Raw genomic sequence first — 57,671 nt, 5'->3', positions numbered from 1 at the left:
CGAAGTAGAACTGGCCCACCTCGACGACCCGGACACCTTGCAGGGATGACATCTGAACCTGACCTCCGTTGTGCGGGCCGGGACCTATCCGGCGATGCCGAAGACGGTGCCCCACTCCTTGAGCCACCCGTCGCGCTTGGCGATCTGGTCGGCGTCGGGTGCGAACTTCGCCTTGATGTCCGCCAGCGGCGGGGCGGCCTGGCCGTTGAGCTGCGGTGGTGCGGCGTCGGTGCGGATGGCGTAGTCGCCGCCCTCGGCCGCGAGCTTCGACTGCCCGCGCTTGGACAGCAGCCAGCTCAGGTACAGCTTGGCCGCGTTCGGGTGCGGCGCCTTCGCGGTGACGCCGGCGTAGGCGGAGATGATCGGCGACCCGTCGGACGGCCAGACGATCTTCAGTGGTGCGCCGTCCTTCTGCGCGCCGGCGACTTCCGGCGGCCGGGCCAGCGCGATCGCGATCTCACCCCGCGACAGCTTCTCGGTCAGCGAGCCGGTGGACGTGTCGATGAGCGGCTTCGTCGCGGCGATCTTGCGCCAGTAGCTGTCGCTGCCGTTGCTGAGCTCCTGCCGCATGAAGTAGGCCAGGCGCCAGCCACCGGCGCTCGCCCCGGCCTGCACCATGCCCAGCCGGTTGGCGGTGCCGTCGAGGTTGGCCAGGTCGGCCCACGACTGCGGTGGCGTGCCCTTGAACACCTCGGTGTTGTAGGCGAACACGTTGGCCAGGTTGCTGAAGCTGTAGTAGGTGCCGTTCTTCGACTTGTACTGCGGCTCGAGGTCACCGTCCATCGGGACCTTGTACTGCGCGTACAGGCCGCTGTTGTCCAGGTCGGTCACCAGCGACGGGTCGCCGATCGCGACGATGTCGGCCGGGAGGTTGCCGGCGCCCAGTTCGCTCTTGACGCGCTCGAACAGGCGGCTCGACGGCGAGCGCACGAACTCGACCTTGATGCCGGTGTCGGCGGTGAAGGCCTCGTTGACCGCTCTCGTCGTGACTTCGTTGAGTCCGGTGTACAGGGTGAGCGTGCCTTCCTTGACCGCGGCGTCGACGAGTTCCTGGGTGGCGATCGTCTCGCCCTCGACCACGAACGGCTTGCCGGACTCGAGGATGGCGGGCGCGGGATCGTCGCCACACGCGGCGGCGGCCGGTACCAGGACCGCCAGCCCGATCAGGCCGATCGCAAAGCGACGACTGGTTGTCTTCATCTGACCCGTACCTCTCACATCTGGGGGTGGGGGTGTCAGGTGCTGCGCTCGGTCTTCATGCCGAACCAGCGGCGGGAGATCAGGGTGAGCACCACGAGAACGGCTACGTAGATGAGGCTCATCGCCGCGACCGGAGCGATCCGCCCGGTCTCCCATGTGTTGTAGGTGGCGATGGACAGCGGCTCGGTCTTCGACGTGAACAGGAAGATGGCGACGCTGATCTCGCGCATCGACAGGATGAACAGCAGCAGCATCGTGCTCACCACGCCGGTGCGGATGAGCGGGACGAGGATCTCCCAGGCGGCGCGCAGCCGGCTCGCGCCGGACACCTGGGCGCTTTCCTCGAGCTCGCTGTGCACCTGGGTGAGCGACGAGGAGACCGACTGGAAGCCCTGCGGGAGCAGGTGGCCGATGAAGCCGATGATGAGGATGGCCAGGGTGCCGTAGATGGCGGTCACCCGCGACCAGGTCCACAGGTAGCCCAGGCCGATGACGAGCGCGGGCACGGCCGCGGGCCACATCGCGACATAGGGGAAGACCTTGTGGCCGGGGCCCTTGATCCGGTGCACGTAGTAGGCGATGAGCAGATAGACGCCACCGCCGATGACCGCGGTGCCGGCGCCGATCATGAGGCTGTTGAGCAGCACGTCGCGCAGGTGGGCCGACAGCAGCACCTCGTTGAACGTTCGGGTGGTGAACGAGGCGGGGTCGAAGAGCACCTTGGCGTCGCGGGTGAACGAGCTGCGCCGGAACGCGCCCTGCAGCAGCGCCCAGGTCGGCAGGCCCACGGCGAGAACGGCGTACACCGCGGCGAGCAGGAACGCGGGCCAGCGCCACGCCCCGAGCTTCTGCCGGCGGGGCGTGAACCCCTTGCCGGAGACGGTCGTGAACTCCCGCCCGGCCAGTAGCCGCCGTTGCAGGTACACCATGACACCGGTCAGCACGAGCAGCCCGGCGCCGGCGGCGCTGGCCTCGTTCGGCCGCGACGGTGCGTTGGCCATCAGCCGGTAGATCTGGGTCGGCATGGTCTGGATGCCGTAGGGCGAGCCCAGGATCTGCGGGATCGGGAAGTTCTCGGTGATCATGACGGCGATCAGCGTGCCGGCGCCCAGCAGCGCCGGCATGACCAGCCGCAGCGTCACGCTGCCGATGACGTTGCGGAACCGGGCACCGTGCACGTACGCGGCTTCCTCGAGCTCGGGGTTCATGAGGGTCAGCGCCGCGTTGACGAGCAGGAATGCGTAGGGCGAGTAGTAGATGCCGGCCACGAAGATGATGCCCGGCAGCGAGTAGACGTTGATGAAGTCGGGCAGGCCGATCGAGCGCAGGATGACGTTGAGGTAACCCTGCCGGGGCGAGCCCAGCATCGACCAGGCCAGCGCGCCGACCAGCGACGAGGTGAACATCGGCATGATGGCCGCCACCTGCACCACACCGCGCAACGGCACGTCGGTGCGGGCGGCGATCCAGGCCAGGGACGAGCCGATCGCCAGCGCCAGCAGGCTGGCACAGACGCCGATGATGAGCGTGTTGATGAACGCCGAGCGGCTGGCCCCGGTGAAGATGGCGGTGAGGTTGTCGAGGGTGAAGTTGCCCAGCGGTGCGCCGGGCCGGGGCGGGGTGTCCGTGAACGCCGCCACGAGCAGCGTTCCCATCGGGACGACCACGAGCAGCAGCAGGATGATGCCGATGAGGGATGCGACGGGCGCCGTGGACCACGACCGCCGTCGTTGGAGAATGTTCACCGCGCCCCTTCGGGGTCAGGAGTGCAGGAGCTGGACCTTGTCCGCGGGCAGCACGGCCGTGGCGGCCTGCCCCGGCGCCGGCACCGGCGCGCCGACCGACTTGACGATGGTCAGGCGCAGGCCCGGTCCGGCCTCGGCGTGGTATCGCACCCGGTCGCCCAGATAGCTCGTCGACAGGATCGTGACGGCGACCGCGTTGGCCCGGTCGGTCTGACCGTCCGGCAGCAGGTCGATCTCTTCGGGGCGGATGCAGACGTTGGTCGCGCCGTTGCTCGCATCGCGCTCCACGCGCAGCCGGATGTCGGTGCCGTCGAGGCGTACCTGACAGCCGCCAGGGCCGGCCGGGCCCAGCACCTCGGAGGGGAAGATGTTGTCGACGCCGAGGAAGTCGGCGACGAACGTCGTTCTCGGTCTGGTGTACAGCTCGGCGGGGCTGCCGAGCTGCTCGATGACGCCGTCCTTCATGATGGCGACGCGGTCGGCCAGTGCGAGGGCCTCGCTCTGGTCGTGCGTCACGTACACGGACGTCATGTGCAGGCGCTGCTGCAGCTCGCGCAGCTCGAACCGCAGCTTCTCACGCAGTTTGGCGTCGAGGTTGCTCAACGGCTCGTCGAGCAGCAGCATCGCCGGTTCCATGACGAAGCTGCGAGCCACGGCGACGCGCTGCATCTGACCGCCGCTGAGCAGGCTTGCGCCCCGCCCCCCGAGCCCGGACAGCCCGACGGTCTCGAGCGCCGCGTCGACCCGCCGGGCGATCTCCGCCTTGGGCCGGCGCTGCATACGCAGCGGGAACGCGATGTTCTGGGCGACGGTCATGTGCGGCCAGATGGCGTAGGACTGGAACACCATGCCGACCTTGCGGGCATTGACGGGCACGTCGACCCGCGAGGCGGCGTCGAACACGACCCGGTCGCCGATGGTGATGGTGCCGGCGTCGGGACGTTGCAGCCCGACGATGGAGCGCATGGTGGTCGTCTTGCCGCAGCCCGAGGGCCCCAGCAACACGAGCATCTCACCGGGATCGATCGACAGGCTGAGCTTGTCGACAGCGGTCTTGCCCTTGAACGCGACGGTCAGATCCTCGATCCGCACGCCGACGCCACTGGTCGTCGATGGTTCGCCGAGCCTCCGGTGAGCCGGATCAACACCTCGGCGTCTGAGTAGTCCTGGCATGGGAACTCCCTGGTCAGACCCCCGCCGCAACGAACATCATTACTATGCACATGTTTTGATTGCTTGTAAAGGGTGTGTTACGGCAGAGTTACGCACAGCGGCGCTCCCGGCCGCGAGCCGTCAGGTGATGCCGCGGAGGAGGTGATGGTCCACTGTGGACCGGTAGAACCGCCGGCCGGCGCGGCCAGACCGTTGCCCGTGCTGGAGCAGCCCTCGGCGCCGGGCGCGGTGCGGGAGCCGGTCGATCGCGGCCGGAACGCGGCCGACGTCGTAGGCGAGACCCGCCAGGAACACGGTCGTGGACCGCAGGCCCGACCCCGACGTGTGCGTCGGACCGCCGGCCGTGCCCGGGCTCATGCGCCGGCGAGCGCCTCGTCGATGCGGTTGGCGGCGAGGGCGTGCTGGATGGCCATCGTCGCCGCGCCGATGACGCCGCCCTGGGGGCCGGTCGTCGCCGGCACGATCTGCAGCCGGACGGTGGCGAGCGGGAGCGAGCGGCCGTACACGACCTCCCGCACCCCGGCGATGAGACTCTCGCCGGCCTGGGCGAGCGAACCACCGATGACGACGAGCTCGGGGTTGAGCAGGCTCACGCATGTCGCGAGGACCTCGCCGATCGTGCGCCCCGCCTGACGTACCGCCTGGGCGGCAGCGATGTTGCCGCCGGAGACGAGCGCGACGACATCGCTGTTCGTCGCCGCGGGCACCCCGGCCGCGGTGAGGTGCTTGACGATGGCGCGGCCGCTCGCGACGGCCTCGAGGCATCCGGAGTTGCCGCAGGTGCACAGGACGTCGGGGGCGTGGGGGGCCGCCACGTGGCCGAGGTCGCCGGCGGCGCCGACCGCGCCCCGCAGCAGGCGGCGGCCGCTGATGATCCCGGCCCCGATGCCGGTGGCGACCTTGACGTACAGGAGGTGGTCGAGGTCGGGGTGGGCCATCACGTGCTCGCCGAGGGCCATGATGTTGACGTCGTTGTCGACGAGGACCGGCACGTCCCAGTGGCGCCGCAGGTGTCCGGGCACGTCGAAGCCGTCCCACCCCGGCATGATGGGCGGGCGCATCGGCCTGCCGCTGGAGTGCTCGACGGGGCCGGGCAGGCCGATCCCGATGCCGACGAGATCCCCGGAGTCCCGGGCCGCCTCGTCGAGCAGCCGGCGCGTCGTCGCGACGACCCAGTCGAGGACCGTGATCGGCCCGGCCGAGATGTCGACGTGCTCGGCGACCTCGGACAGGGGGCGGCCGGTGAGATCGGTGAGCGCGACACGACCGTGGGTCGCCCCGAGGTCGACGCCGGCGACGACCCGAGCCTTCGGGTTGAACGCGAACCTGGCCGGGGGGCGCCCGCCGGTCGAGGCCGCCTCGCCCGAGGGCGCGAGCAGGCCGCTGGCGAGCAGGGCGTCGACGCGGAGGCTGACGGTGGACCGGGCCAGCCCGGTGAGTCTGGACAGCTCGGCGCGCGTGCGGGGCTGCCCGTCGCGAAGGAGTTGGAGGAGTTCCCCGGCACCGGGAGCCCCTGAGCTGGGTCCGGTGAACTCGCCGATGGCCGCCGCGCCGCGATGGGCCGGCGCGCGTGGGGGCTGGGGCATGGTCGAAGTGAACCATATGCCGGCACACGTGGTGATCCCGCCGCCGCATCAGCAACTTCTGCCTGGTGGCCGAACAAATATGGCGACTTCAGCTGCGAGTCAAACAACTTTCGTTCCGGCCACCGGTACTTCTGTCTGACTCTTGTCAAATGTTCGGCCGTCGCCATAGGGTCGTCAATGCGTGGCCATCGAGGAGCCCCCGCCCTTCACCCCCCTCCGTCCGCTACCGCGGCGGACGTTTGGGCTGCGCGAACACCCGAAGGAGGACCCATGGAAAACAAGCTGAGTCGTCGCGCCGTCTTCGGCGTGGGCGCCGGTGTGCTGGCCGCCGGAGCGGTCGCCGCCGCTGCGGGCCCAGCCTCCGCGCTCGCGCCTTCGGCGGCGGGCCAGCCCGCGGGTGGACCGAACGTGATCCCGGCCGACCGTGTCGGCCTGCAGATCTTCACCGTCCGCTCGCTGATCGGCAGCGACTACAAGAACCTCGAGCTCTCCCTGGAGGCGGTCCACGACGCCGGCGTCCGGGAGCTCGAGCTCGCCGGCGACTACTACGCCAAGACGACGGCCCAGCTCAAGTCCATCGTCGAGTCGTACGGGCTCCGCATCGTCAGCAACCACTTCGGCCCGCGCGGGCTCAACCTCCCGAACCCGTGGATGTCCTACGAAGGCCGGATGCAGATCTTCGAGGACGCCAAGACGCTGGGCCGGTTCCCGTACGTCGGGACCGGTAGCCAGATCGGCTTCCCCGGCCCCGGGGCCGGCGACTACACCAAGGACGGCTTCAAGGCCATGGCCGAGGTGTTCAACCAGTGCGGCGAGCACGCCGTCTCGCAGGGCTTCGGCGGCTTCTTCTACCACAACCACGACCGCGAGTTCATGCTCGACAACGGCGTCCCGCTGTACAACGTCCTGCTCGAGAACACCGACCCCCGGTACGTGAAGTTCGAGGTCGACCTGGGCTGGGTCTCGGTCGCCGGCGAGGACCCGTACTGGTGGATCAAGAACCACGGGGACCGCTTCATCGCGTTCCACATCAAGGACATCAAGTGGGACCCGAACGGCAACCGCACCGCGGCCGCCGGCACCCGGGCGGGCGGCAAGAAGTTCCGGTTCGCCGACGCCGGCAAGGGTGACGTCGACTGGACCCGCGCGCTGTCCGCGATCAAGGACCTGCGGGACTACCGGTTCTTCCTGGAGCACGACGACGCCGGCGACCTGACGCTCAACCCGCCCGGGTCCGCGAACACGGTCTGGCGGGGTTGCAGCACCCTCGAGCACATCAACACTTCCGGCCGCAAGTAACGCATCAGTCGTACCGATCCCGGGGTCCCGCTTCGGCATGGGGTGGGACCCCGGGCGACCTTGAGTGAGGTGGCTTCACATGGGTGCAGTCAGGCCGTGGCACATCATCGTGCTGGCGGTGGTACTGATCCTGCTTTTCGGCGCCAAGCGCCTGCCCGACGCGGCGCGGTCGCTCGGCCGCTCGATGCGGATCATCAAGGCCGAGACGAAGGGCCTCGCGGACGAGGACGTCGACGTCGACGCCAAGGCCGAGGCGCAGCCGGGCCGGCCGCCGCTCAGCGGCCAGATCGCCGGCGACCAGCCGTCGCCGCGGGTCGACCACGATCGGGAGCGTCCCCGCTCGGCGGCGTAACGAACCGCGCACTGAGTGGCGGCCGGCGTTTAGCCCGCTCGGGCGGCGGTAGAGGCAACGCCGATGGAGCCGTCGCAGTTACTGCCCGCGCGTGAGCAGATGGCGTTCACGCTCGGGTTCCACATCATCCTCGTGCCGTTCGGGCTGGCGTTCACGTTCCTGATGCTCGTCGCCGAGTGGCGGGGGCTGCGCCGCGGCGACCGGGACGCGTTGGTGCTGGCCCGGCGGTGGTCGCAGGTGGCGGCGGTACTCTTCGCGGTCGGCGCGGTCTCCGGCACCGTGCTCAGCTTCGAGCTCGGCCTGCTGTGGCCGGGGCTGATGGGGCGCTACGGCGCCGCGTTCGGCATCCCGTTCGCGGTCGAGGGGCTGTTCTTCTTCCTCGAGGCGATCTTCGTCGCGGTATACGTCTACGGCTGGGACCGCCTCCCCGGCTGGCGCCACTTCTGGACCGGGGTGCCGGTCGTCCTCGCCGGCATCGGCGGCACCCTTTCCGTGGTCGCCGCCAACGCGTGGATGAACCAGCCCGGCGGGTTCACCCTGCGCGACGGGCGGGTTGTCGGGGTACGCCCGCTGGAGGTGTTCTTCAACGGGGCGTTCTGGTACGAGAGCGTGCACATGCTCCTGGCCGGGTACATGGTCGCCGGGTTCCTCACGGCGGCCGTGTACGCGCGCGGCCTGCGCCGGGCCGGCAACGACCGCATGGTGCGGCTGGGGCTGATGATCCCGCTGACCATGGCCGCGATCGTCACCCCGGTGCAGATCTTCGTCGGGGACGTGGTGGCCCGGGAGGTGTTCCACCGGGAGTCGGCGAAGTTCGCCACGATCGAGGCGGTGCCGACCACCGGCACCCACGTGCCCGAGGTCCTCGGCGGCGTCTACAGCCGCGGGCGGGTCCTCGGCGGCATCCCCGTCCCGAACGGGGCGTCGCTGCTGTCCGGGTTCCGCGCCGACACCCGCATCCAAGGCATCGACGCGATCCCCGAGGAGGTTCGCCCCACCGACCGGGAGGTGACGATCGTGCATCTCGCCTTCGACGTGATGGTCGGCGCCGGGATGTACCTGCTGGCCCTGTCGGCGTGGTTCGGCCTGGCCTGGTGGCGCGACCGCGGCCCGCCCGGCAGCCGCTGGTTCCCGCTCGCCGCGATCGTCGGCGGCGTCCTCGCGGTCGTCGCGCTGGAGGCCGGGTGGGTGGTCACCGAGGTCGGCCGCCAGCCGTGGACCGTCGTCGGGCACCTGCTGACCCGGGATGCGGTCACGCGCTCCGGCAACGTGTGGTTCTTCTTCGCCGCCACGCTGGTGTTGTACGCCGCCGTCGCCGTCGCGACCGTGCACGTCCTTCGGGTGCTGCGCCGCCGCTGGCGCGACAGCGGCGTCGACCCGTCGGACGTCCCGTACGGCCCGGCCCGCGAGGACGAGTCCGCGGTGGGCGAGGGATGAGCACCTTCGCCGCGGTGGTGCTGTTCGCCGGTGTGCTCGCCTACGCCGTCCTGGGCGGCGCCGACTACGGCGCCGGGTTCTGGGACCTCACCGCCGGCGGCGCGGAGCGCGGGCGCCGGCCGCGGCATCTCATCGACGCCGTCCTGGCCCCGGTCTGGGAGGCCAACCACGTCTGGCTGATCTTCTGCCTGGTGATGCTGTGGTCCGCGTTCCCGCCCGCGTTCGCCGCCATCATGACCACGCTGTACATCCCGCTGGGCGTGGCCGGCCTCGGTGTCGTGCTGCGCGGCTCCGGTTTCGCGTTCCGCAAGGTCCTCGTCGTCACCGATCACCAGCGCGCCGCCGGCGCCGCGTTCGCCGCCTCCTCGGTCATCACCCCGTTCTGCTTCGGTACCGTCGCCGGCGGCATCGCCTCCGGCCGCGTCCCGGCCACCGGCGGTGGCGACCCGGTCGGCTCCTGGCTCAACCCGACGAGCGTGCTCGGCGGCGTCCTCGCGGTGCTGGTCTGCGCGTTTCTCGCCGCCGTGTTCCTCACCGCCGAGGCCCGGCGCCGCCGCGACGAGCCGCTGCGCCGCTGGTACGCCCGCCGCTCCCGCCTCGCCGCCCTGGTGACCGGCGCCGTCGCCCTGGCCGGCATCGCCGTGCTGCACGCCGACGCGCCGCGGCTGTTGCACGGACTGCTCACCCGCGGCCTGCCCCTCATGATCGTCTCCGCACTGTGCGGCCTGGGCTCGCTGACCCTGCTGCGCCACGCCTCGCCGCGCACCGCCCAGGCCGCCGCGATCGGCGCCGCCGGCGCGGTGGTCGCCGGCTGGGGCGTGGCCCAGTACCCGTACCTGCTCGGCGATCACCTGCGCATCGCCGAGGCCGCGGCGCCGGCGCCGACGCTGGGGGCGTTGACGGTCGTGGCCGCGGCCGCCCTGCTGCTCGTGGTGCCGTCGATCGCCCTGCTGTTCGTCCTGCACCAGTCCGGCCGCCTCGACAGCCACTGACGCGGTGCTCCAGGGTCATGTCGAGGGCGGCGGGCCGGCCGGCTCGTCGACGGTGATGGCGCGGGCGGGGCAGAGCAGGGCCGCGTGGCGTACATCGGCCGAAAGCGACTCCGGGGGAGTGTCGGTCAGCAGGGTGACGACGCCGTCTTCCTCGCGCTGGTCGAAGACGTCGCCGGCGGTGAGGACACACTGGCCGGAGCTGATGCAGCTGGACTGGTCGACGGTCACGTGCACGGCGCTCACCACGTCACGGGCAGTTCGTAGACGCCGTAGACGGCTCCGTCGTGCTTGAACGGGATCCGGTCGAGCGTGGTGGCCAGGCGCAGGCCCGGGATGCGGCGGTACAGCGTGCCGTAGACGACCTGCAACTCCGTACGGGCCAACGGCTGGCCGAGGCACTGGTGGACGCCGAAGCCGAACGCGACATGGCGGCGAGCGTCGCGGCGCACGTCGAGCGTGTCGGGATCGGCGAAGGCGTCGGGGTCGCGGTTGGCGATGTCGTTCGCGAGGATCAGGCCCTCGCCCGCGCGGATGGTGTACCCGCCGATCTCGATGTCCTCGAGGGCGACGCGGCGGCGACCGTTGTGGGTGATGTTCAGGTAGCGCAGCAGTTCCTCGACGGCGCTGTCGACTGTGGAGGGGTCGCCGCCGTCGCGCAGCAGGGCCAGCTGGTCGGGGTGTTCGAGCAGGGCGAGAGTGCCGAGCGCGATCATGTTGGCGGTCGTCTCGTGGCCGGCGATGAGCAGCAGGACGCCGGTGCCGGCAGCCTCGCGGCGGGTCAGCTCCCCGGCGGACACGCGCGCGCCGAGCTCGGAGAGCAGGTCATCCTGCGGGGAGGCGATCTTCGTCGCCATCAGGTCGTCGAGGTAGTCGTAGATCGCCTGGAACGCCGCGCCCCGCTCGTCGGGCGTCGCGGTGCGGCGGATCAGGATGCGGCTGTTGGACTGGAAGAACGCATGGTCGGTGTAGGGCACGCCGAGCAGCCGGCAGATGACGAGGGACGGCACCGGCAGCGCGAACGCCTCGACCAGGTCGACCGGGCGCGGGCCGGCGAGCATGCCGTCGATGAGGTCGTCGACGATCTGCTGGATCGCCGGGCGCAGTGCGCGGACCCGGCGGATGGCGAAGGGCGCGGTGACCATGCGGCGCAGGCGGGCGTGCTCGGGATCGTCCATGAGGATGAACCCGATCGTGCCACCGCCGGTGCGCAGCGGCCCGGTGAGCGGATAGCCGGGGCGCGTCACGTCGGCGCTGACCCGCGGGTCGGCGAGCAGGGCGCGCTGGTCGGCGTAGCGGGTGACGAGCCAGGCGGTGTGGCCGTCCCACGTGCGCACCTTGCCCAGCGGCTCGTCGCGTTGCCGCTCGCGCAGGGCCGGTGGCGGGTCGAACGGGCAGCGCGCCGCGCGGGTCATCGGGTATTCGGGGAGCTCGGTCTCGGTCATCGCATCCTCACGTCATGGTGTAGGCACTGTGCGTGACATCGATGAGTTCGACACTAATTCAATCGACTGACTTAAACAAGGCGCGGGGCCGGTGTCGATGCCCGGAGCGGTGCATACTGAGCCATGGCGAGTGGGCGGGCGCCCCGGGCGGGGGAGACACGCGCGGCGATCCTCGCCGCGGCCGAGCGGCTCTTCGCCGAGCGCGGACTCTCCGCCGTCTCCAACCGCCTCGTCAGCGAGGTCGCCGGCCAGGGCAACAACGCCGCGGTCGGCTACCACTTCGGCACCAAGACCGACCTGATCCGCGCGGTGCTGCGCGAGCATGCCGTACCCATGGAGGACATCCGCGCCCAATTACTCCGCGCGTGCGCGGACCGCGACCGGCTGCGCGACTGGGTGGTCTGCCTCGTTCGCCCGGTCACCGACCATCTGGCCGACCTCGGCACGCCCAGTTGGTACGCCCGGTTCGCCGCGCAACTGATGACCGACCCGGTGCTGCGCGGCATCGTGGTCGACGACGCGCTCGCCACGCCGACCGTGCGGGCCGTGCGCGCCGGCCTCGACCGGTGCCTGCCGCACCTGTCGCCGGAGGTGCGCGCCGAGCGTCACGAGATGGTCCGCCTGCTCGTCGTGCACACCTGTGCCGAGCGGGAGCGGGCTCTCGCCGACGCCGGCCTGCGCGACCCCGCGTGGGACGCGGTGACGGCCGGCCTGGTCGACGCGGTCGTCGGCCTGCTGCGGGCGCGGGCCACCCGCGCCGCGCCCGCACGCGTCCCGTCGTGAGGCTCAACTAGCGGTTGGATTGAACGCTCAGATCAGGCCCTGGGCGAGCATCGCCTCGGCGACCATCCGGAATCCGTCGATGTTCGCACCCGCGACATAGTTGCCCGGCATGCCGTACTCCTCCGCGGTGGCATGGCAGCGGGCGTGGATGTCGCGCATGATGCCCCGGAGCCGCTGCTCCGAGTACTCGAACGTCCACGAGTCGCGGCTGGCGTTCTGCTGCATCTCCAGCGCGCTGGCGGCGACCCCGCCCGCGTTGGCGGCCTTGCCGGGGGCGAAGCGCACGCCGGCCTCGGTGAAGAGGCGTACGGCCTCCGGCGTCGTCGGCATGTTGGCCCCCTCCACCACGGCGACGCATCCGCCGGCGATCAGGGCGGCCGCGTCGTCGGCGTCGATCTCGTTCTGCGTGGCGGACGGGATCGCGATCTGGCAGGGTACCCCGCGCCACAACCCGTTCCCGGGCGTGAACGTCGCGTGCGGGCGATGGTGGACGTACTGCCCGAGCCGTTCCCGCTGTACCTCCTTGATCTCCTTGAGGACCGCCAGGTCGATGCCCTTGTCGTCGCGCACGTATCCGGACGAGTCGGAGCAGGCCACCACGACGCCGCCGAGCTCATGGACCTTCTCGATCGCGTAGATCGCCACGTTGCCGGAGCCGGACACCACCACCCGCTTGCCCTCGATGCTGTCCCCGGCGGCGCGCAGCATCTCCTCGGCGAAGAACACCGCGCCGTAGCCGGTCGCCTCCCGCCGCACCTGAGCGCCGCCGTAGGCGAGGCCCTTGCCGGTGAGCACGCCGGACTCGTACCGGTTCGTGATGCGCTTGTACTGCCCGAACAGGTAGCCGATCTCGCGGCCGCCGACGCCGATGTCCCCGGCCGGCACGTCGGTGTACTCGCCGATGTGCCGGTACAGCTCCGTCATGAACGACTGACAGAACCGCATCACCTCACGGTCGGAGCGGCCCTTCGGGTCGAAGTCGGACCCGCCCTTGCCGCCGCCGATCGGCATGCCGGTCAGGGCGTTCTTGAACAGCTGCTCGAACCCGAGGAACTTCACGATCCCGAGGTAGACCGACGGGTGGAACCGCAGGCCTCCCTTGTACGGGCCCAGCGCGGAGTTGAACTCCACCCGGAACCCGCGGTTGATGTGCACCTCGCCGCGGTCGTCCTCCCAGGGCACCCGGAAGATGATCTGCCGCTCCGGCTCGCAGATCCGCTCGATGATCTTGGCCTGCGCGTATTCGGGGTGCTTGTCCAGGGCGGGCGCGACGCTGTCGAGCACCTCGCGTACCGCCTGATGGAACTCGTGCTCACCCGGATTGCGGCGCACCACCGTGGTGAAGATCGAGTCAAGGGTCTCCCGGGTCGACATGGTCATCCTTCCGGCGTGGTTCGTCTGAGAGACATCCACGCCGTTGTGGACCCATCACTGCGACGATTCCGAGTGTTCACCTCCCGTTCATGATCGCATCAAGGTGCGCGTCGATGCGACATGCCATGCCGACTAGACATGCCATGCCGACTATGTGGTACCGCGGCCGCGCTCGTGGTCGCGGCGATCCTGGAGGCAGCTGCCGACGTCGCCGCGTTCGCCGCCAGTCAAGCGGTCGCCCTTCGAGCCTTGGCCGCCCCGACCCCCGGCCGACCCGCGCGGGGTTCCGGTCCCCGTCCCGGGCACCGATGCCGATCGGTCGGTGCATTCAGGCCGCCGCCGTCGGAGCGCTACTTCGTCGTGTCGCCTTCTCCGGTGTGTTCCTTCGCGGTCTGGACCCCCTTCTGCACCTGCCCGGTGTACTTCTGATCGGTGCGCCGGTCAGCCTGCTCACCGGCTTTGTCCAGCCCCTCGTCGACCTTGTCGTCGTGCTTGCCGAGGAATTCCTTCGCCTTGTCCACAATCTTGCTCACGGCCGGCACCTCCTGCCGTCAGTGGTGATTTCGACGTTTCGGCGACTGCTTGCCTGGCGTTCTCCGGCGGCTGCCACTTCGACGGTACCGCGGTAGCTCGGGCGCTGTGCCGGACCCGAACACCGGGCGAGAGCGTTCGCCGTATGGCTCTCCGCCAGCTGTCGCGACGCCCGTGAACGGACTTTTCAGCATGATCTGCCGGCGCATGATAATCCGTATTAGCGTCTTGACATCTTCCGATCGGAACCGCGAAACTCAATGATCATTCATCCGATCGATTGATCGGAGTATCGAGGCGGCGGGCAACCCCAACTCCCTGGAAAAGATGGTCGATAGGACCACGCGTCGACATCCAATGGGAGTTCCCGCGCCGAGAGCTCGGATTCGGGTCGGTCACTTGAAAGGGCAATACATGCGCCGTCTGCTCTCCGCAGTCGCGACAACCGCCGCGGCCGCGGCGCTCGTCGTGACCGCGGCGCTCACCGCCCCGGCGGCAGTCGCCGAGGACACCCCCGCCTTCGGCGCCCCGGACGCCATAGCCGCCGACTATTACGGGGCACTGCTGCGCCACACCCGGTGGGTCGAGACGGTGTGGGACCCGGCGGCGGGCGCGTACCAGCTGACGGACTTCAACTTCGCCGTCGTCCTGGGCAACGCCGTCCTGCTCACGCACGGCGACTACGACGCCGGCCTCGCGGGCGTGAGCAAGGACGTGCTGCGGGCGCACACGCTGGCCACGATCAAGAAGTTCGCCGCGGACAACCGGCTCGTGCGGTCGAACGGCACGTGGGGCAAGAGGCTGTTCTGGGACTCGACGTTCGAGTCGTACTTCCTCGACGCGGGCCGGCTGATGTGGAACGACCTGGACGCGGTCACGCAGGCGAACCTCAAGACGATCGCCACGGGCCAGGCGAAGTACACCGCCGATCTGAACTTCGCGCAGGACCCGCTGTCGGGCAGCTGGGACGCGCGGTGGCCCGAGGGCGCCTACCAGGGCGACACGGCGCTGGAGGAGTCCGGCGTGTACACGCAGGCGTTGTCCCCGGGCGTCGCGTGGGCGCCCGACGACCCCGATGCGGGGCGCTGGACCGAGCAGCTGAACACCTGGGCCCGCAACGCGGCCGGGCAGCCGACCGCGGACCGCAACAACCCGGCCCAGGTCGGCGGGGCGCCGATCTCGAGCAACGTGATGCACAACATCGGCGACACCTACCTCGTGGAGAACCACGGGAGCTTCGCGCCGCACTACCAGTCGGACATCTGGCGCTCGGGCGGCCGCAACTCCATCCAGTTCATCCTCAACGGCCGGCCCGTGCCCGAGGTGCTGCTCAACCAGCCGAACTCGGCCGAGCTGTGGAACTCGCTCCTGCTCGACATGTCGGCGCAGGGCGAGCCCTTCATGCCGATGGTGGCCGACCGCGAGTTCCTCTACGGCCGCGACGTGATCCCGCTGGCCTTCGTCGGCCAGGTCCTGCGCCGCCCCGAGGCGGTCACCGCCGAGAAGCACCTGGCCGCGGGCCTGGCCGCATACCAGGCGTATGCGCCGGTGAACCGGCTGGCGAAGTTCTCCGGCGAGGCGAAGTACGAGCCCGAGGCGCGCGCGGAGATCGCGATCTCCTACCTGCTGCACGAGCACGCGGCCGGCTCGGCCGCCGGGCCCGTGCAGCCCCTGACCGACGCGCAGGCGTTCGCCGCGGCCGCGGGCGTGCGCGACCACGGCGCGAGCGCGGGGATCGTCATGCAGCAGACCACGAAGGCGTGGGCCGCCGCCCTCAGCAAGCCCGGGTACGTCAAGTTCCCGTGGGTGCCCGGCCAGGACTCGTGGCTGTTCCAGATCTCCGGCGGGACGCCGTTCCTGTACCCGTCGACGAGCGCGAAGGTCACCTCCCGCGACGTCACCACGTACGTACGGCCGCGCGACGGGTTCGACGGCACGGCGTCGGTCTTCCAGGTCGGGTCCGGCTACGCGGGGCAGGTGACGCTGCCCACGGGCGCGGCGGTCTACGCCTCCACGGGCGCCGGAGCCGATGACGGCATCGTCTCCGTCCGCAACCTCGACATGGGCGGCGCGTTCGGGCTCAACGGCTCGCGGACCTACACGACGGCCGAGGGCACCACCACGATCGCCCCGGTGGCCAAGATCCCCGCCGACCCGGCCGACGCGAAGGCCGCCCGCGTGGACGAGCTCACGTTCGACGCGCCCACCACCGCCCGGTACGTGCGCATGCTCGGCCAGCAGGGCAACGCCAAGTACGGCTACTCCATGTACGCGCTGCACGCATACGGCCCCGGCGACGGTTCGGCGACGCCCACCGATGTCGCGGCCGGCAAGCCGGCGACGGCGTCGAGCGAGGACGCCGGGACCGGGTACCTGGCTGCCCGTGTCACCGACGGCAACCCGTCGACCCGCTGGGCCGTCTCGGTCGCCGAGCGCACCCGGCCGGACTCCTGGCTCCAGGTCGACCTGGGCGCCCCGACCAAGCTGGGGTCGGTCCGCCTCGCGTGGGAGTCGGCGGCCGGTGCCCGGTATCTGGTCCAGGTCTCCGACGACGGGCAGACCTGGCGTACGGCTGCGGCCTACGGCAACGCCCCGGCGGACGTCAACGTCGCGCGCCTCGACACCCTGGACCTGACCCCGCCCGGGCAGACGGCGCCGGCGGCGGTCACGGCCCGCTACGTGCGGATGCAGGGGGTGCGGGGCAACGCCCAGTACGGCTACTCCCTGTACCACTTCCGGGCGTTCTCTTCCAACGGCACGGACCTCGCGGCCACGCGGCCGGTGACGGCGTCGAGCGCCGACACCGGGCTCCCCGCGAGCGCCGTCACCGACGGCAGCCCGACCACGCGCTGGGCGGTGTCGAAGGCGGACCGGCTCCGCGGCGACTCGTGGATCCAGGTCGACCTCGGCGCACCCACCGCCGTGTCGCAGGTGCAGCTCGGCTGGGAGTCCGCGGCGGGGGAGGAGTACCTCGTCCAGACCTCGATGGACGGCGTCACCTGGCAGGACGTCGCGCGGCACCGGGAGACCGGCAACCGCGTGCTCGAGTCGGCCGGCGGGTGGATCTCCGTCGAGAACAAGGGCGGGTTCGTCGTCCGCGGCTCCAGCGCCCCGATCACCGTCGCCCGCGCGAGCGACACCCAGCAGGTGATCCGCCTCGCCGACGGCGGCCAGGGGCCGCGCCTGATCGAGATGGTGCCGGGCGCGACCGCCGCGACGGCCGCGCAGGCCGCGCGGCCCGAGCCGACGACGTCGAGCCCCGCCACGCAGGCCGCGCTGGTCGACGGCTTCCTGGTCGTCTTCAACCTCTCCGGCGCCGGGGTCACCACAGCGGTCACGATCCCGCACGACGGGGGTGCTGTCCCGTTGTACGCCGGCACGCAGCGCGTGGGGGCGACGTCCTCCGTGCTGGACGTGACGCTCCGCCCGGGCTCGGCCGTCGTGCTCGCCCCGCGGGCCACCGCCGTGACGCCGGGCAAGGGGACGGCTCCGGCCGGACTGACCGCCGTGGTCACCGACGGGCGCACCATCCAGGTCTCCTCCAACGGCACCGTCCGCTCGGTGCAGCTGCGCAACCTCGAGACCGGGGAGGTGCAGGGCGCGGGCCTGCCCCCGACGGGCAAGGTTCAGACGGTGTCGTACCCCTCCGCCCACCCGTACCCGGTCGCGGATCTCGCGCTCGGCACCGAGACCTTCCCCGCGTCGGTGCTCCCGCAGGGCATGACGTCGCCGTCCCTCGCCGTCGACGGCGACGCAGGCACGGCCTGGGTGCCCGGACCGAACGGGCGCATGGTCGTCGATCTGGGACGGTCCGCCGCGATCGGCACGGTCAGGCTGACCTGGAACGGGGCGCAGGCGCCGGCGGCGACCGTGTCGGTCAGCGACGACGGCCTGACGTTCACCGCCGTCGGCTCGGTCGCGGCGGGCACGCGGCTGGGCTCGGTCAAGCCGGCCGTCACCGCGCGGTACGTCGCCGTGACCACCACGTGGCACGCGGGCGACGCCGGGCTCAGCACGCTGGAGGTGGGCCCGGGCGCGTAGCGCCACCGAGCTCGTACAGTGGCCGCGGTCGCCGACCGCGGCCACTGTTGTCCGCCGGGGCGGCGGATTACTGTAGCCCGATGCCGGAGAGCGAAGATCGGGTGGCGCAGCTGGAGGCGCGGGTCGCCGAGCTGGAGCGGCGCGTTGCGTGGTTGACGGCCAACGCGGGGGCTCCGCGGTTCACGCCCGGGTTCAATCAGGTGTACCGCGCGGACGGCCACGGATACGTGAGCGCGTACTACGTCGGCGGGGCGTCAAGCCGCGTACGCCTGTTCGTCGGGCCGCAGCACCCGCCCGCGCAGTGCGTCGGCGAGGCCAACTCCGGCGGGAACGTCGACAGCCACATCGGCGCCGTCGTGCGCCCCGGCGAGTACTGGATGCTGGAGTGCACCAAGCCCAACGGCGAGGGCTACCGGGCCGTGTTCACGCCGCTGTTCTGAGCCGGCGACCGCGTCAGCGAGCCGTCGGCGCGCCCTGGCCCGGGTCGATGCGGGCCGGTCCGCGGGCCGTCGGTCGCACGTCGAAGTCGAAGATCTCGGTCGGGATGTACACGGTGGCGCACGAGTTGGGGATGTCCACGACGCCGGAGAGGCGTCCCTCGATCGGGGCGGCGCCGAGCAGGAGGTACGCCTGCTCCGGGGCGTAGCCGAACTTCGTGAGGTAGTCGATCGCGTGCAGGCAGGCGCGCTGATACGCCAGCTGGGAGTCCAGGTAGCGCTGCTCGCCCTCGACAGTGACGGACAGCCCGGAGAAGGCGAGCCACTGGCTGTACTGCGGCGGGGTGTTGCCGGGGAAGAAGACCGCGTTCTCCTCGACGCCGTACGTCCGCATGCCGCCCTTGATCAGGTCCACGTGCAGGTCGATGAAGCCGCCCATCTCGATCGCGCCGCAGAAGGTGATCTCGCCGTCGCCCTGCGAGAAGTGCAGGTCGCCGACGGAGAGGTTGGCGCCGGGAACGTAGACCGGGTAGAAGACGCGCGTGCCCCGCGTGAAGTTCTTGATGTCCTGGTTGCCGCCGTTCTCGCGGGGCGGGGCGGTGCGGGCCGCCTCGGCCGCCGCCCGGTCGAAGTCCGCGCCGGAGAGGCTGCCGAGGATCGCGTCGCGGGGCTCGGGCGGCAGCGACAGCGGGGGCACCCGATCGGGGTCGGTGCTGCGCAGGGCGCCCTCCCGCCGATTCCACCTGGCCAGCAGTTCGGCCGAGGGTGCGGTACCCATGAGCCCGGGGTGCGTGATCCCGGTGAACGAGACCGACGGCACGTGCCGCGAGGTCGCGCGCTCGCCGCGGAAGTCCCAGATCGCCTTGTACGCGTCGGGGAACTGCTCGGTCAGGAAGCCACCGCCGTTGCGCCTGGCGAAGATGCCGGTGTACCCCCAGCCCTGGCCGGCGAGCGGGCCGGAGTCCTCCTGCGGGATCGGGCCGAGGTCGAGGATGTCGACGATGAGCAGGTCACCCGGCTCGGCGCCCCGCACGGCGAACGGCCCGCTGAGCGCGTGCACCACCGACAGCGGCGCGTCGCGGATGTCCTCGGCGGAGTCGTCGTTGTGGATCGCGCCGTCGAACCACTCCCGGCAGTGGACACGGAAGCACTGGCCCGGGCGTACCGTCACCGCCGGGGGAATGTCGGGGTGCCAGCGGTTGTGGCCGACCTTCTCCTGGTCGGTGAACCTGCGCGTCGAGTCCAGCGGGAACAGCAGCTCCGGCATCGGTACCCCTTCGTCTCGGCACGGTCGCGGTCAGGGCTTCGGCAGGCCCGCGGTCGCGGGATGGACCGGCCGCCGAGGCCCGCGTCGCGCGGGCGGGCCGGACACGACTTCGGGCGTTTCCGCGCTGCGCTGCGACCGCTCGATGTGCGCGGCCAGCGGGCCGGGCGAGCGGCCGAGCAGCGGCGCGGTGTAAACCCTCACCGCCTCGCCGCCGCAGACCCGGCACGGAACACGCGCGGCGGCCTCACCGATCGGGAAGGAGGCGTCGAAGTCACCGTCGCCAGGGCATCGATAGGCGTACGTCGCCATCCCGGCTCCCCCCGCTGCGGCCTGCGTTCCGGCCGCGTACTTTCCGGCGCGGACACGGTTAAACCCGCCCGGCCGCGGGGCTGGCGGGTGATCGCCGCTCACGGAGCTGGTCTTCGAGCTGCCCGCAGCGCAGCGCTGACCCGCTCGGCGTCGGGTAGGCCAAGGTCGGTGTAGACGGCCAGGGCGTGCCGCCACGCGCGCCGGGCGCCGGCCCGGTCGCCGGCCGCGGCGCGGAGGCCGGCCAGGCCCTCGTGGGCGACGGCCTCCTGGAGCCGCTCGCCGGTCTCCGCGGCCAGGGCGAGGGCCTCGGTGTAGCGGTCCCGCGCCGCGTCCGGCTCGCCCGCGGCGGCCAGTGCGGTGCCCAGCCCGTTGAGCGTGTCGATCTCGCGGGCGCGCGCCCCGATCTCGCGGAACAGGCTCAGGGCGCGATGATGGTGCACGATCGCCTCCCCGGACCGGCCGAGGACGAGCAGCGCGCGGGCCAGGTGGTGCAGCGCGTCCGCCTGTCCGGCGGGGTAGCCGATGTCGGCACAGATCGCGTAGGCCTGCTCATGACACTCGACGGCCCGGTCGGCGGCGCCGGTCTCCTGGCGGAGCAGGCCCAGCGTGTCCAGCGCGTAGGCCTCGCCGTGCCGGGCGCCGAGCTCGCGCAGCAGCACGAGGGCCCGGTCGAGGCCCTCGGCCGCGGCCTCGAGGTCGCCGAACTGCCGGTTGCCGGTGCTGATGTGGACGAGCTGGATCGCCTCGCCGAGCCGGTGGCCGGCCTCCCGGAACGTGTCGAGGGCGGCGTAGTGGTACTTGCGGGCGCTCTCGTAGTCGCCGAGGCGCCAGGCGGCGTTGCCGATCAGCTCCTGGCTGCGCCCCTCGCCGGCGGCGTCACCGGCCGCCCGGAACCGTTCCAGTGCCTGGTGGTGCAGCTCGACGGCGTCGGCGAAGCGGCCGAGCCGCACGTAGGTGACGCCGAGATGGTTCAGCGCCGTGGCCTCGGCGGTGGGGTCGCCGTGCTGCCGGGCGGCCTCGCGGGCCCGGGAGTGCAGGTCCTGCGCCTCGGTGTAGTAGCCCAGGTCGAGGTACCGCTGCAGGGTCCGGGCGATGGCGATCGTCTCGGCGGGCCGGCCGTGCATGGCGAGCGCGACGGCGTTGGCGCGCTCCCGGTCCAGCCAGGCCCGGGCGGCGACGACATGCTCGAACAAGCCGGCGAGGTCGTCCTCCGACTCGCCGGGCAGGACGGTCGCGACGGCGGCCGTGGCCGTGTCCACGTAGTACTCGACGAGGCGGCCGAGGGCCGCGATCCGCACGGGTTCGGGGTCCTCCTCGCGGCCGCGCTCGGCGGCGTACGCGTGCAGCACGTCGTGCATCGTGAAGCGGCCGGGTTCCGGCTCGGCGAGCAGGTGCGCGCCCGTGAGCTCGGCCAGCAGCGGCGCGACCTCGGCCTGGCTGTGCCCCGCGAGCCGGGCCGCGCCGGCCGCCCCGAGGTCGGGGCCGGGATGCTGGCCGAGGAGGCGCAGCAGCCGGGCGGCGGCCGGCGTCAGCTGCCGGTAGGAGCAGTCGAGGACGGCGCGCACGTCGGTGCCGGGCTCGTCGCCGTGCAGCGCGTCGAGGCGGTCGGCCAGCTCGGTCGCGAGACTCGCGAGTGGCAGGCCCGGCCTGGTCGCGGCCCGGGCGGCGGCGACGGCGAGGGCGAGCGGCAGCCGGGCGCACCGCTCGACGATCGCGTCGACCGCCTCGGCCTCCGCCCGGATCCGCTCCGCGCCCAACCGGCGGGTCAGCAGGGCGCGGGCCTCGTCGGCGGGGAGCAGATCCAGCAGTACCGGCTGCGCGCCCTCGGCCGCGACCAGCCCGGTGAGGCGGTGGCGGCTGGTGACGAGGGCCACGCAGCCGGGCGCGGCCGGCAGCAGGGGGCGGACCTGGTCCGCGTCGCGGGCGTTGTCGAGCAGCACGAGCATCCGCCGGCCGGAGAGCAGCGTGCGGTACTGCGCGGCGCGCGCCTCGAGGTCGCCCGGCACCCGCCCCGGCGGCAGCCCCAGCGCGGTCAGGAAGCCGTGCAGCGCCTCGGCGGCGGTGACCGCGTCGCCGGTGGGGTGGAAGCCGCGGAGGTTGACGTAGAGCTGCCCGTCCGGGAACCGGGCCCGGACCCGGTGCCCCCAGTGCACGGCGAGCGTCGTCTTGCCCACGCCGGCGGTACCCGACACGACGATGACGGCCGCCGACCCGAGCCGGTCGAGCGCCGCGACGGCGGCCCCGCGCCCGGCGAACGCCTGCAGGTCGGCCGGCAGCTGGGCCGGTGCCGGCCGGGCGGGCGCGGCGACCGGTGCGGGTGCCTGCGGTACCACCGCGGGCTCCTGCCGCAGCACCCGCCGGTGCGCGGCCATCAGGTCGGGGCCCGGCTCGACGCCGAGCTCGCCGACGAGCCGCTGCCGGATGCGCCCGTAGACCGCGAGCGCGTCGGCCTGGCGCCCCTCGGCCGCCAGCACCGCGATGAGCCGCGCGTGCAGCAGTTCGTGGAGCGGGTGCGCGGCGGCGAGGTCGCGCAGCGCGGGCAGGCAGCGGTGGGCCTGCCCGGCGGCGAGGGCGAGCTCGGCGTGGCGCAGCGCCATCCGCACCCGCTCCTCCACGACGGTGGTGACGAGCGGGTGGTCGCGCAGCTGCGGCACGTCCTCCAGCGGCGCGCCCCGCCACTGCCGGGCGGCCCGCTCCAGCAGATCGAGCGCCTGCTCGGGCGGGGCCGCGGCGGCGGCCACGACGTCCCGCCGGAACGCGCCGAGGTCGAGCCGGTCGTCGGCGAGGTCGAGCCGGTACCCGCCCGGCGTCCGGTGGATGACCGGGTCCCCGTCGCGCCCGCCCGGGTGCAGCGCCGAGCGCAGCCGTGACAGGTGCGTGTAGAGCGCGCCCGCGGCGTCCGCGGGCCGGCCGCCGTCGTGCAGCAGCTCGAGCAGGTCCGCCAGCGGTACCGCCGCGTTGGCCGACAGCGCGAGCCGCCCCAGCACCGCCCGCCGGGCCCCGCGCCCGACCGGTACCGCCTCGCCGCCGCGGTGCACGACCAGCGGCCCGAGCACCCCGATCCGCACCGGCTCGTCGCCGCCGGCGCCCGGTCCCTCGACGCCCAGCCCCAGCACCTCCGCGAGCGCCTCGGCCGACCCGCGGTGCGGCCGGCGGGTGCGCCCCTGCTCGAGGTCGCGGATCGCCGCCACGCTGAGCCCTACCCGATCGGCCAGCTCCCGCTGGCTGAGGCCGGCCGCCACGCGGTGCCGCCGCAGCAGCGCACCGAACTCATCGCCACCCATACGGGCAGGGTACGGGTTTCATTTGCAAGATCACGGAAAGGCCCACCCCTGATGATCGATGCACGCCGTTTTGGGCGGGTGCCGCGGCCGATCACGGGGCGGCCGCGGCACCCGCCCGCTCACCGCGACGACAGGGTGATGTAGAGCTTCTCGTAGTCCTCGGCCAGGCGTTCGCCGCTGAAGTACAGCGCCCGTTCCCGGCAGGCCGCGCGGTCGATGCGGCCGATGTTGTGCACGGCCTCGACCATCGCGGCCTCGTCCGCGCAGATGTAGCCGTCCACACCGTCCCGCACGATCTCGCGGACCGCGCCGCGGTCGAGGGCGACGACCGGGGTCCCGCAGGCCAGGCTCTCGGCGAGGACCAGGCCGAACGGCTCCAGCCAGTCGCTGGGGAACAGCGTGGCGAGCGCCCCGCCGAGCAGCTCCGCCTTCTGCCGGTCGTCGACCTCGCCGATGAACTCCACGTCCGCGCCGGCCATCATCGGCTCCACCTCGTCGTGCCAGTACTCGCGGTCGACGGAGTGCACGACGCCGGCGATCTTCAGCGGCAGGCCGGTGGCGCGCGCCACCGCGATGGCGAGGTCCGGGCGCTTCTCGCGGGCGAGGCGGCCGAGGAACGCGAGGTACGAACCGGGCTCGGGCCGGAACGCGAGGGTGTCGATCGGGACGCCGTTGGGGACGCACCCGGCCCAGTTCAGCGGCAGGCCCGCCAGCGGCGCCCGCTGGGCCTCGCTGATGCTGACCAGGGACGCGCTGTTCAGGCGGGTGAACAGCCAGCCGAGATCGGGCAGGTCCAGCCGTCCGTGCAGGGTGAGGACCGTCGGGCGATCGGTGAGGCCGGCGAAGGGCAGCGTGTACACGTCGGTGTGCGCGTGGATCACGTCGAACTCGTCCGCCCGGCGGTACACGTCGCTCAGCATCGCCAGCGTCTGGTACCGCGCGAGTTTCGAGTTGGGCTGCTGGCTGATGGTGCGCCACAAGGCGTGCTCGGTGACGGGCACGAGGGTCGCCTCGGTGCGGCTGTCCCCGCTGGCGAACAGCACGACATCGTGCCCACGCCGGACCAGTTCGTCGGTCAGTGTGCTGACGACGCGCTCGACACCGCCGTACCGTGCCGGGGGTACTGCCTCGAACAGCGGCGCGACCTGGGCGATTCTCATGCGGGGCCTCCAGGTGGTGACAACGTCGTGGGGACGACCGGACACGGCTCGGCGGCGGGCGCCGGGCGATCGGTGCGGTAGCGCGCGATCCCGGTGCGCAGGACGAGGAGCAGGATGAGGCAGTACCCGGCGGGCGCCGCGAGCATGACGAGGCGCGGCCCGGCGGCGTCGGCGAGCACGGCGCCGCCGGCCCAGGTCGGCAGCAGCGCCACGTTGATCGCGGTCTCCAGCATGGCGAACACGCGGCCGCGAACCGCCTCGGGCGCGGCGGTCTGGAAGATGACCTGCCGGGCCGCGTTCCAGGCCGGTGTCCCGAGCCCGGCGACGAGGACACCGGCCAGAAACGGCCAGACGGAAGGGGAGGCGGCCATGACGAGGACGCCGGCCGCGTTGACCGCCATGCCCAGCACGTAGAACCGGCCCGCGCGGGCGTCGGCCCGCCGGGCGAGGTACAGCGATCCGCCGAGGATGGCGAGGGCGCTGAGGCCGCCCTGCAGGCCGAACAGGCCGGCGCCGCCCCCCAGGACGAGGACGAACAGCGGCAGGGTCGCGTAGACCAGCCCGCTGACCAGCGCGTGCAGCGTCTCGATCGTCAGCATCCGCAGGACGAGCGCGTCCCGGCGGACCCAGCGGAACGCGGCGAGCATGGGCCGCCGGGCTCCCGGCTCGGGCGCCGCCGGGGTGTGCCGCCAGCGGGTCGCCGCCACGAGCAGCAGCGGCACGAGGAAGGTGGCCGCGTTGACGAGCAGGATCTGGCCGGTGCCGAGCACGGCGATCAGCGCGCCGCTGCCCGCCCAGGCGACGGCGGATACCAGGCCGGATCCGAGGCTCTCCGCGGCGCCGGCCCGGATGAGCTGGTCCTCGTCGACCACGGCGGGGATCGACGAGGACCGGGCCGCCTGATGGTAGGTGCCGCAGAAGGTGAGCACGGCGGCCAGGGCGTACAGGACGATCACCGGGGGCGGGCCGGCCAGCAGCCAGGACACCCCGACCGCGAGGGCGGCGAGGAACCGCACCCCGTCCGCGAGGAGCATGACCACGCGCGGGTGCCAGGCGTCCAGGGTGGTCCCGGCGCACACCCCGCCGGCCATGCCGCCGAGCATCGCGCCGACCGCGATGCCACTGCCGGCGACCGCCGACCCCGTGGTGCTGACGAGGAACCACACGACGGCCACGTTGTACTGGACGTCGCCCATGATGGACAGGCAGTTGCCGAGCCACAGCCTGAAGTAGGCCGGGTTGCGCCGGAACAGCCGCAGCAGCTGCACGATCGTCAGCCCGCCGCCGCTGCCATCGCCGCGGACGGATCGCGGGCCGGCCGGCCCGCGGCGCGGTACACCCGCTCGTACTCCAGGGCCATCCGCTGCGGCCCGAAGCGCGCGCGGGCGTCCCGGGCGCAGGCCACCCGGTCCAGAGCGAGGGCCGGTGCGATGCCGTCGCACAGCCCGGGTACGTCCGTCGCCAGCACGCCGTTGACGCCCGGCCGGACCAGCTCCACGGTCGCGCCGCGCGGGGTACAGACGACCGGCACGCCGCTGGCCATGCACTCCAGCACCGCCAGTCCGAAGGGCTCGTCCCACTGCAGCGGGAACAGCCCGGCCGCCGCCCCGGCGATGAGCTCCCGTTTCTCGACGCCGGTGACGCTCGGCAGGTACTCGACGCCGTGGCCGAGGTGCGGCCGGACCGCGCTGTCGAAGTAGTCGCGACCCTGGGGCGTCGAGTCGACCTTGCCGGCCAGGACGAGCGGCATCCCCGCCCGGCGGGCGACCTCGATGGCCAGGTGCTGGCCCTTCGTCGGCGTGATCCGGGCCAGCGTGAGCAGGTAGTCGCCGGGCTGCTCGCCGACCCGCAGGGCGTCGAGGTCGACCGCGTTGTGCACCACGTCGACCGCGCCCAGCCGGGTCATCGTCGCCGCCTGGGCGTGGCTGACGGCCACGAACCGCACCGCGTCGCGGACCTCCAGCAGGGTGGTCTCGCGAGGCTCGGTCATCGGTTCGTGCTGGGTGCTGACGACACGCTCACCGGGCCGGCCCGGGCGGCCCCGGGCCGTCCACAGCAGCAGGCCCGGCGGCCGGGTGTGGTCGTGGATGACGTCGAACGTGAGGTCCCGCATCAGCCGCTCCACCCGGGACACGTAGGTGAAGTGCCGGTCCCAGCTGGCATGGCCGTGTCCGAGGTCGCCGCTCCAGCTCTCCGGTGCGACCGGGACGACGCCGGGCGCGGAGCCCTCCGCGCCGAAGACGGTGACGTCGTGGCCGCGGGCGGTCAGGCCGCGGCGCAGCAGGTCGACGATGAGCTCGGTGCCGCCGTACCCGCGCGGCGGCACCGGATACCACGGCGGTGCGATCAGCGCGATCCGCAGCGTCTCGCCGCCCGGCGCGGTCATGCCGTCGCCCCGACGCTGCGCGGCTCCAGCCCGGAGACGCTCCAGATGCCCGCCCACGCGTCCGCCCGGCCCGGCACGACCAGCTCGAGCAGCGACGGGCCGGGATGGGCGTGGTGCCCGCGCAGCAGCCCCCTGAGCCGGTCCAGCGTGGCCTCGACCGCGTCGGCCCGCGGGTCCGCGTCGTCGGGCCAGACGACCCGGTCCGCCGGCATGCCGAGCGCCGAGGCGACCCGGACGTAGTCGAAGCCCTGCACATTGTCGAGGTGCTCGACGCGGCGGGCGTCGCCGTCGCCGTCGATGCTGTCCAGCTGCTTGCGCAGCGAGACGCTGCCGCCGTTGTTGCACACCACGAGGGTCACGGGCACACGGTGCTCGAGCGCGGCGACCAGACCCTGCACGCCGTTGGTGAAGCCCTGGTCGCCCAGCGTGCACACCACGGAGCGGTCGGGGTTGCCCAGCGCGACCCCGATCGCCGTCGCCAGCCCGCCGCCGACGAAGGCGCCGTGGTCGCCGAGCACCCGGGTGCCCTCCGGGAGCGTGTCGTACGCCTGGGCCATCAGCCCGCCGAACATCTGGCTGTCATCGACGATGACCGGTCGCCCGACCTCGGCCAGTGTCTCGCCGATCGTCCGCGCGAGCGGCCACAGCTCCGAGCGGTCCGCCGGCTGGTCGCCCGCGGGCGGGATCGCCGGAATCCGGCGCGGCGCACGTCGCAGGGCGGCGCTGACCATGGACAGGTTGGCGCAGGTGTCCCCGCTGACCACCACGTCGTCGTCGCCGAGGTAGCCGTTCTTACCGGTACGTTCGGGCGCACAGGTGAATGCGATCTTGCGCGTGTCCGGCAGCGCGCCCACGACCCGCGGATACATGTTGCGGTCCTCGAGCGTGATGATCAGGTCGGCGCCGGCCAGCAGCTCCGCGTGCTCCGGCCGGCTCGGGTCGTACCAGCCCGCGAAGGCGGGAACCGCGGCGGCGGAGACCCGCTCGAAGAGCATGGGACCGCGCCGGTAGCGCACCTGCAGCGCGGGCGCGCCGACCCGTTCGGTGAACTCCCGCAGGGTGGCCGTGGCCCGCGCGTCCTTGAGGAGGTAGTCGTCGAGCAGCACGACCGGGCGGTCGGCGGCCTCGATGAGCCGCACGGCGTCCGACAGCGGTGCGGGTGCCGGCGCCGGGGCGCGCCGCCGGCCGGCCTTCGCGAGCGCGGCGCGCGGCACCCAGCGGCCCTCCAGCACGTCCTGCGGCAGGCCGAGCAGGACCGGCCCGCACGGCTGCTCGTGCGCCGTCTCGATGGCCGTCGCCACGGTGTCGATCAGCGCCTCGACGGCGTCCACGGTGCACTCCGGCGACCCGACCGCCGGCAGCTCGTACCAGGCCTTGGCGAAGTGGCCGACGGACTCGATGAGCCGCGGCTCGCCGTGCGGCGGCAGGAACGGCTGGGAGGTGGTGCCCGGCAGCCCGACGAGACACAGGAAGCCGACCTCGTTGCGCCAGGCGTCGCCGAGCGCGCCGGCGGCGTTGGTCAGGCCGCGGGCGCCGTGCAGCAGCGCCGCGGCGCGGCCGGGATGGAAGGCGCTCGCGCCCGCGGCCATGAAGACCGCCTCACGGTCGCCGCGGGCGTTGCGATACGCGGGGAGCCGTCGTCGCAGCGCGGAGGCGAGCGCGAGCTCTGAGGTGCCGATGTAGCCGAACACCTCGCGCACGCCGGATCCGGCAAGCAGGGTGGCGACCGCGGCCGCCCCGGTCATGGTCTCCGGCTCGGTCATGTCCGCTGCACTCACAGGCTCCTCCGTGGGCTTGCTTGTATGGTTCTGACGTCAGTCGATATGGTGCCGGGGTGACGCTGCTGGCATTCGACGTCGACGGCACGCTCACCGGCCCCACCGGCCACATCCCCGAGCCGCTGCGCGCCGTGCTGCGCGCCGTCACCGCGTCCGGCCACCACGTGACCGTGATCTCCGGCCGTTCGCGGCGCTCGCTCACCGCCGTCGTCGACGAGCTCGGGCTGCGGCAGCCGTACGGTGCCTGGTACGGCGCCCGCGTCGCGCACGCCGACGGCGCCGCCCTGCACGAGGCCATGCTCGATCCGGACCTCGTCCGTGATCTGGTCCGTCTGGTGCGGCCCGCCGTCCGCGAGGTTCACGCCGAGACGCACGACCGGCTCTACGTGATGGAGCCCGCCGACGCCTACTGGGACTGGGCCCGGAACATGGGGTTCGCGGTCCTCGGCACCGGGCGTGACCTCGCCGAGCCCGCCTACAAGCTGACCCTGCACTGCCCGGAGGGCGGGGCCGGCGCGGTCGGGGACCTGGTGCGCGGCAACCATCCGCGGCTGAACCAGTTCGTGTCCGACGGCCGCTTCATCGACGTCACCGCGGCCGATGCGCACAAGGGCGCGGCGCTGGACCGGGTGGCGGCCGAGCTGGGCGTGGCGCCGGCGGACATCATCGCGTTCGGCGACGACCACAGCGACATCGCGATGTTCGACCGGGCGGGGCTCGGGGTGGCGGTCGCCACGCGGGACCCGGTCCTGCGTGAGGCCGCCGGCCTGTGGCTCCCGCACTCCGGTGCGGACGGCCTGGCGGCGTGGCTCACCGATCGGTTCCAGTTGCCCGCCTGAGTCGCGCGGCGCGGTGCTCACCATGCGAGCGCACCGATCCGCTGAGCCGGCAGCCGGGGTCGCCGCAGCACCTCGCCGACCGCGGCGGGCAGGCCGGTCGAGGCCCGCCAGCCGAGCAGCTCCCGGGTCTGCGTGCAGTCGCTGACCAGGACCGGCCGGTCGCTGGGGCGCAGCCGGTCGGCGTCGGTGACCACCGGCAGCGGCTTGCCGGTGGCCTCCCGCACCAGATCGAGCAGCGCGGTCCCGGTCGTGCCGACCTCGGAGCCGACGTTCACGGTGACGGCGGTGCCGGGGTGCTCGAGCCCGGCCAGCCCGACCAGGGCCGCGCAGACGTCGTCCACGTACACGTAGTCGCGGGCGGTGCCGAGGTCGCCGGCGGTCACGACGTCGCCGTCGAGGGCCTGCGCGGCGAGCGACGGCAGGAGGTGCGGGTTGCGGTCGTCGGGGCCGACGACGTTGAACAGCCGGGCGATGCCGACGGAGGCGCCGGTGTCCCGCGCGTGGGTGCGGGCCAGATGCTCGGCGAAGAGCTTGGTGTGGCCGTAGACGTCGGTGGGCGCGGCCGGGCTGTCGATCGTGTGCGGCTGTTCGCTGGGCTCGTACACCGCCGCCGACGAGGCCACGACGACGCGGGGGACCCCGGCCGCCGCGCAGGCCCGCAGGACCGCCCGGGTGCCCTTGACGTTGACGTCGACGCACGCGTCCGGCCAGCGCTCGCAGTCGGGGATGTAGTGCATGGCGGCCAGGTGGAACACCGTGTCCGGGCGGAACTCCTCGAGCACCTCGGCGATCGCGATGGCGTCGCGGACGTCCTCGCGGGCATAGCCGGCTTCCCACGGCTGCTGGCCGCCGAGCTCGTCGGCGACGTCGATGACGAGCGGCCGCGCGCCGGCGGCCGAGAGCCGGCGCGCCAGCCGGGCGCCGATGAACCCGCGGCCCCCGGTCACGGCGACCCTCGCCCCGACCGTCACCGCCGCACCCCGGCGAGGATCTCGGACTCGAGCGCGGCCAGCGCCCGGTCGGTCATGCGGTCGGCGCTGAACTCCTCCTCGTAGCGCGCCCGGCAGCTGGCCGGCGCGATGCGGTCCAACGACCGGCAGCCGCGGACCAGGTCCTCCTCGCCGTCGCCGACGAAGCCGGTCACCTCGTGCCGGACGATCTCGGCGTTGCCGCCGCGGTCCAGGGCGAGGCACGGCGTGCCGGCCGCGTGCGCCTCGATCAGCGACACGCTGCACGCCTCCCAGTCCGACGGGTGCATCAGCCCGCGGGCATCGGCGAGCAGGTCCAGCTTCTCGGCGTCGGTGATCTCGCCGAGGTACTCCGCCTCCGATCCCAGCAGCGGCTGCACGACCGTGCGGAAGTAGTCCTGGTCGGCCGGCGCGACACGGCCGGCGAGCCGGATCGGCAGCCCGCCGCGCCGCGCCGCGCGGATGGCCACGTCGGGGCGCTTGGCCGGGGTGATGCGGCCCAGGAAGAGCAGGAAGTCGCGCTTGTGCTCGCGGTAGGTCACCGCGTCGCCGGGGATGCCGTTGGGGACGTGCCCCGCCCAGCGCACGCCCGGTCCCGCCGCGTCGACCTGGTGCCGGGCGATGCTGATGAACGCGGTGTGCCGGTAGTACTCCAGCATCCGGTGCGTGACCGGCAGGTGCATCCGTCCGTGCCAGGTCGTCACGACCGGCGTGCGCAGGGCGAGCGTGGCGGGCAGGAACGCGTAGCCGGCGTGCGAGTTGATGACGTCGAACTCGTCCTGCGCCGCGACGACCTGGGCCATCTGGGTGTTGTTGACCCACCACGACTCGCCGGTGTGACCGGGGTCGTGCAGCAGCGCCCGTTCGGTGCACGGCACCAGCCGGGCGCGGGTCTGCGAGTCACCCGAGGCGAACAGGGTCACGTCGTGGCCTCGCTCGACGAGGGTGTCGGCTAGGTACGCGACGATCCGTTCGACCGCGCCGTAGCGGATGGGTGGCGTGCGTTCCAGCGGCTGGACAACGAGACCGATGCGCATGATCGTGAAGCCTCCCGGGGTTCGAGGTCGTCCGGTGGGTGTGCTGGTCGGGTAGCGGGTGTGGCTCGCGATCAGGCGGCCGTGTCGAGCAGGGACTCGTACACCCGCACGTACCGCTCGGTCATCCGACCGGGCGTGAAGTGGTCGCGGACCCGCTGCAGGCAGTCCGCGGGGCGCAGCGTGTCGAGCCGGGCGACCGCCTCGCTCATGGCGTCGGCGTCCGCGGCCAGGAAGCCGCTGCGGCCCGGTTCGACGATCTCCGGCAGTGCGCCCCTGTCGCTGGCGATCACCGGGGTACCGCAGGCCAGTGCCTCGATCGCGACCAGCCCGAACGGCTCCGCCCACTGCGCGGGGAACAGCAGCGCCCGGGCCCGGGACAGGAACTCGTTGCGCTGCGCCGGGCCGATCTCGCCGATGTACTCGACCTGCCCGTCGAGCTCCGGCCGGATGCGCTCCTCGAAGTACCGCAGACCGGCACCGGCCCGGTCGGCCCGGCCGGCGATCCGCAGCGGCAGCCCCGTGCGCCGGGCGACCTCGATCGCGACGTGCACCCCCTTGTCCGGCACGAGCCGGCCGAGGAATGCGAGGTACTTGTCCTTCGTCTCGCGATAGGTGTGGTCCTGCGGGTCGACGGCGTTGGCGATGGTCGCGCGCACCTTGAGCCCCCGCAGCAGGGCCCGCTGGTGCTCGCTGATCGCGTTGAACCACAGGTGCCCGAAGCCGTTGAGGATGTCGTACACCGGCCGGGTGGTGGCGTCGACGCCCTGGTGCACGGTGCGCAGGATCGGCCGTCGCGGCCCCCGCTCGTTGAGCACCGCGCCCACGATCCCGCCGGAGAGCAGCCCGGCGTTGTCGTGGATGACGTCGTACCGATCACGGCCGATCGCCTCGTAGGCGTGCTGGACGTGCCGAGCCTCCACGACGCTGTGCCGCGAGCCGTGCAGGTGCTCCTCCTGCTCCTGGGCGTAGAGCGCGTGCACCGGCACCGGCGCGGTGCTCGATCCGGCGGCGAACAGGCCGACCTCGTGGCCGCGCCGGTCGAGTTCCCGGGCCAGCAGCGCGAGGTGAGTCTCGATGCCGCCGTGGGTCCGGGGCGGCACGGCGAACCAGGGCGGCGCGATGAGGGCGATGCGCACAGGCGGCCTCCGATGGCTTCGATGAACGGCGAAGGGCGAAGGGCGGACCACGGACAGACCGATCTCGCGATCGTCGGTGGTCGATCGATCTTGATCGTAACCCGCCGGGACCGCGGCGAGTGATGCGCGATGTGACGCGGTCATGCGCATCCGCCGGGCGGTCCTCCCCGCCGCGCACCGGGGACCCTTAGCGTCCGTCGGCAAGGCGGTCGCGGGAACCGCGGACACCCGGAGGAGCGGCGACATGAGGACACCTGTAGCGATCGTCGGCGGTGGGCCCGCGGGCTCGGCCATCGCCATCAACCTGGCGAAGCGGGGCATCTCCTCGGTCATCATCGAGCGGGACACCCACCCGCGGTTCCACATTGGAGAGTCGCTCACCGGCGAGAGCGGCGAGCTGCTGCGCGAGCTGGGTATCGAGGAGGATCTGGCCGCGCTGAACCCGCCGGTCAAGCACGGAATCCGGGTCTACGGACCATCGGCCCGGCACGAGTTCTGGGTGCCGATCCGCCGCCGTGACGAGGACGGCCTGCACGACTCGACGAGCTGGCAGGTGCGCCGCTCCACCTTCGACCGGTTCCTCTTCGACCGTGCCGCCGCGCTCGGCGCCACGGTGGTCCAGGGCAGGGCCGTGCGCCCGATCGTGGACGACGCCGGCACCGTCCGCGGGGTCCGGGTCGCGCTCACCGCCGGCGGCACCGTCGACGTGCACAGCGACGTGCTCGTCGACGCCTCCGGCCAGAAGACGTTCCTGGCGAACCTCGGCTTCACCGGCCGCAAGGAGACCGGCGGCTACGCCCGGCAGATGGCGGTCTACTCGCACTTCACGGGCGCGGTGCGCGACGGTGAGGAGTGGGGCAACACGCTGACGTTCTTTCGGCAGAAGTACCACTGGTGCTGGTTCATTCCGCTGGACGAGGAGACCACCAGCATCGGCTTCGTCGTGCCCACCTCGTACTTTCAGGAGCGCGGCGAATCGCCGGTGGAGTTCATGCGCCGGGAGCTGCGCGAGTTCAACACCGAGCTGGCCCGGCGGGTGGCGGACGTGGAGATGGTCGAGGACGTCCACGTGACGGCGAACTACTCCTACACGGTGGATCGGTTCTCCGGCCCCGGCTGGGTCTGCCTCGGCGACGCCCACCGGTTCATCGACCCGCTGTTCAGCTACGGCGTGAACATCACCCTGGCCGAGGCGCGCCGCCTGGCCGAGGACGTCCAGCGGCTGCTCGCCGGCGGCGCCTCCGAACCGGACCGGCCGTTCCGTGAGTTCGAGGAGTGGTCCAACCGCGGGGCCGCGGTCGCGCAGATGATGCTCGACGGGTTCTGGGAGACCACGTTCGCCTTCGGCCTGCTGGTGCGCACGCACAACGACGGGATCGTCGACCTGTTCTCCGGCCGGCTCTGGATGGACGACAACCCCGCGGTCGCGGAGCTGGAGGCGGCGCTGACCCGCCGCCGGACGTCCGAAGCACCGGCCGCCGCCGCGGCGACCGGCTGACGCGGCGAGGCCCTACGCGGCCCGGACCGCGACGGGGACGCCGGCCAGGCCGCGGAACGTGGCGTCCCGGCGCCGCACCGCCGGCCCGGCCGGCTCGATCGCGGCGAACCGGGCGAGCAACTGCTCGAACACCACCCGGCCCTCGGCGCGGGCGAGCACGGCACCCAGACAGTGATGCGGGCCGCCGCCGAACGACACGTGCGGGTTGGGACTGCGCCCCACGTCCAGCCGGTCGGGGTCGGCGAAGCGGTGCTCGTCCCGGTTGGCCGAGCCGAGCAGCAGCACCAGCACCCGGCCGGCGCGGATCGTGCGCCCGCCGACGTCCACCGGTTCGCGGACCAGCCGGGCGGTCAGCTGGATCGGGGCGTCGTAGCGCAGGAACTCCTCCACCGCGGTAGCGACCAGCGTCCGGTCGCCGCGCAGGCGAGCCCACTGATCCGGGTGGCTCAGCAGCGCCGCGCACCCGGTGGCGATCAGGTTGACCGTCGTCTCGAAGCCGGCGAAGAAGAGGAACACCGCGTTGTCGACGATCTCCTCGCGGGTCAGCGTCTCGCCGTCGGCCTCGGCCGCCAGCAACGTCGACAGCAGGTCCTCGCGGGGCACACGGCGCCGCTCGTCGAGCAGCGAGCCGACGTAGTCCCGCAGCCACACGACCGCCGCGTCGACGGTGGCGCGCTGGTGCGCCGGCACGACGCTCGCGAAGCCGAGGCACAGGTCGACGGCCTTCGGCCGGACCAGATCCCGGTCCGCGGCCGGGATGCCGAGCAGCTCGCAGACCACCGTCACCGGCAGGGGAAAGGCCAGATCGGCGACGGCGTCGAACCGGCCGCGCTCGGCGAGCGGACCGAGGAGGCCGGCGGTCACGCGGGCGATCTGCCGCTCCATCCGCTGGACGAGCCGCGGGCTGAACGCGGTGCCCATGAGCTGGCGCAGCCGCGTGTGCGCGGGCGGGTCGCGGTCGAGGATGATGCGCTCGAAGAAGTCCCGGGCCGGTCCGGTGCCGTTGGAGAACTCGTGGTACTCGGGCGGGTACTCGGTGCCGAGGCGCCGGTCGCGCAGCAACGCGGCCACGTCCGCGTGGCGCGACACCACCCATTGGCCCACGCCTCCCCGGGCGAGCGGCCCGGCTCGCCGCAGCTCGGCGTAGCGGGGATAGGGATCCGCGAGCACCGCCGGATCGGCGGCGTCGAAGGTGGGCAGGCGCAGGGATCCGGTCTCCATGCGGCCGAGTCTGTGACCGGCGCCGCGAGACCGGCAAGGCGAACCGGGACAACGGCATAAGCGGTACCGCATCCGGCCGGTATTCGCGCTGTGGAGCGCTTATGCCGAAGGCGACCGGCGCGTTGTGCCGGCCCGCCCGGATGTCTTCTCTTCGGGTGTGGGCAATTCACGGCGCGAAGGACGGTCGATGGAGACTGGTGGAATCCGAGCCGGCACACCCACCGGCGCACCGACGGGACAGTCATTGCGGCGTGCGGTCGCCGAGCTGCTGGACGAGCCGGCCGACGCCATCGATGCCGAGGACGACCTGATCAGGCTCGGCCTCGACTCGGTCCGCATGATGCGCCTCGCCGCCGTGCTGCGCCAGGCCGGTGCCGACGTCACGTTCGCCGACATGCTCGAGCGGCCGACGCTGGCGGCGTGGGCCGCGCTGCTCGGCACGGAGGCCGGGCCGCCGGAGCCCGCGGCCGGCGACGCCGCTGCCGAGAACGCCGCTGCCGACGACGACGCCGCGGGGGAGCCGTTCGAGCTGGCCCCGATGCAGCACGCCTACTGGGTCGGGCGCGCGGAGGGCCAGCCGCTCGGCGGCGTCGGCGCGCACTTCTACAACGAGTTCGACGGCCGCGGCCTGGACCCGGACCGGCTGGCGGCGGCCGGGCAGGCGCTGATGCGGCGGCACGCGATGCTGCGGGCCCGGTTCACCGACGACGGCCGGCAGGTGATCGACCCGGTCGGCGCGTGGCCCGGCCCGCGCGTGCACGACCTGCGCCACCGCCCGGCCGCGGAGGTCGAGCGGGAACTGCACGCCCGCCGTCAGGCGCTGTCGCACCGGCGGCTGGACGTCGACGCCGGCGAGGTGTTCGACATCCAGCTGACGCTGCTGCCGGGCGGCCGGTGCCGGACCCACGTCAACATCGAGATGCTCGTGGCGGACGCGTACAGCTTCCGGATCCTGCTGTCGGACCTCGCCGCGCTGTACCGCGACCCGGAGCCGGCGCTGGCCCCGATCGCGTACGACTTCCGCCGCTACGTCGCCGAGCGCGCCGGCTCCCGCGGTGCCGCCGCCGAGCGCGACCGGGACTGGTGGCGCGCGCGGCTGGACGACCTGCCCGGCCCCCCGGAGCTGCCCTTCGCCGTGGCGCCCGAGCGCATCGGCCGGCCGCGGGTGACGCGGCGCTACCACCGGCTCGAACCGGCGGAATGGGAGGCGCTCGCCGCCGGTGCCCGCGCGCACGGCACCACCCTCGCGATGGTGTTCGTCACCGCGTACGCGGAGGTGCTCGGCCGCTGGTCGGACCGGCCGCGCTTCCTGCTGAACCTGCCGCTGTACGACCGCGAACCGGTGCACCCGGACGTGGCCCACCTGGTCGGCGACTTCACCAACCTGGCGCTGCTCGCCGTCGACGTGGGCGACGAGCGGCCCTTCGCCGCACGGGTCAAGCAGATCCAGGGCGAGTTCGCCGCGTGTGCCTCGCACGCGGCCTGCTCCGGCGTCGACGTCCTGCGTGACCTCGCTCGGCGCCACCCCGACCGGCCCGCGTCCGCCCCGGTCGTCTTCACCAGCGCCCTGAGCCTCGGCGAGCTGTTCGACGCCGGTGTGCGCGACTGCTTCGGCGAACCGGTGTGGACGATCTCGCAGACCCCGCAGGTGTGGCTGGACCACCAGGTCACCGAGCGCGAGGGCGGCCTGTACGTCAACTGGGACGCCGTCGACGGGCTCTTCGCCCCGGACGTGCTCGACGACATGTTCGCCGCCTACCTGCGCCTGCTGGCCTGGCTCGGCGCGCCGGACGCGGACTGGAACCGGCCCGCACCGGACCTGCTGCCGCCCCGCCAGCGCACCGTTCGCGAGCGCGTCAACGACACCGCCGGCCCGCTCGCCGAGCGGGGCCTGCACGAGGGATTCTTCGCCGTCGCCGCCGATGATCCCGGCCGGACGGCACTGGCCTGGGGCGACGACCGGACCCTGACCTACGGCGAGCTGGCCGGCCAGGCGCTGCGCGTGGCGGGATGGCTCGCGGCCGGCGGCGTCCGTGTCGGCGAACCGGTCGCGGTGACGCTGCCGAAGGGGCCGCAGCAGGTGATCGCCGTCGTCGGGGTGCTCGCGGCCGGCGGCGTGTACGTGCCCGTCGGCGTGGAGCAACCGGAGGTACGCCGCGAACGCATCCACCGCGGGGCCGGCGTCCGGGTGGTGCTCGACGCCGCGCGGCTCGCCGAGGCGCTCGCGTCGCGCGGCCCGCTGCCGGTCCCGGTGTCCGTGTGGCCGGGCGCGCCCGCCTACATCATCTACACGTCCGGCTCGACGGGCGAGCCGAAGGGCGTCGTGGTGGCGCACCGCGCCGCCGTCAACACCATCGACGCGCTCAACGACCGCTTCGGCGTCGGGCCGCACGACCGGGTGCTCGCCGTCTCGGCGCTCGACTTCGACCTCTCGGTGTACGACATCTTCGGGCTGCTGTCGGCCGGAGGCGGCCTCGTCCTCGTCGACGAGGAGTCGCGCCGCGACGCGGCGGCGTGGTGCCGGCTCGTGCGCCGCCACGGCGTGACCCTGTGGCAGTCGGTGCCCGCGCTGCTGGACATGCTGCTGACGGCGGCCGGCGGCGACGAGCTCGGCGGCCTGCGGCTGGCGCTGCTCGGCGGGGACTGGGTCGGGCTGGACCTGCCCGCGCGCCTCGCCGGGGCCGCCCCGCACGCGCGGCTGGTGGCGCTCGGCGGGACCACGGAGACGGCGATCCACTCCACCGTGCAGGAGGTCGCCGAGGTCCCGCCGCACTGGACGTCCGTCCCCTACGGCGTGCCGCTGCGCAACCAGGTGTGCCGCGTGGTGGACGAGGCCGGCCGGGACCGCCCCGACCGGGTCGCCGGCGAGCTGTGGATCGGCGGCGAGTCGGTGGCCCAGGAGTACCGCGGCGACCAGGCCCGCACCGCCCGGCAGTTCGTCGTGCACGCGGGCCGCCGCTGGTACCGGACCGGTGATCTGGCCCGCTACCTGCCGGACGGCACCCTCGAGTTCCTCGGCCGCGCCGACCACCAGGTGAAGATCCGCGGGCACCGCATCGAGCTGGGCGAGGTCGAAGCGGCGTTCGCCGAGCACCCGCTGGTGCGCCACGCGGTGGTCGTGGCGGTGCGTGGAGCCCGGACGCGGCTCGCGGCGGCCGTCGACGCCGCACCCGGCGCGGCGCCGGCGGACCTCGTGGCGGACCTGACCGCCTTCGTCGCGGCGCGGGTGCCGGCGTTCATGGTGCCGGCACAGGTCACCCTCGTGGACTCGCTGCCGCTGTCCGGCAACGGGAAGATCGACCGGGCCGCGGTCGCCACCCTGCTCGCCGCGGAGCCCGGCGGCAACCCCGAGGGCGAGCGGGCGAACCCGCCGGAGCCACCGCGAGGACCGGTCGAGGCGACGGTCGCCGAGGCCTGGGCGGCGGTCCTGGACATGCCCGCGGTCGGCCGCGACGACAGCTTCTTCCAGCTCGGCGGCGACAGCCTGCTCGCCACCCGGATGATCGGGCGGCTGCGCGCGGCCGGCCTCGGCGCCCGGCTCGGCCACCTGTACTCGGCGCCGGTCCTGCGCGACTTCGCCGCCGGGCTGCGGCCGGCCGCGGCGCCTGCCGTCACCACCGGCATCACCGCCGACCCGGCCGGCCGGCACGACCCCTTCCCGGCCACCGAGACCCAGCTGGCGTACTGGCTGGGCCGCTCCGAGGAGCTCGGCGGCGCCGGCACCACCTGGTACCTCGAGTTCGACGCCGAGGATCTCGACCTGCCCCGGCTGGAGCGCGCATGGCGGGCGCTCGTCGACCGGCACGAGATGCTCCGCGTGGTGTTCGACGCCGACGGGCGCCAGCGGATCCTGGCGAAGGTCGACCCGTACACCATCGCCGTGGCCCGGCCGGCGCCCGCCGAAGCCCCCGGCGCCCTGGACCGCCTGCGCCTCGACCTCGCGCACGCCGTGCTCGACCCGGCGGCCTGGCCGCTGTTCGACATCCGGGCGGTGTGCCACGGCGGGAACCGCACCCGGCTCGGCGTCGCCCTCGACTACCTCGCGTTCGACGCCCTCAGCATCATGACGGTGTACCGCGAATGGGCCACGCTGTACCGCGATCCGGACGCCGTGCTGCCCGAGCCCGGCCTGTCGTTCCGCGACTACGTGCTCGGCGCGCATCCGGACCCGCAGCGCACGGCCATCGACCGGCAGTACTGGTCGCAGCGGATTCCGGACCTGCCGGCGGGCCCGCAGCTGCCGTTGCGGACCGATCCGGCGACGCTGCGCCGGCCGCGTTTCGCGCGCCGCGAGACGACGTTGACCCCGCAGCGCTGGCACACGATCGGCGAGCTGGCCCGGCGCTTCGACCTGACCGCGTCCACCGTGCTCGCGACCGCCTACGCCGAGGTGCTGGCCGCCTGGAGCGGGCAGTCGCGGTTCAGCCTCGTCTTCACCGTCTTCGACCGTGCCGACGTGCACCCGGACATCGGCGGGGTCGTCGGCGACTTCACCTCGCTGCTGCTCGTCGACTTCGACACGGCGGGCGGCGGCGGCTTCCTGGGCGCCGCCCGGCTCGCGCAGCGCCGCGTCTTCGACGCCATCGAGCACCGCGGCGTCTCGGCCCTGCCGGTGCTGCGCGAGATGGCCCGGCGATCCGGGGCCGGGCAGGTCGCGGTGCCGGTCGTGTTCACCAGCACGCTCGGTGTCGGCCCCGGCGCGGCCGCGCTCGAGCCGCCGTTCGACGCGCCGGTGGCCGGGCTGTCGCAGACCCCGCAGGTCTGGCTGGACCACCAGGTGACCCGGCGTGCGGACGGCGGGGTGACGCTGACCTGGGACGCGGTCGAGGAGCTGTTCCCGCCCGGCGTGCTGGACGACATGTTCGACGCGTACGGCCGGCTGCTCGACCGGCTCGCCGAACCGGGCGCGGACTGGTCCGCGCCGGTGCCCGCGCTGCTGCCGCCGGAGCAGGCGCGCGTGCGCGCCGCCGTGAACGCGACCGACGCCGCGCAGAGCGGCCGCCGCCTGCATGACGGCTTCTTCGCCCGGGCCGCCGAGGACCCCGGCCGGATCGCGCTGGCCTGGGGTGCCGATGACACGATGACCTACGGCGAGCTGTCCGACCGGGCGCTGCGCGTGGCGGGATGGCTCGCCGGCCGCGGCGTCGGCGGCGGCGAACCGGTCGCGGTGACGTTGCCGAAGGGCCCCGACCAGGTTGCCGGCGTGCTCGGCGTCCTGGCCGCCGGGGGTGCCTACGTGCCGGTGGGTGTCGACCAGCCGGTGCGACGCCGTGACCGGATCCGCGAGGCGAGCGCCGCCCGCCTGAGCCTGGACCAGGACACGATCGCCGCCGCGCTGCTCGCGGATCCGCTGCCCCGACCGGTGGACGGCCCCGACGACCGGCTCGCGTACGTCATCTTCACCTCGGGCTCGACGGGGGAGCCGAAGGGCGTGGAGCTGACCCACCGGGCCGCGATGAACACCGTCGAGGACGTCAACGAACGCTACGGCGTCGGACCGGACGACCGGGTCCTCGCCGTGTCCGCGCTCGACTTCGACCTGTCCGTCTACGACCTCTTCGGGCTGCTGTCGGCGGGGGGTACGGTGGTACTCCTCGGCGAGGACGGCCGCCGCGACCCGGACCAGTGGCTGGAGCTGATGGCCCGGCACCGGGTCACCGTGTGGAACAGCGTGCCGGCCCTGCTGGACATGTTGCTGCTCGCCGCCGGGGACCGCCGGGAGGGTGCGCTGCGGCTCGCCCTGGTGTCCGGCGACTGGGTCGGGCTCGACCTGCCGGAGCGGCTGGGCCGGCACAGCGGGGGCCGCTGCCGGCTGGTCGCGCTCGGCGGCGCCACCGAGACCGCGATCTGGTCCAACGCCTACGACGTGGGCGAAGTGCCGGCGCACTGGACGTCGATCCCGTACGGCTTGCCGCTGCGCAACCAGCGCTACCGGGTGGCCGACGACGAGGGCCGGGACTGCCCCGACTGGGTCGCCGGCGAGCTGTGGATCGGCGGAGCGGGCGTCGCGCTCGGCTACCGCGGCGACCCGGCACGCACCGCCGCCCGGTTCGTCGAGCACGGCGGGACGCGGTGGTACCGCACCGGAGACCTGGGCCGGTACTGGCCCGACGGCACGCTGGAGTTCCTCGGCCGCACCGACAACCAGGTGAAGATCGGCGGGCACCGGGTGGAACTGGGCGAGATCGAGGCGGCCCTGCGCGCGGACCCGGCCGTCGAGCACGCGGTCGCCGTGGCCGTCGGCGAGCGGGTCCGCCGTCTCGCCGCGGCGGTGGTGCCGGTCGGCGAGGCCCCGAGCGTGGCGATGCTCCGCGCCGGCCTCGCCACCCGCGTCCCGGCCTACATGGTGCCCGAGCACATCGTCGTCCTCGATGCCCTGCCGCTGAACCCGAACGGCAAGGTCGACCGGGCGGCGGTCGCCGCCCTCGCCGTACGACAGCCTGGACCGGCATCGTCGCCGCCGGACGGCCCCGTCGAACAGGCGGTCTCGGAACTGTGGCGTTCGCTGCTGGAGCTCGATCGCGTCGGCCGGGACCAGAACTTCTTCGTCCTCGGCGGGGACAGCCTGCTCGCCACCCGGCTCGTGCAGGCGTTGCGGGACCGGTTCGGGGTGGCGCTGTCGCTGCCGCAGTTGTTCGCCATGACGACCGTCGCCGACCAGGCGCGGCACATCACGCAGATGGAGGAGGGCGAGCTGTGAGCCCCACCGACCTCATCGCCGACCTGGAGCGCCTGGGTGTACGGCTGTGGGCCGAGGACGGCCGGCTGCGGTACCGCGCGCCGCAGGGCGTGCTGACCGAGGACCGCCGGGCGCTGCTGCGTGCGCACCGCTCCGAGCTGCTGCGCACACTGTCCACTGTGGATGGCGATGGTGCCGCGGCGGTCGAGCCGGCGCCCGAGTCGCGGCACGAGCCGTTCCCGCTCACCGACGTGCAGGCCGCGTACCTGCTCGGCCGGCGGGACACCTTCGACTACGGCGGCGTGGCCTGTCACGGCTACGGCGAGCTGGCCTACTCCGAGCTGGACCCCGACCGGCTCGCGGTGGCCTGGCGGCAGGTGATTCGCCGGCACGACATGCTGCGCGCGGTGGTCGACCGGGGCGGTTCCCAGCGGGTGCTGCCAAACGTGCCGGAGTACCGCATCGCCGTGCTCGACGTGCGGCAGGCCGAACCCGCGGCGGCCGAGGCCGCGGCCGCGGGCGTGCGCGCCGAGCTCGACCACAAGGTCTACGACCCGGGCCGCTGGCCGCTGTTCGAGCTGCGCGTGACCCGCATGCCCGGCCGCGACCTGCTGCACTTCTCCATCGACTTCCTCATCTGCGACTTCGTCAGCATCGAGATCCTGCTCGACGAGCTGCACCACTGGTACCACCGGCCGGACGACCCCCTGCCCGCCTTGGATGTCACGTTCCGCGACTACCTGGCCGCCGAACGCCGGCTGCGCTCCGGCCCCCGCTACGAGGCCGACCGCGACTACTGGTGGCGCCGCATCGACGAGCTGCCACCCGCCCCCGAGCTGCCGCTGGCACCGGGCCGCGGCCGGTCCGGTCCGGCCCGGTTCACCCGGTGGCAGGCCACGCTGCCGCCGCAGACGTGGGCGGCGCTGCGCCGGCAGGCGGCCGCGCACGGGGTGACGCCGTCGGGCGCCGTGCTCGCCGCGTACGCCGAGGTGGTCGGCGCCTGGAGCCGGCAGCCCCGGTTCACCCTGAACCTGACCCTGCTCAACCGCATGCCGCTGCACCCGCGCGTCGGCGCCCTGGTCGGGGACTTCACCTCGGTGGACCTGCTCGCCATCGACGCCACTGCCGCCACGGCCGCCACCGACGGCACCAGCGGTGCCGGGTTCGCCGCCCGCGCCGCGGCCGTGCAGGCGCAGCTCTTCGCGGACCTCGAGCACCGGCTGTGCTCCGGTGTCGAGGTGATCCGCGAGATCGCGCGGCGCGGCGGGGCCGAGGCCGCGCTCATGCCGGTCGTGTTCACCAGCGCGATCGGCCTCTCCGGCGAGCGGGACGGTGAGCCTCGCGGGGAGCTGCTCCACGGCAGCAGCCAGACGCCGCAGGTGTGGATCGACTGCCAGAACATCGAGCGCGACGGCGGCCTCGCGACCAGCTGGGACGTGCGGGACGGGGTGCTGCGCGACGGCGTGGCCGCGGACATGTTCGACGCCTACGCGACACTGCTGCACCGCCTCGCCGACGATCCGCGGGCGTGGGACGAGCCCGCGCCGGTGCCGCTGCCGGCCGCCCAGCGCACCCGCCGCGAGGCGTACCTGGACTCCGCCGGGCCGCTGCCCGACCGGCTGCTGCACGAGGACGTCTTCGCCCAGGCCGCCCGGGCACCGCACCGGCCCGCGCTCGTCGCCGGTGGGACCACGCTGACCTACGGCGAGCTGGCCGGGCGGGCCGCCGCCGTCGCGGCCCGGTTGCGCGCCGACGGTACCGAGCCCGGCGACATCGTCGCGATCGTCATGGACAAGGGCGTCGAACAGGTGGCCGGCGTGCTCGGCACGCTGCTGGCCGGCGCCGTGTACCTGCCGATCGACACCGGCCAGCCGCCGGCCCGCCGTGACCTGCTGCTGGCCGACGCGGGCGTGCGCCGCGTCCTGGGCCAGTCGTGGGTGCTGGAGTCGGCCGCGCCGTTGCCGGCCGGCGTGGCCGCGGTCGCCGTGGACGGCCTGGCCGCGACCGCCGTGGGCGAGCCGCCCGCCACCGGTGTCCGGCCCGACGATCCCGCGTACGTCATCTACACCTCCGGCTCGACCGGGGTACCGAAGGGCGTGGTGATCAGCCACCGCGGCGCGCTGAACACCATCGCCGACGTCACCGCCCGGTTCGCCGTCGGCGCGGACGACCGCGTCCTCGGACTGGCCGGACTCGGGTTCGACCTGTCCGTGTACGACGTGTTCGGCACGCTGGCCGCGGGAGGCGTGCTGGTGCTGCCCGACGCCGACCGCCGCGGCGACCCGTCGCACTGGGCCGACCTGCTGGCCCGGCACGGCGTCACCGTGTGGAACTCGGTGCCGGCGCAGCTGCAGATGCTCCACGACTACCTGGCCGCGGTTCCCGGCGTCGGCGCCGGGCCGCTGCGGCTGGCGCTGCTGTCCGGTGACTGGATCCCGGTGCCGCTGCCCGACCGTATCCGCGCCCGGGTGCCCGGGCTGCGCGTGGTGAGCCTCGGCGGTGCGACCGAGGCGTCGATCTGGTCCATCTACCACCCGGTCGAGCGGGTCGACCCCGGCTGGGCCAGCATCCCGTACGGCCGCCCGCTCACCAACCAGACCGTGCACGTGCTCGACCACCGGCTGCGGGAGCGGCCCGAGTGGGTGCCGGGCGAGCTGTACATCGGGGGTGCCGGCGTGGCGCTGGGCTACCTGGGCGACGAGACGCTGACCGCCGCCCGGTTCATCACCCACCCGGCGACCGGCGAGCGGCTCTACCGCACCGGCGACCTCGGCCGCCAGCTGCCCGGCGGCGACATCGAGTTCCTCGGCCGCGAGGACACGCAGGTGAAGGTGCGCGGCCACCGCATCGAGCTGGCCGAGGTTGAGAGTGCCCTGCTGGCGCATCCCGCGGTCGGCAATGCCGCGGCGCTGGTCGACGGCGCGGAGCCGATGCAACGCCGGCTCGCCGCCGCGGTCGAGGCGGCACCCCGCGACGGCGCGGCCGGCCGCGACCGGGCGCTCGCCGAGCGCCTGCACGCGGATGCGGCGGCGGCCGCCGGCGAGGTGTGCGCCGGCGTCGACACCGCGCGGCTGGCCGCCTTCGCGCGGCAGCTGGACGAGACCGCGATGCGGGCCATGCTCTGCACGCTGCGGGAGCAGGGCCTGTTCGCCACCGACGGACGCGCGCCCAGCGGCGAGTGCGCGCACACCGCCGACGAGATCATGGCCCGCGCGCGCGTCGCCGGCAAGCATCACCGCCTCATCCGGCGCTGGCTGCGCGGACTCACCGAGCACGGCTTCCTCGCCCGGGACGACGACGGCCGGTACCGGCCGCTGCGGACGGTCACCGCCGAGGACGTCGCCGAGGCGTGGCGGGGCACCGAGCGGATGCAGCGCGAGGTGCGCCACGGCGCGGAGCTCATCCGGTACTTCCGGGTCGCCACCGAGCACCTCCCGGAGCTGATGCGCGGCGAACTGGACCCGGTCCGGCTGCTGTTCCCCGAGGGCCGCCTGGACATCCACGAGTCCGCGTACAACGACAACACGCTCAGCCGCTACCTCAACCAGGTCGTGGTCGCCGCCTGCCGCGGCATCGCCCGGCACGCGCACCCCGAGGGGCGCCCCCTGCGGCTGCTGGAGGTCGGCGCCGGCGTCGGCGGCACCAGCATCGACCTGATCCCGGCGCTGGCCGGGCTCGACGTCGACTACCTGTTCACCGACGTGTCGCAGTTCTTCCTCAACAAGGCCGCCGAGCGCTTCGCCGAGTTCCCCTGGGTGCGGTACGGCCTGTTCGACCTCAATGCCGACCCGCGCGCGCAGCAGCACCAGCCCAACTCGTTCGACGTCATCGTCTGCGCCAACGTCATGCACTACGCCCGGCACGCCGGCCACGCCCTGGCACGCCTGCGCGAGCTGCTGACGGCGGGCGGATCGCTGGTCTTCATCGAGACGACGAAGGACAACTACCAGATCCTCACGTCGATGGAGTTCCTGTTCGACGCGACGAACAACGACTTCGACGACGTGCGCCGCGGCCGCGACGACACGTTCATCGCCCGGTCGGACTGGCTGGACCTGATCGCCGAGGCCGGCGGGAGCACGGCGTTGTGCCTGCCGGAGGTGGACGATCCGCTGGCCGAGGTGGGCATGTTCGCCTTCGTCGCCCGGTTCAAGAGCGACCGGCAGCCGCTCGACGCCGCCGAGCTCACGGGCCACCTGCGCGCCCGGCTGCCGGAGCACATGGTGCCCGGCCGGCTCGAGGTCCTCGACGCGCTGCCGCTGACCGCCAACGGCAAGGTCGACCGGCGGGCCCTCGCCGGCCTGCTGGGACGGCCCGACGCGGGCGCGGCGGTGACCAACACGGCGGGCGCCCAGCCGCTGGACGACCTCGAGCGGCGGCTCGCCCAGGTGTGGGCCGAGGTGCTGGCCGTCGCCGAGGTCGGCCGGGACCAGGACTTCTTCTCCCTCGGCGGCGACAGCCTGCTGGCCGCGCAGCTCGTCACGCGGCTGATCGAGCAGGTGCCGGAGGCGGCCGACGCGTTCTTCGACAGCCTGCTGCGGGTGGTGCTGGAGGCCGCCAGCGTCGGCTCGCTCGCCGACCACCTGCGCAAGCCCCAGGACGGCCCCGCGGCTGCGGACTCCGCCGGGTCGCCCGTGGTGGAGCTGCGCTCGCCGCCCGCGGATCGGCCGGTCGTGCTCGTCCACGGCCCGCAGGGGACGCTCGAGGGCTACGGCGAGGCCGCCGGGGCCGGGGACCTCGGCGTGGTGCTGTCCGACCCGCACTCCTACGTTGCCGCCGCGCCGGACCGGCTGATCGAGCGCGTCGCCGGGGCGTACGCGCACCGGCTGCGGGCCGAAGGCCACGACGCGGTGCACCTCGTCGGCTGCCGGCTCGGCGCGGTCCTCGCCGTCGAGATGGCCCGGCAGCTGGCCGAGGCCGGCGGGGCGGTGACCGGCGTGACCGTCATCGCCGGCTACCCGCCGCCGTACGTCGTGGAGGACGAGCTGCTCACCGAGTACCTCTACGCACTCGAGCTGGGCGTCGATCCGGCCGAGCTCGGCTACCCGTCGGCCGGCGAGGTGGCCGCGCAGATCGCCGCCGCCCGCGGCCGGAACCCGGTGCTGGTCCCGGACGGGTCGCTGGCCCGGGGCGAGCTCGGCGAGGTCACCCAGGCCGACCGGCTCGGCGCGCTGGCCGAGGCCGTGGCCGCGCTCGGTACCGCCAACCCCGGCGAGGCCGCCGAACGGTTCCCGGTGTTCCGGCAGACGGTGCGAGCGACGGGCCGGCACGAGGTGATGCCCTACTTCGGCGACATCACCCTGCTGCGGCCGGCCGGCGAGGAACCGGCGGCCCTGGCGGACATGACCGCCTTCTGGCAGGAGGTGTGCCTCGGCGAACTCCGGGTCGTCGACGTCCCCGGCACCGCGGCGGACTGCCTCGCCGGGCCGCGGGCCGCGGCCGTGGCCGAGCTGATCGGGGACGGCCGTGGCTGAGCCGCTGGTCGGTGTCGTCGGCGGTTACGGCGCGGTCGGCGCGGCGCTCGCCCGGCAGCTGCACGACCGGGGCGGGGCACGGCTGCGGATCGGCGGCCGCGACCCGCACGCGGCGGCGGCGCTCGTCGACAAGCAGCTCGAGGGACGCGGCGAGGCGGCGGCGGTCGACGTCTACGACCCGGGCAGCCTCGCCGCGTTCTGCGCCGGATGCGCCGTTGTCGTCAACTGCGCCGGTCCCTCGTACCGGGTGCTGGACCGCGTCGCGGTGGCCGCCCTGGCCGCCGGTGCCCACTACGTCGATCCCGGGGGCGACCTGCCCGTACGGGACCTGCTCACCGCGGCCGGCACCGGCGACCGGGCCGCCGTCCTCAACGCGGGCCTCATGCCCGGCCTGACCGCGCTGCTGCCGCTCGGGCTGGCCCGCGCCGGGTCCGGCCGCGTCGCGCGGCTCACCGCGTACGCCGGGCTGGTGGACCGGATGACCCCGGCCGGCGCCGCGGAGTACCTGCTGAGCCTGGGCGGCGGGCACGGCGAGCCGCTGGCCGCGTGGCGCGGTGGCCGCCGGGTCTCGCGGGCGCTGGAACCGCTGACCGGCGTCGAGGTGCCGTTCTACCCCGGCCGGGTGGCCGTGCATCCCTTCCTCAGCGGCGAGACCGAGTGGCTCGCCGCCACGCTCGGTGCGGACGAGGTCGACTGGTACAACGTGTTCGACGGCGGCGGCAACGTGGTGGCGGCGCTGAGCCGCCTGCGTCCGGCCATGCTCGGCGCCGGCGACCTCGAGTCGGCGGCCCGGGAGCTGGCCGAGGCCGCCGCGCTGGATCTCTTCGGCCGCGACCCGTACCAGCTGTTCGTGTTCGAGATCGCCGACGCCGCGGGCCGCCGGGTCCTGGTGCTGCGGACCGAGGACACCTACGAGGCCACCGCGCTGCTCGCGGCGCAGGCCACCGCCGACGCGCTCGCGGGGCGGCTCCCGGCGGGCGTCCACCTCGCCGCGGAGGTCGTTGCCTACCCGCCGGTCGCCGACGCGCTGCGGGCACATCCGACGGTTCGCGTGTTCGAGGTCATCGACGGGGGCCTGGACGGCGCCGCCGCGGACGAGGGGGAGCTGTGAGCCGGCCGCGCGTGCTCGTCTGCGGCACCGACTTCGGCCGCATCTACCTCGCCGCGCTGGCCGCGCCCGACGCGGGCTTCGAGCTCGCCGGCATCCTCGCCCGCGGCGGGGCCCGCTCGGTGGCGTGCGCCGCGCACTACGGCGTGCCGCTCTACACCACCGTGGCGCAGGTGCCGTCCGACGTCGAGATCGCCTGCGTCGTCGTCGGCGGCGCGGTCACCGGCGGCCCCGGCGCCGAGCTCGCCTCGGCGCTGCTGGCACGGGGCATCCACGTGCTGCAGGAGCACCCGCTGCACCACGACGAGCTGGCCGGGTGCCTGCGCACGGCGCACCGGCACGGCGTCGTCCACCATCTCAACACGCACTACGTCCACGTCGCGCCGGTGCGCCGGTTCGTCGCCGCGGCCCGGGCCCTGCTCGCCCGCCAGCGGCCGCTCTTCGTGGACGCGATGGTGGCGGTGCAGGTGACGTACACCCTGTGGGACATCCTCGGCCGAGCGCTGGGCTCCGTGCGGCCCTGGTCGTTCGCCGGCCCGCAGCCGGCCGGGCCCGAGGCCGCCTTCCGCAGCCTGGACGGCACCCTCGCCGGCGTGCCGCTGACGCTGCGGGTGCAGCAGGAGATGGACCCGTCGCAGCCGGACAACTTCGCGCACCTGTTCCACCGGATCACCATCGGCACCGAGGGCGGCCACCTCACGCTCGTCAACACCCACGGCCCGGTGCTGTGGTCACCGCGCCCGCACATGCCCGCCGACGCCGCCTCCGTCGTCGCGTTCGAGGACTCCGCCGCGGGCCATCTCGACTTCGCCAGCACCGCACCACTCGGGCCGGCCGAGGCCCCCAGCTACCGCGAGGTACTGGCCCGGCTCTGGCCCGACGCGGTGCGTCACGCGCTGCGGGAGCTGGCCGCGGACCTGCCCGACCCGGCGGCCGCCCGGCGGCGCGGCCAGTACCATCTGGCGCTGTGCCGGCTCACCGCCGACGTGAACGCCCGCCTCGGCCCGCCCGCGATGCGCCGCCATCCCGCCTCGCCGCAGGTGCTGCCGGCGGCCGCGCTGGCCGTCGCCGAGGACACGGCATGAGCGGCGAATGGGATCTGTGGTTGCGGGCGTTCCGGCCCCGTCCGCACGCCGCGATGCGCCTGGTGTGCCTGCCGCATGCCGGCGGCGCCGCGAGTTTCTACCGTCCCTGGCAGGCCGACCTGCCGCCGGAGATCGAGCTGCTGGGGGTGCAGTACCCGGGCCGCGGTGACCGGTTCGGCGAGCCGCACGCCGAGGCGCTCACGGCCATGGCGGCCAGGATCGCCGGCGCGCTGACGGAGCGCCTGGACCGCCCGTTCGCGCTCTTCGGGCACAGCCTGGGCGCCGCGGTGGCGTTCGAGGTGGCCCGTCAGGTGCAGGACCGGGCCGGCGGTCTGCTGCTCGCCCTGTTCGTCTCCGGCCGGGCGGCACCGGCCGATCCGGGCCTGCGCCACCGCGAGCCGGACGAGGTGCTCTGGGGCGAGCTGGCCCGCCTGGGCGGCACGAGCCCCGAGCTCGTGCACTGCGACGAGCTCAGGGGTCTGGTGCTGCCGACCCTGCGGGCCGACTACCGGCTGAGCGAGACGTACGGCCCCGCGCCGCGCCCGGCGGTGCGCTGTCCCGTGGTGCTCTGCGTCGGCGAGGCCGACCCGGAGGCGCCGGTCGCGGCGGTGCGGGACGGCTGGCGCGACGGCATCCGCGGCGAGCCGACGCTGCGGGTGTACCCCGGTGACCACTTCTACCTGGTGCCGCACCGGGCGCGGGTGGCCGCCGACGTCTGCCGTCAGCTCGGCCTGGCCGCCGTCGGCTGGCCCTCGACGCCGTAACCGGGGCCGCCCACGCGGGCGGCCACCTCGGCCGCGATGTCGGCATAGCCGGTGGTCAGGGCGGCGGCGACGTCGGGGGCGAGGCCGGCGTGGAACAGCAGCACCTGGATGCCCTGCTGGCGCGGCACCAGGGCGAACTCGGCCCGGAACCGGGTGGCGACGCCGTCCGGGACGTACGCCTCGACCCAGGCCCCGGGAACCCGCCGCCGCTCGGCCGGCTCGGCGAGCATCTGGAACACCAGGTCGTCCGGCCGGCCGGCGCCGCGCTGCGGGTCCAGCGGCAGCAGGTGGTACGGCAGCTCCTGGTGGATGAACGCGTCGCGCACCGTGCCGTGGGTCCGGCGCAGCAACTCGGCGAAGTCCTCGCCGGGCACGGTCGTGCGCAGCAGCACCAGGTTCGCCAGGAAGCCGACCACCTGCCCGTGCTCGGGCCGCACCCGGTTCGCGAACACGGAGGACACCGTCAGGTCGGCCTGGCCGGTGATCCGGTACAGCGTCGCGTAGAACAGCGCCAGCATCACCGTGAACAGGGTGGTGCGCTCCTGCCGGCCGACCGCCCGCAGCCGCCGCACGACGTCCTCCGGGATGTCGGCGGCGATGGTGGCGCTGCCGCCGGCCGGCGGGCCGTCCCCGTCCGCGGCGGCGGGCAGGACGGGTGGGCGGGCGCCGGCGAGCTTCGCCCGCCAGTACGCGGCGTGCCGCGTCATCCCGCCGCCCTCGCGTCCGCGCTGCCAGTCCGCGAAGTCGCGGTACTGGCAGGCGACCGGCTCCGGCGTTCCCCCCTCGTACAGCTGCCAGAGCTCGCGGAAGAGCACCGCACACGACCACGCGTCGGTGACGAGGTGGTGGGCGTTGATACAGATCAGCCAGGCCTCGTCGCCGGTGCGCCACACCGTCACCCGCACCGGCCAGCGGGTCGGGTCGATCCGGGTGGCCAGTTCGCCGGCGAGCGCCCGGCGCAGCGCGGCGGCCGGGTCGGCCGTCGCGCGGAGGTCGACGACCACGGGCTCGACCGGCCGCGGCGGATTGATCAGCTGGGTCAGGAGCGGCCCGCGGCCGGTGAACGTCGTGCGCAGGCTCTCGTGCCGGGCGGTCAGCGCGGTGAGCGCCGAGCCCAGCGCGGCGACGTCGAGCTCGCCGGTGACACGGCACAGGGTCGGGCAGTTGAGCGCGCCGTCGGCCCCCCGGTTCCGGTCGAGTATCCACAGTAGACGCTGGCCGGTCGAGGCCCGGCTCGTGGAGGGCTCCATGCCTCGCAATCTAGTTGCGTCGATGCCTGTCGGGTACTGCGATTGTCGGCTATCGTCGGGTCCCTTCGGGTATAGGGGGCAGTTATGACGTTCGCGCCGGCGGGTCATGCGCATACGGCCGCAGCGCTTGCCACCCGGTTGTTTCTGGCCGGCCTGGCGACCGCGGAGCTGATGACCGTCTATCTCGGGCTGCGGCTCGGGCTGTACGAGGCCATGGCGGACGGGCCGCTGACGGCGGCGGGTCTCGCGGCCCGCGCCGGCGTCGACGGGCGCTACGCGCTGGAGTGGCTGGAGCAGCAGGCGGCGGCCGGGCTCATCGAGGTCGACGACGCCGGGCGGGCCGCCGCCGAGCGGGAGTACACCCTGCCACCCGGCCACACCGAGGCGCTGATCCGCTCCGGCGGCCCGAACTCGGTCGCCCCGATGGTCCTGCTGCCGGTGGGTGGCGTCGCCGGTGTCCTGCCACGGCTGCTGGACGCCTACCGCACCGGCGGCGGAGTGCCGTACGCGGCGTACGGCGACGACCTGCGCGGCGGCGACGGCGGGCTCAACCAGGCGGTGTTCCTGCGCCAGCTGCCCGGGTGGATCCGCCGGGCGCTGCCCGACGTGCACAGCCGGTTGGGCGCCGGTGCCGCCATCGCCGATGTCGCGTGCGGCAGCGGCTGGTCCAGCATCGCGCTGGCCCGCGCCTATCCGGCCGCCACCGTGCACGGCTTCGACCTCGACCCGGCCTCGGTGGCCGACGCGCGGGCCAACGCCGCGCAGGCGGGCGTCGCCGACCGGGTCAGCTTCGCGGTGCGCGACGCCGCCGATCCGCAGCTTGCCGGCCGCTACCAGCTGGTATGCCTGCTGGATGCGCTGCACGACATGGCCCGGCCGGTGCCCGTGCTGCGGGCGCTGCGGTCGCTGCGCGCCGAGCGCGACGGCTGCGTCCTGCTGATGGAGCCGCGGGCCGCCGAGCAGCCGGTCGCCCCGGCGGACGAGACCGAGCGCTTCCTCTACGCCGTCAGCGTCCTGCACTGCCTGCCGGTCGGACGCTTCGAGCAGCCGTCCGCGGCGACCGGTACGGTGCTGCGCCCGGCGGCGGTGGACGCGCTGGCCCGCGAGGCCGGCTTCGAGCGCGCCCACCCGTTGCCGGTCGAGCATCGGTTCCACCGGCTCTACCGGCTGACCGGCTGACCCGGCTGACCGGCTGACCCGCTCGCGCGCTATGCACAGTTGCGGGCCGGCCGGCCCGACAGTGGCATTGTCGGCGTCGCGGTGTCGCGTGCCACGCTGGCCCGCATGGCAGTACCGGTGATCGTCGAGGCGGTGCGTACCCCGATCGGCAGGCGCGACGGCTGGCTGTCCGGGCTGAGCGCCGTGCAGCTGCTCCGGCACGCGCAGCAGGAGGTGCTGCGCCGATGCGGGCTTCCGCCGAGCCACGTCGAGCAGATCATCGGCGGCTGCGTGACACAGATCGGTGAGCAGAGCCTGAACGTGACCCGCAACGCCTGGCTCGACGCCGGTGGCGATCCCGCCGTCGGATGCTCCACTGTGGACACCTCGTGCGGGTCGGGTCAGCAGGCCAACCACCTCGTGGCCGCGCTCATCGCGGCCGGTGTGATCGAGGTCGGCATCGCCTGCGGCGTCGAGTCGATGAGCCGCGTGCCGATCGGGGCGAACATCGTCAACGGGCCGGGCCACTACCTGACCGAGGACTACCCGTTCGACGATCCGCCGCGGATGCAGTTCGGCGGCGCCGAGCGGATCGCCCGGCGGGAGCACTTCACCCGCGCGCAGCTCGACGCGTTCGGGGTCCGGTCGCAGGTGCTCGCCGCGCGGGCCTGGGCCGGGGGCCGCTACGACCGGGAGGTGGCGCCGGTCGGCGCCGAGGGCCGGCTGGTGGCGCGGGACGAGGGACTGCGGGAGACCACGGCGGAGGTGCTGGCCGGGCTGCGCCCGAACATGCGCGACGGGCTGCACACCGCCGCGACGTCGTCACAGGTCTCCGACGGCGCGGCCGCCGTGCTGTGGGTGGCCGAGCACCGGGCCCGGGAGCTCGGGCTGCGGGCGCGGGCGCGGCTGGCGCACCAGGTCGTCACCGGGGCCGATCCCTACTACCTGCTGGATGGGCCCGTCGCGGCGACCGCGAAGGTACTCGCGCGGGCCGGCATGAAGCTGGACGACATCGACCGGTACGAGGTGAACGAGGCGTTCGCGGCGGTGGTGCTCTCGTGGGCCCGTCACCACGACGCCGACCCCGACCGGATCAACGTCAACGGCGGCGCGATCGCGCTCGGGCACCCGCTCGGCGCGACCGGGACCCGCCTGTTCGTGTCGGCGCTGCACGAGCTCGAACGCTCCGGCACCGAACACGCGCTGGTGACGATGTGCTGCGGCGGCTCGCTCGGCACCGCCAGTGTGCTGCGGCGCGTGTAGGTCGCGTCCCGTTGATCAGCGCGGCGTAGCGCGCTCGGCCGAGGAGGATCATGGACCGCGAGGAGTTCTACCGGGAGGCGCGCACCGACCTGACCGGGCCGCTGGCCGGCGTGCGCGTGCTCGACGTGACCAAGGTGTGGTCCGGCCCGATGGCCACCTGTGTGCTGGCCGACCTCGGCGCGGACGTGATCCGGGTCGAGATGCCGGGCAACCGGGACGGCCAGGTGCCGCCGCGGATTCCCGACACCGGGCTGTCGTGGTTCCGCGAAACGGTACAGCGCAACAAGCGCAGCGTCGCCCTCGACCTGCGGCGGGAGGCGGACCGGGAGACGCTCCTGCGCCTGGTCCCGACCGTCGACGTGCTCGTCGAGAACTACAAGCCGGGCACCATGGACGGATGGGGCCTGGGCTACCGCGAGTGCCGCGCGGTCCGCCCGGATCTGGTCTACGTCTCCATCTCGGGCTTCGGGCAGTACGGCCCGGACGCGCACCGCCCCGGCTACGACCCGGTCGTGCAGGCGACCTCCGGCTGGATGTCGCTCAACGGCGAGCCGGACGGCCGCCCGGTCAGAGCGCCGACGTTCCTGGCCGACGACGTGGCCGGGCTGCACGGCGCGATCGGCGCGCTGGCCGCGCTGCGCCACCGCGACCGCACCGGCGAAGGCCAGCACGTGGACGTGGCCATGCTCGACACCATGCTGTTCCAGAGCGCCGGATTTCTCACCCTCGGCGCGACCGGGGTGCCGATGCGACGGTGGGGCGACGAGGCCGAGTCCGTCGCGCCCGCCAACGGCTACGACTGCGCCGACGGCCGCATCTACCTCGCCGTCGCCCTCAACAAGCACTGGCGCGTGCTGGCGGAGCTGATCGGCCGGCCGGATCTGGCCCGGGCGCCCGGATTCGCCACCAACGACGAGCGGCTCGCCAACCGGGCGGCCGTCAACGCCGTGGTGGCGCGATGGTGCCGCGAGCGGACCGCGGCGGACGCCGTCGCCCGGCTCTGCGCGGCCGGGCTGACCGCGACCCCGGTGCGGACGTTCGCCGACGCCGCCGAGGACCCCCACGTCCTCGAGCGCGAGATGCTCGCGCCGACCCGGCTGCACAACGGCAGCACCGCCCCCCTGACCGGCACCGCGGTGAAGTTCTCGCGGACGCCCACCCGGGTGCGGCACGGCGCTCCGGCGCCGGGTGCGGACACCGAGGAGATCCTCGGCGATATGCGGCTTGACGGTCACGTATGACATCGCCCGCCGCCTTCTGTCCGAGGCGCTCAAGACCTTATTACGTTGAGATATCTCGACACCGGCAGCGGCGGAACAAGAGGGAGAGCGATGTCCGAGCGACCCTGCGTCCTGATCAGCGGAGCCTCCAGGGGCATCGGCCGCGCGATCGCGCTGCGCCTGGCGGCTGACGGGTACGCCGTGGCCGGCTGCTACGCGAGCCCGGGGGAGCAGGCCGACAAGACCAGGGCGGAGGTGGCGGCGCTCGACGTGCCGACGCACTTCGCGCCGTGCGATGTGGCCGACGCGGCCGCCGTGGAGGCCTTCATCCGCGACGCGCAGGGGCGACTCGGACCGCTGACCGCGGTGGTGAACAACGCCGGGATCAACCGGGACGCGCCGCTGGTGCTGATGCCGCCCGCCGACTGGGCCGATGTCGTGTCCACGAACCTCACCGGCACCTGGAACGTCTGCCGCGCCGCGGTCTTCGGATTCCTGAAGCGGGGCGGCGGCGCGGTCGTCAACATGTCGTCCGTCGCCGGCATCCACGGCAACGCCGGCCAGACCAACTACGCCGCCACGAAGGCCGGCATCATCGGCCTGACCAAGTCGCTGGCCAAGGAGGTCGCTTCCCGCGGCATCCGGGTCAACGCCGTCGCGCCCGGCTTCATCGAGACGGACATGACGACAGCGCTGCCCGAGCGCACCCGGAACAAGGCGCTGGAGCGGATCCCCATGCGCCGCTACGGGACGCCCGACGAGGTCGCCGCCCTGGTCGCGTTCCTGGTCTCGGCGCAGGCGTCATACGTCACCGGTCAGGTCTTCTCCGTCGACGGCGGGATCACACTGTGACGGCGGCGAGCGCCGCGCCCCTGCGGGCCGCGGACCGGATCGACGTCATCGCCGGTGACCTGCGCCGCGACGACGTGCTCACCGTGCGCGCCGCGAAGCTGGTGGACCCGAGCGACCCGTACCTTCCCGGGCACTTCCCGGGCCTGACGCTGTTCCCCGGCGTGTTTCTCCTGGAAACGCTGCGGCAGACGGTCGTGGGCGTGCTCGGCGAGGACCGCGGTGCGCTGCCGGAGCTCATCCGGCTGCGGTCGCTGCGCTGTCTGGCGCCACTGCGCGCCGGCGAGTGGTTCACGCTGACCTGCACGCTCACCCGCCACGACGACGGGCACCGGGCCGACGGCCGGTTCGAGCGCGGTGACGGGGTTCGGGCGGCGACGGTGCGCGCCGACTACGGCTATCCCGGGGGCGGCCGTGCTGACCCACGCTGAACTGCGGGCCCTGCTGCCGCAACGCTGGCCGATGCTCCTGCTCGACCGGGTCGACGAGCTCGAGCCCGGGGTGCGGATCACCGCGGTGAAGGCGGTCACCGGCGCGGAGCCCTGCTACCAGGACCTGCCCGACGGCCTTGACGCCGGCCGGTACGCCTACCCGTTCCCGCTCGTGCTCGAGTCCTTCGGGCAGGCCTGCGCGGTGCTGTGGCGTGCCTCCACTGTGGACGACCCCGGCGGCGTGCTCATGTTCGCCGCGGCGCGCGACTGCGTGCCGCGGGCCACCGTCAACCCCGGTGACGTCCTGCGCCACGAGGCCCGGCTGGAGCACGTGGTGCCCGGCACCGCCTTCGCCTGCGGCAGCACCTGGGTCGGCGACCGGGAGGTGGCCACGTTCGGCTCCCTGGTGGCGGTGACCCGCCCGGCCGGGCAGATCGAGCCGCGTTGAGCACGTCGACGAGCCGCCGAGAAGACACCGAACCGAGGAGAGGAAGACAGATGAGCACGACGAGTCGTTTCGAGGAACTGCGTGAGATCGTCGCCGAGGTGCTCGAGGTGGAGCCCGAGGAGGTCACCGACGCCGGCGACTTCGCCGACGACTACGAGGCCGACTCGATCCGGGCCATCGAGATCCTGGCCCGGATCGAGAAGCTGTACAAGGTGGAGATCCCGCAGTCGGAGCTGCCGGAGATGCGCAACCTCAAGGCCACCTACGAGGTGGTCGCGCGGTACGCCGGCTGGCAGGACTGAGCGGTGCACCCGGTCGTCGTCACCGGCCTGGGTCCGGTGTCCAGCGTCGGCATCGGCCGCCCCGAGTTCAAGCAGTCGCTGCTGGCCGGGCGGTCGGGCATCGGCCCGATCGAGAGCTTCGACACCCGGGGCTTCCCGTACGTCAACGGCGGCGAGGTGACCGGGTTCGAACCGCGGGCCCTGCTGGAACGGATCGAGCCCGCGCACTGGGGCCGCTCGGCGCTGTTCGCCGCGGCCGGGGCCCGGCTGGCGGTGCGCGACGGCGGCCTGGACCTGGATCGGGTCGACGCCGGTCGCGCCGCCGCCGTGATCGGCACCACCAGCGGCGAGTCGCAGGTCGTGGAGCGGATCACCGCTCAGCTGGT

The 57,671-nt window shown here is 73.6% G+C and carries 44 protein-coding genes (2 of these 44 only partly in view); 22 read left to right on the top strand and 22 right to left on the bottom strand.

What is annotated here, in order from left to right; translation table 11 throughout:
• The 6 genes from AC6JBM_RS18705 to AC6JBM_RS18680 all read right to left on the bottom strand — a co-directional run.
• Positions 1 to 52, bottom strand: the 5' portion of a protein-coding gene (locus AC6JBM_RS18705) for a CaiB/BaiF CoA transferase family protein (protein WP_497984860.1). It extends 1,136 nt beyond the left edge of the window; 52 of the gene's 1,188 nt are visible here — the first part of the coding sequence; the start codon lies at positions 50 to 52; its stop codon lies off the left edge, out of view.
• A 32-nt stretch (positions 53 to 84) separates the two neighbouring features.
• Complete coding sequence (locus tag AC6JBM_RS18700; RefSeq protein WP_497984859.1) at positions 85 to 1,200, bottom strand: ABC transporter substrate-binding protein; 1,116 nt, start codon at positions 1,198 to 1,200, stop codon at positions 85 to 87.
• A gap of 35 nt (positions 1,201 to 1,235) precedes the next feature.
• A complete protein-coding gene (locus AC6JBM_RS18695; RefSeq protein ID WP_497984858.1) occupies positions 1,236 to 2,945 on the bottom strand; it encodes an ABC transporter permease in 1,710 nt (569 codons plus the stop codon).
• Between the two features lie 15 nt (positions 2,946 to 2,960).
• Complete coding sequence (locus AC6JBM_RS18690; RefSeq protein WP_497984857.1) at positions 2,961 to 4,037, bottom strand: ABC transporter ATP-binding protein; 1,077 nt, start codon at positions 4,035 to 4,037, stop codon at positions 2,961 to 2,963.
• Positions 4,038 to 4,238: 201 nt separating this feature from the next.
• A complete protein-coding gene (locus AC6JBM_RS18685; RefSeq protein ID WP_497984856.1) occupies positions 4,239 to 4,475 on the bottom strand; it encodes a hypothetical protein in 237 nt (78 codons plus the stop codon).
• Positions 4,472 to 5,704, bottom strand: a complete 1,233-nt coding sequence (locus tag AC6JBM_RS18680) for an ROK family protein (protein WP_497984855.1) — start codon at positions 5,702 to 5,704, stop codon at positions 4,472 to 4,474. The genes AC6JBM_RS18685 and AC6JBM_RS18680 overlap by 4 nt, the downstream gene beginning before the upstream one ends.
• 270 nt (positions 5,705 to 5,974) lie before the next feature.
• On the opposite strand from AC6JBM_RS18680, the gene AC6JBM_RS18675 reads away from it, so the two are divergent.
• The 4 genes from AC6JBM_RS18675 to AC6JBM_RS18660 all read left to right on the top strand — a co-directional run bounded on the left by AC6JBM_RS18675 (position 5,975) and on the right by AC6JBM_RS18660 (position 9,784).
• Positions 5,975 to 7,003, top strand: a complete 1,029-nt coding sequence (locus AC6JBM_RS18675; RefSeq protein WP_497984854.1) for a sugar phosphate isomerase/epimerase family protein — start codon at positions 5,975 to 5,977, stop codon at positions 7,001 to 7,003.
• A gap of 79 nt (positions 7,004 to 7,082) precedes the next feature.
• Positions 7,083 to 7,355 (top strand): Sec-independent protein translocase subunit TatA, encoded by a 273-nt coding sequence (gene tatA, locus AC6JBM_RS18670; protein ID WP_497984853.1) that lies wholly within the window; start codon positions 7,083 to 7,085, stop codon positions 7,353 to 7,355.
• A 63-nt stretch (positions 7,356 to 7,418) separates the two neighbouring features.
• Complete coding sequence (locus AC6JBM_RS18665) at positions 7,419 to 8,792, top strand: cytochrome ubiquinol oxidase subunit I (protein WP_497984852.1); 1,374 nt, start codon at positions 7,419 to 7,421, stop codon at positions 8,790 to 8,792.
• A complete protein-coding gene (locus AC6JBM_RS18660; RefSeq protein ID WP_497984851.1) occupies positions 8,789 to 9,784 on the top strand; it encodes a cytochrome d ubiquinol oxidase subunit II in 996 nt (331 codons plus the stop codon). Before AC6JBM_RS18665 ends, AC6JBM_RS18660 begins: the two co-directional genes overlap by 4 nt.
• A 15-nt stretch (positions 9,785 to 9,799) precedes the next feature.
• Here AC6JBM_RS18660 and AC6JBM_RS18655 read toward each other — a convergent pair whose 3' ends face one another.
• Together AC6JBM_RS18655 and AC6JBM_RS18650 are read right to left on the bottom strand one after the other, a co-directional pair.
• Positions 9,800 to 10,018, bottom strand: coding sequence for a ferredoxin (locus AC6JBM_RS18655; RefSeq protein WP_497984850.1), 219 nt, complete (start codon positions 10,016 to 10,018; stop codon positions 9,800 to 9,802).
• 5 nt (positions 10,019 to 10,023) lie between these two features.
• Positions 10,024 to 11,226, bottom strand: coding sequence for a cytochrome P450 (locus tag AC6JBM_RS18650; RefSeq protein WP_497984849.1), 1,203 nt, complete (start codon positions 11,224 to 11,226; stop codon positions 10,024 to 10,026).
• Between the two features lie 123 nt (positions 11,227 to 11,349).
• On the opposite strand from AC6JBM_RS18650, the gene AC6JBM_RS18645 reads away from it, so the two are divergent.
• Positions 11,350 to 12,009, top strand: a complete 660-nt coding sequence (locus AC6JBM_RS18645) for a TetR/AcrR family transcriptional regulator (protein ID WP_497984848.1) — start codon at positions 11,350 to 11,352, stop codon at positions 12,007 to 12,009.
• Between the two features lie 27 nt (positions 12,010 to 12,036).
• Here AC6JBM_RS18645 and gdhA read toward each other — a convergent pair whose 3' ends face one another.
• Both gdhA and AC6JBM_RS18635 read right to left on the bottom strand, forming a co-directional pair.
• The gene (gene gdhA, locus AC6JBM_RS18640) at positions 12,037 to 13,383 is read right to left on the bottom strand and encodes an NADP-specific glutamate dehydrogenase (protein WP_497984847.1); all 1,347 of its coding nucleotides are present in this window, start codon (positions 13,381 to 13,383) and stop codon (positions 12,037 to 12,039) included.
• 350 nt (positions 13,384 to 13,733) lie between these two features.
• Entirely contained in the window at positions 13,734 to 13,916 is a 183-nt protein-coding gene (locus AC6JBM_RS18635) for an antitoxin (protein WP_497984846.1), read from the bottom strand.
• Between the two features lie 412 nt (positions 13,917 to 14,328).
• Here AC6JBM_RS18635 and AC6JBM_RS18630 point away from each other — a divergent pair, with 412 nt between their 5' ends.
• Together AC6JBM_RS18630 and AC6JBM_RS18625 are read left to right on the top strand one after the other, a co-directional pair.
• Positions 14,329 to 17,955, top strand: coding sequence for a discoidin domain-containing protein (locus AC6JBM_RS18630; protein ID WP_497984845.1), 3,627 nt, complete (start codon positions 14,329 to 14,331; stop codon positions 17,953 to 17,955).
• Positions 17,956 to 18,035: 80 nt separating this feature from the next.
• Positions 18,036 to 18,395 carry a hypothetical protein gene (locus AC6JBM_RS18625; protein ID WP_497984844.1) on the top strand — a complete coding sequence of 120 codons (360 nt, stop codon included), beginning with the start codon at positions 18,036 to 18,038 and terminating at the stop codon, positions 18,393 to 18,395.
• Positions 18,396 to 18,408: 13 nt separating this feature from the next.
• On the opposite strand, the gene fmdA is transcribed toward AC6JBM_RS18625, so the two are convergent.
• From fmdA to AC6JBM_RS18590, 7 genes are all read right to left on the bottom strand, one after another.
• Positions 18,409 to 19,659: a formamidase gene (gene fmdA / locus AC6JBM_RS18620; protein WP_497984843.1), complete on the bottom strand. Its 1,251-nt coding sequence runs from the start codon at positions 19,657 to 19,659 to the stop codon at positions 18,409 to 18,411.
• A gap of 30 nt (positions 19,660 to 19,689) precedes the next feature.
• Positions 19,690 to 19,968: an FmdB family zinc ribbon protein gene (locus AC6JBM_RS18615; RefSeq protein WP_497984842.1), complete on the bottom strand. Its 279-nt coding sequence runs from the start codon at positions 19,966 to 19,968 to the stop codon at positions 19,690 to 19,692.
• A 98-nt stretch (positions 19,969 to 20,066) separates the two neighbouring features.
• Entirely contained in the window at positions 20,067 to 23,252 is a 3,186-nt protein-coding gene (locus AC6JBM_RS18610) for a tetratricopeptide repeat protein (RefSeq protein WP_497984841.1), read from the bottom strand.
• A gap of 119 nt (positions 23,253 to 23,371) precedes the next feature.
• Positions 23,372 to 24,412, bottom strand: coding sequence for a glycosyltransferase family 4 protein (locus tag AC6JBM_RS18605; protein ID WP_497984840.1), 1,041 nt, complete (start codon positions 24,410 to 24,412; stop codon positions 23,372 to 23,374).
• The gene (locus AC6JBM_RS18600; RefSeq protein ID WP_497984839.1) at positions 24,409 to 25,680 is read right to left on the bottom strand and encodes an MFS transporter; all 1,272 of its coding nucleotides are present in this window, start codon (positions 25,678 to 25,680) and stop codon (positions 24,409 to 24,411) included. The genes AC6JBM_RS18605 and AC6JBM_RS18600 overlap by 4 nt, the downstream gene beginning before the upstream one ends.
• Positions 25,681 to 25,685: 5 nt before the next feature.
• The gene (locus AC6JBM_RS18595) at positions 25,686 to 26,798 is read right to left on the bottom strand and encodes a glycosyltransferase family 4 protein (protein WP_497984838.1); all 1,113 of its coding nucleotides are present in this window, start codon (positions 26,796 to 26,798) and stop codon (positions 25,686 to 25,688) included.
• Positions 26,795 to 28,576: a thiamine pyrophosphate-binding protein gene (locus tag AC6JBM_RS18590; protein WP_497984837.1), complete on the bottom strand. Its 1,782-nt coding sequence runs from the start codon at positions 28,574 to 28,576 to the stop codon at positions 26,795 to 26,797. Before AC6JBM_RS18590 ends, AC6JBM_RS18595 begins: the two co-directional genes overlap by 4 nt.
• 56 nt (positions 28,577 to 28,632) lie before the next feature.
• On the opposite strand from AC6JBM_RS18590, the gene AC6JBM_RS18585 reads away from it, so the two are divergent.
• Positions 28,633 to 29,415, top strand: coding sequence for an HAD family hydrolase (locus tag AC6JBM_RS18585; RefSeq protein WP_497984836.1), 783 nt, complete (start codon positions 28,633 to 28,635; stop codon positions 29,413 to 29,415).
• A 17-nt stretch (positions 29,416 to 29,432) separates the two neighbouring features.
• Here the strand turns inward: AC6JBM_RS18585 and AC6JBM_RS18580 are convergent, their stop codons facing one another.
• The 3 genes from AC6JBM_RS18580 to AC6JBM_RS18570 form a co-directional block, all read right to left on the bottom strand.
• Positions 29,433 to 30,386: an NAD-dependent epimerase/dehydratase family protein gene (locus tag AC6JBM_RS18580; RefSeq protein ID WP_497984835.1), complete on the bottom strand. Its 954-nt coding sequence runs from the start codon at positions 30,384 to 30,386 to the stop codon at positions 29,433 to 29,435.
• Positions 30,383 to 31,420 (bottom strand): glycosyltransferase family 4 protein, encoded by a 1,038-nt coding sequence (locus AC6JBM_RS18575; protein ID WP_497984834.1) that lies wholly within the window; start codon positions 31,418 to 31,420, stop codon positions 30,383 to 30,385. The genes AC6JBM_RS18580 and AC6JBM_RS18575 overlap by 4 nt, the downstream gene beginning before the upstream one ends.
• Positions 31,421 to 31,491: 71 nt before the next feature.
• Positions 31,492 to 32,556 (bottom strand): glycosyltransferase family 4 protein, encoded by a 1,065-nt coding sequence (locus AC6JBM_RS18570; protein ID WP_497984833.1) that lies wholly within the window; start codon positions 32,554 to 32,556, stop codon positions 31,492 to 31,494.
• Between the two features lie 244 nt (positions 32,557 to 32,800).
• Between AC6JBM_RS18570 and AC6JBM_RS18565 the strand changes: the two genes are divergently transcribed.
• Positions 32,801 to 34,054 carry an FAD-dependent monooxygenase gene (locus AC6JBM_RS18565; protein WP_497984832.1) on the top strand — a complete coding sequence of 418 codons (1,254 nt, stop codon included), beginning with the start codon at positions 32,801 to 32,803 and terminating at the stop codon, positions 34,052 to 34,054.
• 12 nt (positions 34,055 to 34,066) lie between these two features.
• Here AC6JBM_RS18565 and AC6JBM_RS18560 read toward each other — a convergent pair whose 3' ends face one another.
• Positions 34,067 to 35,275 carry a cytochrome P450 gene (locus AC6JBM_RS18560; protein WP_497984831.1) on the bottom strand — a complete coding sequence of 403 codons (1,209 nt, stop codon included), beginning with the start codon at positions 35,273 to 35,275 and terminating at the stop codon, positions 34,067 to 34,069.
• Positions 35,276 to 35,462: 187 nt separating this feature from the next.
• Between AC6JBM_RS18560 and AC6JBM_RS18555 the strand changes: the two genes are divergently transcribed.
• The 5 genes from AC6JBM_RS18555 to AC6JBM_RS18535 are packed head-to-tail and all read left to right on the top strand — an operon-like array spanning position 35,463 to position 50,385.
• Positions 35,463 to 41,975 carry an amino acid adenylation domain-containing protein gene (locus tag AC6JBM_RS18555; RefSeq protein ID WP_497984830.1) on the top strand — a complete coding sequence of 2,171 codons (6,513 nt, stop codon included), beginning with the start codon at positions 35,463 to 35,465 and terminating at the stop codon, positions 41,973 to 41,975.
• A complete protein-coding gene (locus AC6JBM_RS18550; RefSeq protein WP_497984829.1) occupies positions 41,972 to 47,428 on the top strand; it encodes a non-ribosomal peptide synthetase in 5,457 nt (1,818 codons plus the stop codon). Before AC6JBM_RS18555 ends, AC6JBM_RS18550 begins: the two co-directional genes overlap by 4 nt.
• Positions 47,421 to 48,539: a saccharopine dehydrogenase NADP-binding domain-containing protein gene (locus AC6JBM_RS18545; RefSeq protein ID WP_497984828.1), complete on the top strand. Its 1,119-nt coding sequence runs from the start codon at positions 47,421 to 47,423 to the stop codon at positions 48,537 to 48,539. The genes AC6JBM_RS18550 and AC6JBM_RS18545 overlap by 8 nt, the downstream gene beginning before the upstream one ends.
• Complete coding sequence (locus tag AC6JBM_RS18540; RefSeq protein WP_497984827.1) at positions 48,536 to 49,621, top strand: Gfo/Idh/MocA family oxidoreductase; 1,086 nt, start codon at positions 48,536 to 48,538, stop codon at positions 49,619 to 49,621. The genes AC6JBM_RS18545 and AC6JBM_RS18540 overlap by 4 nt, the downstream gene beginning before the upstream one ends.
• Positions 49,618 to 50,385 carry a thioesterase II family protein gene (locus AC6JBM_RS18535; RefSeq protein ID WP_497984826.1) on the top strand — a complete coding sequence of 256 codons (768 nt, stop codon included), beginning with the start codon at positions 49,618 to 49,620 and terminating at the stop codon, positions 50,383 to 50,385. The genes AC6JBM_RS18540 and AC6JBM_RS18535 overlap by 4 nt, the downstream gene beginning before the upstream one ends.
• On the opposite strand, the gene AC6JBM_RS18530 is transcribed toward AC6JBM_RS18535, so the two are convergent.
• Positions 50,343 to 51,635 carry a condensation domain-containing protein gene (locus AC6JBM_RS18530; RefSeq protein ID WP_497984825.1) on the bottom strand — a complete coding sequence of 431 codons (1,293 nt, stop codon included), beginning with the start codon at positions 51,633 to 51,635 and terminating at the stop codon, positions 50,343 to 50,345. The genes AC6JBM_RS18535 and AC6JBM_RS18530 overlap by 43 nt on opposite strands.
• Before the next feature lie 171 nt (positions 51,636 to 51,806).
• On the opposite strand from AC6JBM_RS18530, the gene AC6JBM_RS18525 reads away from it, so the two are divergent.
• The 8 genes from AC6JBM_RS18525 to AC6JBM_RS18490 all read left to right on the top strand — a co-directional run.
• Positions 51,807 to 52,814, top strand: a complete 1,008-nt coding sequence (locus AC6JBM_RS18525; RefSeq protein WP_497984824.1) for a class I SAM-dependent methyltransferase — start codon at positions 51,807 to 51,809, stop codon at positions 52,812 to 52,814.
• A gap of 105 nt (positions 52,815 to 52,919) precedes the next feature.
• On the top strand, positions 52,920 to 54,056 hold the full coding sequence (locus AC6JBM_RS18520) for a steroid 3-ketoacyl-CoA thiolase (protein ID WP_497984823.1): 1,137 nt from the start codon (positions 52,920 to 52,922) through the stop codon (positions 54,054 to 54,056).
• Positions 54,057 to 54,106: 50 nt separating this feature from the next.
• Entirely contained in the window at positions 54,107 to 55,297 is a 1,191-nt protein-coding gene (locus tag AC6JBM_RS18515; RefSeq protein ID WP_497984822.1) for a CaiB/BaiF CoA transferase family protein, read from the top strand.
• 90 nt (positions 55,298 to 55,387) lie between these two features.
• Entirely contained in the window at positions 55,388 to 56,128 is a 741-nt protein-coding gene (gene fabG / locus AC6JBM_RS18510; RefSeq protein WP_497984821.1) for a 3-oxoacyl-[acyl-carrier-protein] reductase, read from the top strand.
• On the top strand, positions 56,125 to 56,556 hold the full coding sequence (locus AC6JBM_RS18505) for an ApeI family dehydratase (RefSeq protein ID WP_497984820.1): 432 nt from the start codon (positions 56,125 to 56,127) through the stop codon (positions 56,554 to 56,556). The genes fabG and AC6JBM_RS18505 overlap by 4 nt, the downstream gene beginning before the upstream one ends.
• A complete protein-coding gene (locus tag AC6JBM_RS18500; protein WP_497984819.1) occupies positions 56,540 to 57,004 on the top strand; it encodes a 3-hydroxyacyl-ACP dehydratase FabZ family protein in 465 nt (154 codons plus the stop codon). Before AC6JBM_RS18505 ends, AC6JBM_RS18500 begins: the two co-directional genes overlap by 17 nt.
• Positions 57,005 to 57,054: 50 nt before the next feature.
• A complete protein-coding gene (locus tag AC6JBM_RS18495) occupies positions 57,055 to 57,306 on the top strand; it encodes an acyl carrier protein (protein WP_350611531.1) in 252 nt (83 codons plus the stop codon).
• A 3-nt stretch (positions 57,307 to 57,309) separates the two neighbouring features.
• Positions 57,310 to 57,671 carry the 5' end (the start) of a beta-ketoacyl-[acyl-carrier-protein] synthase family protein gene (locus AC6JBM_RS18490; protein ID WP_497984818.1) on the top strand. 844 nt of this gene lie beyond the right edge of the window, so only the first 362 of its 1,206 coding nucleotides appear in the window; the start codon lies at positions 57,310 to 57,312; its stop codon lies off the right edge, out of view.

The sequence above is a fragment of the Dactylosporangium thailandense genome, assembly GCF_059739745.1.
This window is presented reverse-complemented; position numbering and strand designations above follow the sequence as displayed.

Coding starts and splice junctions, on each gene's coding strand:
- AC6JBM_RS18650 (WP_497984849.1), bottom strand. CDS start 11,226: ATGACCGAGACCGAGCTCCCCGAATACCCGATGACCCGCGCGGCGCGC.
- AC6JBM_RS18520 (WP_497984823.1), top strand. CDS start 52,920: ATGGCAGTACCGGTGATCGTCGAGGCGGTGCGTACCCCGATCGGCAGG.
- AC6JBM_RS18560 (WP_497984831.1), bottom strand. CDS start 35,275: ATGGAGACCGGATCCCTGCGCCTGCCCACCTTCGACGCCGCCGATCCG.
- AC6JBM_RS18495 (WP_350611531.1), top strand. CDS start 57,055: ATGAGCACGACGAGTCGTTTCGAGGAACTGCGTGAGATCGTCGCCGAG.
- AC6JBM_RS18575 (WP_497984834.1), bottom strand. CDS start 31,420: ATGCGCATCGGTCTCGTTGTCCAGCCGCTGGAACGCACGCCACCCATC.
- AC6JBM_RS18700 (WP_497984859.1), bottom strand. CDS start 1,200: ATGAAGACAACCAGTCGTCGCTTTGCGATCGGCCTGATCGGGCTGGCG.
- AC6JBM_RS18625 (WP_497984844.1), top strand. CDS start 18,036: ATGCCGGAGAGCGAAGATCGGGTGGCGCAGCTGGAGGCGCGGGTCGCC.
- AC6JBM_RS18685 (WP_497984856.1), bottom strand. CDS start 4,475: ATGAGCCCGGGCACGGCCGGCGGTCCGACGCACACGTCGGGGTCGGGC.
- AC6JBM_RS18535 (WP_497984826.1), top strand. CDS start 49,618: ATGAGCGGCGAATGGGATCTGTGGTTGCGGGCGTTCCGGCCCCGTCCG.
- AC6JBM_RS18555 (WP_497984830.1), top strand. CDS start 35,463: ATGGAGACTGGTGGAATCCGAGCCGGCACACCCACCGGCGCACCGACG.
- AC6JBM_RS18515 (WP_497984822.1), top strand. CDS start 54,107: ATGGACCGCGAGGAGTTCTACCGGGAGGCGCGCACCGACCTGACCGGG.
- AC6JBM_RS18665 (WP_497984852.1), top strand. CDS start 7,419: ATGGAGCCGTCGCAGTTACTGCCCGCGCGTGAGCAGATGGCGTTCACG.
- AC6JBM_RS18595 (WP_497984838.1), bottom strand. CDS start 26,798: ATGACCGCGCCGGGCGGCGAGACGCTGCGGATCGCGCTGATCGCACCG.
- tatA (WP_497984853.1), top strand. CDS start 7,083: ATGGGTGCAGTCAGGCCGTGGCACATCATCGTGCTGGCGGTGGTACTG.
- AC6JBM_RS18530 (WP_497984825.1), bottom strand. CDS start 51,635: ATGGAGCCCTCCACGAGCCGGGCCTCGACCGGCCAGCGTCTACTGTGG.
- gdhA (WP_497984847.1), bottom strand. CDS start 13,383: ATGTCGACCCGGGAGACCCTTGACTCGATCTTCACCACGGTGGTGCGC.
- AC6JBM_RS18680 (WP_497984855.1), bottom strand. CDS start 5,704: ATGCCCCAGCCCCCACGCGCGCCGGCCCATCGCGGCGCGGCGGCCATC.
- AC6JBM_RS18660 (WP_497984851.1), top strand. CDS start 8,789: ATGAGCACCTTCGCCGCGGTGGTGCTGTTCGCCGGTGTGCTCGCCTAC.
- AC6JBM_RS18675 (WP_497984854.1), top strand. CDS start 5,975: ATGGAAAACAAGCTGAGTCGTCGCGCCGTCTTCGGCGTGGGCGCCGGT.
- AC6JBM_RS18605 (WP_497984840.1), bottom strand. CDS start 24,412: ATGAGAATCGCCCAGGTCGCGCCGCTGTTCGAGGCAGTACCCCCGGCA.
- AC6JBM_RS18610 (WP_497984841.1), bottom strand. CDS start 23,252: ATGGGTGGCGATGAGTTCGGTGCGCTGCTGCGGCGGCACCGCGTGGCG.
- AC6JBM_RS18565 (WP_497984832.1), top strand. CDS start 32,801: ATGAGGACACCTGTAGCGATCGTCGGCGGTGGGCCCGCGGGCTCGGCC.
- fabG (WP_497984821.1), top strand. CDS start 55,388: ATGTCCGAGCGACCCTGCGTCCTGATCAGCGGAGCCTCCAGGGGCATC.
- AC6JBM_RS18645 (WP_497984848.1), top strand. CDS start 11,350: ATGGCGAGTGGGCGGGCGCCCCGGGCGGGGGAGACACGCGCGGCGATC.
- AC6JBM_RS18615 (WP_497984842.1), bottom strand. CDS start 19,968: ATGGCGACGTACGCCTATCGATGCCCTGGCGACGGTGACTTCGACGCC.
- AC6JBM_RS18525 (WP_497984824.1), top strand. CDS start 51,807: ATGACCGTCTATCTCGGGCTGCGGCTCGGGCTGTACGAGGCCATGGCG.
- AC6JBM_RS18630 (WP_497984845.1), top strand. CDS start 14,329: ATGCGCCGTCTGCTCTCCGCAGTCGCGACAACCGCCGCGGCCGCGGCG.
- fmdA (WP_497984843.1), bottom strand. CDS start 19,659: ATGCCGGAGCTGCTGTTCCCGCTGGACTCGACGCGCAGGTTCACCGAC.